We start from the raw sequence: 57,441 nt of genomic DNA on the forward strand, positions 1-57,441 counted from the left end.
TCCTAACTGTTGAGTCACTAGTAGGGTGATAGGTGTGGTGACGGACAGTGTGGCTAATGATGCTTTAAGTTGCTCGGGTGCAGCAAACAAAGATGCAAGAGTATAGGCGATGGTGGTTGCAAGAATAATCCCTGCAGATACGCTCAAAATAATTGCAGGCATTTGTCGTTTCAATTGATGAACTTGCTTATACAGTGGAATTGCTAGCGCGACAACTGCGAGCTCAAGCAAGTAACCAAACGCGGCAGTTTTGTTACTGTAGTCAGCCACATCCACACTAAACACTGTCATTAGAACAGCAGAAATGATAATGGTCCAAAGCACAGGGTTGAGAAGTGGTGAATTGAACCGTGAATGCAGTTCGCGCAACATTAAATACAAAAGGACTGTGAGGGGCAGTGCAATCCACATCATGATGATTTGCCCACGCGTTGCATTAATAAACCAATACACATAAGTCCAAATACTGGCACCAAAAACAAACATAGAGCAAGCACTAACCAATGTTCGGAAATAACAGCATTGTGTTCAACCACTTTTGCAGCAGCAGGCACAAAGAACAGCGGCATATAATTGAGCAGCGGGTTGGCACCTGGAGTTAGCCAATCAAGTTTAACAAGGTTGAGTTGCAGCGCTGAGAATAAAGCCAACATAGCACTCAACGCTGGCGGGAATGTCCATGCAAAGTAATGGCTAACGCCATAAGCGAGCACCAAAAAACCACTGAGTATGCCCCAGCTTATCAACATCTTGGATAAAGTAATAAAGTGGTTACCAGTTTTTTCGGTGTTTGAATTCATGCTTGTTGTCATGGGTTGCGTTGTGGATTGCGATGCGTGTATTTTTATTCATCAATAATCGTACCTGAGCAATGGTTTCTTTGGCTAATTGGCGTCGATGATTGTAGCGATACGCCCCTTTGTTTAAGCGTTTGATGGCTGCTATTGCATCAGGAGAACGTTGCTTCAGTTCATCGATGAGTGCCAGTGCCACTTGCATCGGTTGCTCTTCTACACGAGAAACTAACCCTATTTCAAGCGCTTGTTTTGCGCTGATTGCCTCAGCACTCATGGCAAGGCGTAGGTAGTCATCCGCTTTCATTATGCCAGGCACTAGTAGACTCGCTCCCATGTCAGGGCATAGTCCCCATCGGGCTTCCATTACAGCGAAACTAGCGGATGGGGTAACGATTCGATAATCAGCCCCCAGAGCGATTTGCATACCGCCGCCCCAACAACGTCCTTGAATGACAGCAATGACGGGCACATTCAGACTTTGCCAGCCTAACGTTACACGTTGTGCTAAGTTTTGATTGCCGGGTAACCACTTAAAAAGAAGCGATAACACCTGCTTGGGCTTTGCCATTACCCCCTTTACATCTAATCCAGTACAAAAGTCTTCCCCTTCAGCGTTAATGATGACAGCGCGAACAGAGCGGTCTTTTTTTAATTTTTTTATCACACTATCAATATGTTGAAACATTTCGAAATTGAGCGAATTGCGTTTCTCTGCGCGTGAAAAAGTGACATAAGCAATGTGTTGACGAATTTCCAGGGTTATCATTTTTATCTCCTCTGACCACAAGCAATTTAACCCAAACTATGTGCCATGTCATTTTGTCGTGCATTTCAATTAGTTAGTATGTAACTTATTTAGTGACAGGTTAATTAATACAATCTAGTTATACAGGTTACCTAGCACAACAGGGAGTAACAAATTAGTCTATATTCTCAATGAACTAGACAATTATTGTTTGGTCAATGAGGCCACAACCCAATTGCGATGATCTAAATTGCACAGAAGATAAGAGACTGAGGAGAGGGAGTATGTCAGGCGTACCTTCGTTAAATATAATTACAAAAAGCGTATTAACAGCGTCCTTTTTGGGCGCAACAATGATGGCAACACTAGGTTGCTCAGAGCAGCAAACAACCACTCAAAACACGCCAGCTCCGGCGGTGTCAGTATATGAAGTGCAAGTAGAAGAAGTCGGTCGATATCGTGAATTCGTAGCGCGAACTGAGGCCTATCAAGAAGCAGATATTCGTGCCCGTGTTTCAGGTGAATTAATAGAACGTACTTTTGTTGAGGGGTCTTATGTCGAAGAAGGCGCTCTCCTGCTGAAAATAGACCCTTCCGAATATCAAGCGAGCGTGAATGAGCTTCAGGCATCGCTTAAAAGTGCCAGAGCCAGCGCTGATCGTGCTGAACGTGATTTAAAGCGCGGTAAGGAAATTGCTGGAGATGGCTTTATATCAGCAGCCGATTTAGACAAGCTACAAACTAATTTTGATCAAGCGATGGCCTCAGTAAAAGCCTCAGAAGCGTCACTTGAAAAAGCGCGTTTGAATTTGGGGTATACCGAGATTAAAGCGCCGTTTAGCGGCCGTATAGGCAAAGTTTCATACGATGTGGGCAATATTGTTGACCCAAGCTCGGGGTCTCTTGCGCAACTTACCGACGTTGACCCTATCTACGTCAATTTCCAAGTTGAAGAAGCGGATTACATCAGCTACCAACAAAAACATATTGCCGATGGGGGTGACCCAAGCAAAGCACCAATTGATATTCGTTTACGCTTACCGAATAACACGGATTATTCGCAGCAAGGCGAATTGGATTTTGCGGATACCAAGATAGACCGTAGTACAGGCACGGTAGAGTTAAGGGCGAAGTTTGATAATCCTGACTCGATTGTAATGCCAGGTCTGTTTGTGACTTTGATTATTGAGAGTAAGGATAAACAACAACAAGCGCTCGTCCCACAAGCTGCAGTACAAGTTAATCAGCAAGGTAACTTTGTACTCGTCGTAAAAGAAGACAACACCGTCGCACAACGTCTGATTCAATTAGGGCGTCGTATTGACGCCATGTGGGTAGTGACCTCAGGTTTACAGCAAGGTGAGCGTGTCATTGTTGAAGGAATACAAAAAGTGCGTTCAGGTATTACAGTGCAGCCTGTTCCCAAGCAAGTTGATAGAAAAACTGGGACTATCAGTGATAAAGCATAAGAGAGCGCACAATGATCAGTAAAACGTTTATTAATAGACCTAAACTGGCGTTGGTGATCTCTATTGTGATCACCCTTGCAGGCTTAATTTCATTAACTCAGCTGCCAGTTAATATGTATCCACAAATCACACCGCCACAAGTTTCAGTGACGGCTGTGTACCCCGGAGCCAGTGCTCAAACGATTGAGGAGACAGTGATTCGACCCATTGAAGAAAAAATCAATGGTGTGGAAGACATGATGTATATCGAGTCGACTTCGAGCAATAACGGCTCTGCGACCATCACGGTTTATTTCAATGTCGGCACTGACACGGACATGGCGCAAGTTAACGTGCAAAATAGGGTGTCGCTCGCTGAACCTTCATTGCCGCAAGAGGTACGTACCCAAGGGGTGTCAGTTAAAAAACGCTCGAGCAATATGTTGCTCGGTGTAAGTTTATATTCTGACGATCCGAATATGGACGACATGTTCTTAAGTAACTATGCGACCAATTATATTACTGAGCCCTTAGGCCGTATTCCAGGTGTCGCATCTGCCGAAGTAATGGGCGAAAAAACATACTCTATGCGGATTTGGCTTAAGCCCGACAAAATGGCTTCACTGGGTGTTACCGTTGCTGAAGTACAAGCTGCTATTTCTGAACAGAACACGCTCGTTGCTGCAGGCAAGTTAGGCGCAGCTCCTTCTTTGCCTAACCAGCAGTTCGAATATGCCATTCAAGCGCAAGGCCGCTTAGTGTTACCAGAGGAGTTTGGACAAACCATCATTCGGGCTAATCTAGATGGCGATTTTGTGCGCTTAAAAGACATTGCACGCATTGAACGCGGCTCGAAAAACTATGGTGGTTCGGCAAAACTCAATGGCAATGACACTGGTTTTATCGTTATTTACCAGCTTACCGAAGCGAATGCGACAGAAGTTGCAGCCTTGGTCAAAGAGCGAATGGAAGAACTCTCTAAACAATTTCCAGATGGTTTGAAGTACAAAGTTCCTTACGATACGACCGAGTTTATTAATCGTTCAATCGAAGAAGTGGTAATCACACTCTATCAAGCTGTTGCATTGGTTATTTTGGTGGTGTTTTTGTTCTTGCAGAACTGGCGAGCCACTTTGGTACCAACCGTTGCTATTCCAGTTTCGCTGATTGGTACTTTTGCGGCTATGTTGGTGATGGGATTCTCTGTGAACTTGATTACTTTGTTTGGTTTAGTGTTGGCAATCGGTATTGTGGTGGATGACGCCATCATTGTTATCGAAAACGTCGAACGAATATTAAGAGAGGATAAACTGCCAATAAAAGAGGCCGTAACCAAAGCCATGGAGCAAGTGGGCGGGCCAATTATTGCAACCACTCTGGTATTGCTCGCGGTATTTGTACCTGTTGGCTTTATGCCGGGTATAACCGGTGAGCTCTATAAGCAATTCTCTGTGACAATCTCGTTTGCTGTTCTTATTTCATCAATAAACGCACTGACCTTAAGCCCGGCGTTATGTACCTTGCTGTTGTCAGCGGAAAACATGAAGCCGATAAAGTGGCTACGGCCTTTTGAAAAAGGCATTACTAAATCAACCAAAGGTTACACGGGTTTTGTTGGCTTCTTGCTTAAACGAGCAGGGCGCATAAGCATTGTTGTAATTGCGTTGTTTGTGGCTACTGGTTGGTTAGCTAAAAATGTCCCATCTGGCTTTGTACCTTCAGAAGACCAAGGCTTCTTGTTTGTCGATGTTCAATTACCAGACGCGGCTGCGACCGGACGTACAGACAAAGTTATTGAGAAAATAGCGACTATTATAAGCAAAGACCCAGCAACCGAAGACTTTGTTGGTGTCTCTGGCTTCTCTTTGCTCGGTGGTGCAGGCTCGAATAATGCGCTCGGTATCGTAGTACTCAAAGACTGGGAGGAGCGCCAGACTCCGGAATTAGGTCTCGCGAGTATTATCCAACGTCTACAGGGGCAAATGTGGGCACTGCCAGATGCACAGGCGATGGTATTTAATGTACCGCCGATCCCTGGATTAGGAGCGAGTTCGGGGTTTGAGTATAGATTACTTGACTCTGAAGGGCGCTCACCAGCAGAACTTGCTGCAGTCATGAATGGTTTGATTTACGAGGCAAATAATCGCCCCGAGCTTAGTAATGTCTTTGGCACTTTCCGCGCCAACGTGCCTCAATACTTCTTAGAAGTAGACCGCAATAAAGCGAAAGCGCAGGGAATATCCTTGGGGAATATATTCCTGACTTTGCAAGCTCAATTGGGGTCTTTATACATCAATGATTTCAACCAATTTAGCCGAACCTATCAGGTGAAGATTCAAGCCGAAGCTCATTATCGTGCAAAGCCTGAAGACTTGCAGTTTTACTATGTCCGTAATAGTCAGGGAGATATGGTGCCATTGACAACCGTTGCCACCTTGAAACCCATTCTTGGACCAACAAGTATGAATCACTTCAACCTATATCGCAGTGTTAGTCTAACTGGAAACGCTGCAGATGGTTATTCTACGGGTGATGCAATTGAGGTGATGAAAGAACTCTCTGCACAATTGCCTAATGGGTATGTGTTTGATTGGGCAGGACAAACGAGGCAGGAGATTATGGCTGGTGATGTCGCAGGAGTGCTCTTTGGCTTGGCTGTTTTGTTTGTATTTTTGTTCTTGGTTGCTCAATATGAAAGTTGGACCATACCTTTCTCGGTTATTGCAGCGGTGCCACTGGCCATTTTCGGTGCCATGATTACCTTGTATATGTTAGGTATGACCAATGATATCTATGCGCAAGTAGGTTTTGTTCTGTTAATTGGGATGTCGACTAAAACAGCCATACTTATCGTTGAGTTTGCGATGGAGCAACGCGCTGCAGGTAAGAGTATTCTCGATGCTGCGCTAATGGCGGCGCAACAGCGTTTCCGAGCGGTATTAATGACGGCACTTTCCTTTATTCTTGGGGTCTTACCCTTGGTGATGGCGTCAGGAGCTGGGGCTGCGAGTCGGGTATCTTTGGGCGTGACGGTTATGTCTGGAATGATAGCAGCAACGGTTTTGGGAACATTGCTTGTACCGCTATTTTACACCTACATACAAAAGATGCGTGAAGCAGTGAAAGGAAAATTTAGTAGTGAGCCCAGTTCTCAATAAAGTTTAAAAATAGCCGGGAATTTCCCGGCTTTTTATTGGTCGTAGTTCTGTGCACATTGAAGTTAACTTTTGATATCATCGTCGAAAACAATGTAAGTGAAGTGACAAACATGTCCGGACCAAGGTTATTCACCGAAGAAGAGATCACTCATCACGCGTATGAAGTATTTCTAGAGCTGGCACCAGAGCATCTGAGTGAGCAGGATATTGATGACTTCAATGAACACAGAGAAGCACTTGGGTTTATTGAGGAAAGTGAGCCAGGCGAGCATTGGCAAAATATCGTGGCGATGGAAATAGAGCCGCAATACTACAGCGAAGTAACGATTGGGCTTGAGTTGGAAAATGAAGATCTCATTTTTGCTCAAGTACTTATTAGCCGCGACCAAGATGCGCCTTTTTGTCACGTAATTTGGAAAGAGTAAGTAGTAGCTATGCGTTTTTTGCCTCTTATCATTGGTTGTTGGAGTGTGAATTGTTGGGCGGTAGATCCCTTCGAAGACTTTCACGAATACGGCCAATTAACAGACGCAGAAATTCACAAAATCCACAAAGGTGAAATGTTTTACGGCGATGCTGAATTTGGTTTCATCGTAACCAGCGGTAACACCGATTCCACAAGCTTAAAGTTTCGCGCGAATGTATTTCAGGATTTCACGCATTGGCGTAATCAATTTAAGATTGATACCTTGTACCGCCGTGATGTGGATGGTGAAACAGGAAAAGAGACTATCTCGGCACAACGTTTTTTTGCCTCTGGGCAAACAAACTACAAAGTAGGCTCTAAAGACGCATCGTTATTTCTGTATGCAGACTTTGAAGATGATGAGTTTTCGGGGTTGGACTACAAGACAACCGTGGCGACTGGATATGGCAATCGACTTTATCGTGGTGTAAAAAACACCGTTGATTTTGATATCGGTCCAGGATTGTACTACTCCAGAGCGCAGCGCGATGAGTCAGCTACCGAGGAAGAGCTAGCGCAACTTGCAGATAAGGATGTAACCGGTTACCTGTTACGTATGGCGCTGCAGTGGGAACGAAAAGTATCCAAGCGTACTCGCTTTAATCAATTTGTCAGTGCCGAACAATCTCTTTCGGGTCTAAATTCCCGACTTAAATCTGAGACATCGTTAATCAGCCAAATTATGGGGCAGCTCTCGCTAAAGTTTGCGTATCTATATCGTTATAATTCAAAACCTGAAAGTGATAAGCGCAATTATGACTCTGAATTGAGCGCGACCTTCGTTTTCAGCTTCAACTAACTACATGAGTGAATTCTTTTATGTATCAGCATAAGCAGTATGCATGGGCTATTTTAGCTATATTGGTGTGGATTGGCGCCTTTGTTTCTATGGCGTTTTATTTGATAGGTGGTGATGCGCCATTAATCTTATTTGCCGGTATTCTGTTGCTTTGTGGTTTTTTATTTCATGGCTTAACGGTCAAAGTGGATGATAGCTGTGTACACTGGTTCTTCGGCCCAGGGATTGCAAAAAAGCACATAACTTTTGCTGAAATTGAGTCGGTTAAAGTTGTAAGTAATTCATTCCGCCACGGCATTGGTATTCGCATTACTCATGATGGTTGGGTATACAGCGCAAGTGGCTTTACTGCAGTCGCTCTCGAAATGAAGGACGGCACCTGTTACAGAGTGGGTAGCAATGACGCTGATAATTTAGTTGCTGCGATTGAACCGCATCTAGTGCATGCTACAACGAATACAAAAAAGGACGCATAAGCGTCCTTTTTCTTTAAGCTGTTATGCTGACTAGTGGTCGTGACCACAACCGCCAGCGCCGTGCACGTGACCGTGAGCTAGCTCTTCAGCAGTTGCATTACGCACGTCAACAACTTCAACATCGAACTTGAGGGCAACGCCAGCAAGTGGGTGGTTACCGTCAACGATGACGTCTTCACCTTGAATATCAACGATCATGACTGTTTGCTCGCCGTCATCTGTGGTTGCACGGAATTGCATGCCCACTTCGATATCCATGCCGTCAAACATTGCTTTAGGAACCGCTTGCATTAACTGCTCGTGACGGTCACCGTAGCCATCTTTAGGTTCAACTTCAACGCTGAATGTGTCACCCGCTTTTTTGCCGATTAGGGCATCTTCAAGGCCAGGGATCAAAAAGCCAGTGCCAATGATAAACACCAAAGGCTCACCATCGAATGTGTTGTCGATAGTGTTGTCAGCTTTGTCGACTACGCTGTAGTGCATAGTTACAACTTTGTTCTCGGCAATATTCATATTCAGTCCCGATTATTCTTCTGTGAGTGAGTACGGAAGTGGTTCAATATTGAACAACACTTCAGGAGCATGTTTTGCACGAAGCTGAACATCGAGTTCAGTGTCGTTTGGCAACACCGCTAAGCCAACGAGCTCACCATTATGACAAGCTTGTGAAATTAATGTTCCAGCGCGACGCCAGTTTTCGCCCACTTGACGCTCCAAGTCTAGCGTAAATTCCGGCTGTTCTTCACTAGCGCCAAGCAAATGTTCGTGTGTGGCTTTAACAATAAACATGGCACGTTTATTTTTTCCTAGGTATTTCATACGCGCGACGGTTTCTTGACCAGTGTAGCAACCTTTTTTGAAGCTAATGCCACCCAACGCTTGTAAATTTACCATTTGAGGCACAAATTCATCGATAGCGGCACTGTTTAAGCTTGGCTCACCCGCTTTGATTTGTTGCGCCAGTAGAGCTTGAGTCAGCTGCACATCAGAATCGTTGAATTGCTCGCCAATATAGACAAAACGGTCAGGTGCAAGACGCAGAATTACGCCGCCATCCACAGCATTCACACTGTTTGCAAGATCGATATTAAAGTGCGCCGTAACTTCTTCATCGCTAGACAAAATACCCACAACAGGCAGATTTGCTTGGCTAATTTCCACTTTGCTAAATACCGCGTACTTTTTCAACTCCCCTAGCGCAACGTGTGCTTCGGTTGAGCTGCACAGTAATGCATAGCCTTGCTCTAAGTGACAGACACGCATACAGGCCCATAACTTACCTTTGGCACTGCAATGCCCAGCCCAACGCCACTGACCTTGGGGAATGTCATTCAAGTCTTGTGTTAGTTGTCCTTGCAGGTAAGATTTTGCATCATCACCTTGAACATAAATAACTGTGTAATCGCTAGCGTGAACCGACAATGCGGACATGCCTCACTCCTTATGTTTCTGAGCAATTAAACCTAGGATCTGAAGACCCTTGTTTATTATTCCGAACCACTAAATCTGCAGCTTTAATGCAAAAGTTCAGAGTGCCTAGTGTAACGTATGCGCTATGTTGATGACAGCGTCATAGAGCAAAATAGCTGTGTATCCAGTGAGTTTTTGTTAAACTGCCTGCAGCAACAAAATGAGAGGAAAACAATGGCAAATTTAGATAGTAAAGCACGTCTGCGTTGGGCATGTCGTCGCGGTATGTTAGAGCTTGATGTATTGTTCATGCCATTTGTAGAGCAGGGGTACGATGCGCTTTCTGACGAAGATAAATTCACTTTCCAACGTTTACTTGAAGCTGATGATCCGGATTTGTTTGCGTGGTTTATGGGGCATGAACAGTGTAAAGATCCTGAGCTTGCTCGTTTAGTTAAAATTATTTTAGACCGCGTGCGTGTATAGCGGCTCATTTACTGAAAATACCCCTTCACACCGCCCAGTTGTGGCGGTGTTCGCTTTTATCTTTATTTTACTTTTTTTAAGTAACCCTACTTTGCTCTGGGCATTAATTTGCGCGCCAATTTTGGTGGTGGCGTATGTGCATTTCTACAAGGTGTATAAGCGTTGCTGGCCGCAGCAAGGCATGATCACCATCAAAGGGGAGCGGGCGCAGTTACGAGCCGACAGTGATATATCCGGTGTGATTTTGCCCCAGTCTCAGGTGTTTAACGGACTGGTATATTTACACATACGTGATGACTTAACAGCCAAGCGTAAACGCGTGTTAATCAGTGAACGGTCAATGCCGCCAGAGCGCTTTCGCGCTCTAGCAAGGGCGGTAGTGGAAAGTGTTAAAGCGCCTAAGATTGAGGTTTGAGCTCAGTAATAGCTGGCTCAGGTAGGTGATCTGGGTAATCAAGGGTGTAATGCAACCCTCGACTTTCTTTGCGCTCAAGGGCGCTGCGAATTATCAGTTCGGCCACTTGCACCAAGTTACGTAACTCCAACAAGTTATTACTCACCCTAAAGTTTGCATAGTACTCGTGGATCTCTTGTTGCAGTAATTCAACACGTCGTAATGCACGCTCCAATCGTTTCGTAGAGCGGACAATGCCAACATAATCCCACATAAACAAACGTAGCTCATGCCAGTTGTGAGTAATCACTACCTCTTCATCTGAGTCAATTACGCGACTTTCATCCCAATCAGGTAACGCAAGTTGCGGGTGCGCTAAACCTAACTTTGCGACGATGTCTTTTGCTGCTGCATGCGCAAAGACAATGCATTCAAGCAGCGAGTTACTGGCCATGCGATTTGCGCCATGCAATCCAGTGTAGGCAACTTCACCGATGGCATAGAGGTTATCGAGGTCAGTTTTACCGTTAAAGTCTGTCATTACACCGCCGCAGGTATAGTGAGCAGCTGGAACAACAGGAATAGGCTCTTTAGTAATATCGATGCCAACACTTAAACACTTCGCATAAATAGTAGGGAAGTGCTCGATAATAAATTCTTTGTCACGATGTGAAATGTCTAAATAGACGCAGTTAGCGCCTAAACGTTTCATTTCAAAATCGATGGCACGAGCAACCACATCTCGTGGAGCGAGTTCAGCGCGTTCGTCAAATTCAGGCATAAAACGCGTGCCATCGGGACGCAACAGATAGGCGCCTTCTCCGCGCATCGCTTCTGTTATCAAGAAGTTTTGCAGCTTTGGGTGATATAAACTGGTCGGGTGGAATTGGTTAAACTCCATATTGGCGACGCGACAACCTGCGCGCCAGGCCATGGCAATACCATCACCACTGGCTACATCGGGATTCGATGTATACAGATACACTTTACTTGCGCCGCCTGTTGCAAGTGCAACAAATCGCGCACTCATGATTTCAACGCGTTCTTTTGCCCGATTGAAAACGTAAACGCCGTGGCACTGTTTGCCTTGCTTTCCCAATTTCTCATCGGTGATTAAATCAATGGCGTTATAATTTTCCAATAAGGTAATATTTGGGTTCGCCTGAACACGTTCGATAAGCGTTGTTTGCACCGCTTTCCCGGTAGCGTCTGCGGCGTGCAGAATTCGGCGATGGCTGTGCCCACCTTCACGAGTAAGGTGATAGCGTTCGTGGCCTTTGGAGTCAGTCTCCATATCAAATGGAACACCTTGTTCTATCAGCCAACGCATGCATTTTTTTGCGTTAGAGGCAGTGTAATGTACAGCTTCTCTGTCACATAAACCATCCCCCGCGGTAAGAGTATCTTCCACGTGAGATTCAACACTGTCATTTTTCTTATCAAAAACGGCGGCGATACCACCTTGCGCGTACAAGGTCGAACCTTCGTTGAGTGCGCCTTTGCTAATAACGGTAACTTTGCAGTGATTAGCGAGTGATAAAGCTAATGAAAGGCCAGCTGCACCGCTACCTATGATGGCAACGTCGCTGTGATGTTGTTTGTTTGGGTTCATGTTATAGTGTGGACTGAGGTTTCACTTACCTAAGATACGTGTATATGTATCATATTTACTGCGCTCGCACGACTGTAGTTAACTAAATAAGAAAAAAAATGCAGATATTGCGAACTTTTTCTTTTCACCTAAGTCAGAGAGAGTGTATTTGGTAGCTTGGATACAACACGTAAAGCAATTAACGCAGAGGAGTACCGGCTCGAATGAGCGAGCAGGATTTGGATTTAGCGCTGGTTAAGAAGGTTCAACAAGGAGATAAAAATGCTTATAACCTGTTGGTCACCAAATATCAGAATAAAGTGGCAGGATTGATATCACGTTATGTAGCCAATCAAGGCGATATAGCGGATGTAGCTCAGGAGGCCTTTATTAAGGCTTATCGAGCATTGCCAAATTTTAGGGGCGACAGCGCGTTTTACACGTGGCTCTATCGTATCGCAGTCAACTGTGCAAAGAACTATCTAGTTGCGCAAGGACGTCGGCCGCCAGCTAATGATGTTGATGCCGATGAAGCTGAGTTTTACGATGGTGCTGATTCATTACGTAGTAACGCTAGCCCAGAAAACCTGTTGTTGAGTGACGAAGTGCGAGACGTAATCTTCGCCACCATTGATAAGCTACCTGAAGATTTAAAAACAGCCATCACTTTAAGAGAATTAGAAGGGATGAGCTATGAGGAAATCGCTGTAGTAATGGACTGCCCAGTAGGTACTGTACGTTCTCGTATATTTCGTGCCCGTGAAGCGATTGACAATAAGTTAACTCCGTTAATAGGTGAGTCGTAATATGACTAAAGTAAAGTGTAGTGAGCAGGACAAAGCGTTGGTTTCTGCCTTGGTCGATAATGAAGCCAATGTAGATACGCTTAATGTTTCTGATGTAGACACTGAAACCTTCGCGCGTTACAGCTTAATTGGCGATGTAATGCGTTCTGAAACCGCACCTAGTATTCAAATTGACATTGCGGCTAAAGTGGCACAACAACTAGAACAAGAACCAGTGCATGCTCAATTCGCCAGACAAGACGATATAGCAGACGAAGCTGTCGTAAACACAAATACGGTAGTGCGTGGTAATTGGTGGCGTGGTATTGCGCAAACGGCAATCGCAGCGAGTGTAGCGGTCGTTGCAGTAGTGGGTGTGCAGCAGTACGGTGCATCAGGGGCTAACCCAGAACAATTACCACCATTACAATCAAACCCGTTTATTGGTGCCGCATCACCAGTGAGCTATTCATCAGAACCAGCGCTTGAAAGTGCTGAGCGTGGTCTGCGTGAACTACAGCAGCAACGTATTGGTGCGCTTGTCTTAGAACACAAGCGTCAAACCAGAGAAGCTGCGCGCATTGCCGCTAATGATGAGAATAAACAACAGGAACAATAACATTTAATGAAGTACCTTTATGTTGCGCTTTTGTGCCTGAGTTTCCTTCCTACTCAGGCGCTGTCCCAAGCAACTGCTAAGCAGTGGTTAGATGACATGGCCACTGCAGTTAAGCAGCGTAACTTCGTCGCTTCGTTCGTGGTCGTTAAAGACCGTGCAACAGAACCTTACCGCTGGAGTCATGGTAACCAACAAGGCCAAGAGATTGAACTACTCACTTTGCTCAACGGGGCGGGGTTAGAAATTGTTCGCGTTGGTGACCGAGTGACCTACTATGAACCGCAAGTTCAACCTTATTCAGTACGTACCTCAGCTATCACAGGGCCAATCCCAGAAGTCTTGTTCGGTGAAGTTGAAAAGCTCGAAGAAAATTACAATTTTGTTCTTGGTAATAAAGACCGTATCGCAGGACGCCCAGCACAGTTGCTGCGCATTGAAGCGAAGGATCAAGATAAATACAGTTATTGGGTATGGGTTGATACTGAAACTTCATTATTGCTTCGCTCGGCGTATGTAAACAGCCAAGGCGAGTTCCTTGAGCAATTACAACTTAGCCATATCAGTGTTTCTGAAGCCCCAGCGCCTGAGCTGATTGAGATAAGCAAAAGAGAATTTCCCGAGCCATTACCAAGCGTCGAGGCACAAGAAGATACGGGTAGTTGGCAAATCGGGTGGTTACCTGAGGGTTTTGAACTGCTAAAATCAGACAGACATAAGCTTGATTTTAACAACGAACTAGCCGACTACTACTTGTATTCAGATGGTTTAGTGGATGTCTCTGTTTTTGTACAAAGACCGCTGGCTGGACAACGTCCAAGTGGTTCTTTGACATCTGGAGCAACCACAATCTACATTCACAATGCGGGCGCCTTCGACGTTTCTGTGATTGGAAATATCCCAACGCAAACAGCGAAAACGATCGCCGAGTCAGTGCAACGTCCGTTGTAACTTTATTATGATTGAACAAGTTCTTACCGTAGTGTCGCTCAAAGGTGACACTGCGTTTTTACAAGCAGAGCCCAAACCAGCGTGCGCAGGGTGTAATGGTAAATGTGGCTCGCAAGTCTTTGCCAAGCTCTTTGGAACGGACAAAAAACAGTTCCCTTACAAGTTTACACAACCTGTCGAAGTTGGACAAAAAGTGAAACTTGCCCTTGATGATTCGCATATCGTGTCGAGCTCATTCGTCGTGTATATTTGGCCGTTACTTTTCGCTTTGGTCAGTGCTGTAGTGGCGCAGAGTGTTTTTGCGTTGGCTGAATCAGGGCAAATATTAGTGGCGTTTTGCGCCGGTATTTTGGGTTTTGCACTCGCCAAACAACGGCTTAAACGTATCGTACATGATGTAAAAGTATTAAAAATCTATCCAATTAGCCTCCCTATTTCGCAAAGAGATGGTGATTAGCGTCAATTACAGGTAAAATCGGGGCCTTTGTTTATACACGCTCAGTTTAAGAAGTCAGAATCCAATTTATGAAGCATATCCGTAACTTTTCGATCATCGCCCACATTGACCACGGTAAATCGACCCTCTCGGATCGTTTGATCCAAGTGTGTGGTGGTTTAACCGACCGCGAAATGCAGCAGCAGGTATTGGACTCAATGGAACTTGAGCGTGAACGCGGTATTACCATCAAAGCGCAAAGTGTGACGCTTAACTACACCGCCAAAGATGGCGAAACGTATCAGTTGAACTTCATCGACACCCCAGGGCACGTTGACTTCTCCTACGAAGTATCTCGCTCATTAGCAGCGTGTGAAGGTGCTCTACTTGTCGTTGATGCGGGTCAGGGCGTAGAAGCGCAAACTCTAGCGAACTGCTATACAGCGATTGAAATGGACCTAGAAGTAGTGCCAATCTTAAACAAGATTGACCTACCACAGGCAGACCCAGACCGCGTAGCCGAAGAAATTGAAGACATTGTTGGCATCGATGCAACTGATGCTGTGCAATGTAGTGCAAAAACAGGTATTGGTATTGACGACGTACTTGAGCGCATCGTACGTGATATTCCACCACCACAAGGTGATACCGACGGCCCATTAAAAGCATTGATTATCGACTCATGGTTTGACCCGTACCAAGGCGTTGTATCACTTGTACGTATCATGCAAGGTGAGTTGAAATCCGGCGACAAGATCAAGATCATGTCGAACGAGCAAGTTCATATCGCTGATAAAGTGGGTATTTTCACTCCGAAGCAAACTCACACGGGTGCACTGAAAACAGGTGAAGTTGGTTTTATTATCGCTGGCATCAAAGAAATTCATGGTGCTCCGGTAGGTGATACGATTACCCTAGCTCGTAACTCAGCTACTGAGCGTCTCCCGGGCTTCCAGCGCGTTAAGCCTCAGGTTTACGCGGGTATGTTCCCGATTTCTTCTGACGAGTATGAATCATTCCGTGATGCACTTGATAAGCTAAGCCTTAACGATGCGTCATTGTTCTTCGAACCTGAAAACTCAACAGCATTGGGTTTTGGTTTCCGCTGTGGCTTCTTAGGTATGCTACACATGGAAATCATTCAGGAGCGATTAGAGCGTGAATATGATATTGACTTGATCACGACGGCACCGACCGTAGTGTATGAGGTCGAAACTAAAGATGGGTCGATTCAAATCGATAACCCATCTGAGCTACCTGCAGTTAACGACATTATCGAAATTCGTGAGCCTATCGTAGAAGCAAACATTCTGGTGCCACAAGAGTATTTAGGTAACGTAATCACGCTGTGTATTGAAAAGCGTGGTATGCAAACCAAGATGAACTACCACGGCAACCAAGTTGCAGTAACCTATGAATTGCCAATGGGTGAAGTGGTGATGGATTTCTTCGATAAGTTGAAATCAACCAGTCGTGGTTTCGCGTCACTGGATTACAACTTCAAAGAATTCCGCCCAGCCGACATGGTGCGCGTAGATATTCTGATTAATGGCGACCGTGTCGATGCCCTAGCGATTATTTGTCACCGTGACCAAGCACAAGGCCGTGGTCGTGAACTAGCTGAAGCTCTGCGCGAGCTTATTCCTCGTCAGATGTTTGATATTGCCATACAGGCTGCGATTGGTAACCACGTTATCGCTCGCTCGACTGTAAAACAGCTTCGTAAAAACGTAATTGCAAAATGTTACGGTGGTGACGTAAGCCGTAAGAAGAAACTGCTTCAGAAGCAAAAAGAAGGTAAGAAGCGTATGAAACAATTGGGTAACGTAGAAGTTCCTCAAGACGCATTCTTGGCGATTTTGAAAGTCGGAAAATAATAATAAAAGGAAAGGCTGTAGATGGCTGGATATTTTTCTGTTTTTCTAGTGGTACTGACCTTAGGCTCAGGCTTGATTTGGTTGGTCGACCACTTGGTATATGCACCTAAGCGTAAAGAGCGCATTGCGCTTGCTGAAGGGGCGGCAGGTAAACCGTTGGATGATGAGCTAAAAGAAGAAATCGCGCCGATGCCAGTGCTGACAGAGCACGCGAAGTCGATTTTTCCGATGATTGCTGTGATCACAATTTTCCGCTCATTTATTTTCGAACCTTTCCAAATTCCGTCAGGTTCAATGATGCCGACTTTGCTAGTAGGAGATTTTATCCTGGTACAAAAGTACTCGTATGGCATTAAAGACCCTGTATGGCGAAGTGAATTGGTGGCAACAGGTGAGCCTGAACGTGGTGATATCGCGGTATTCAAGTTTCCACCAAACCCGCAATTGGATTTCATCAAACGCGTGATTGGTTTGCCGGGCGACCACATTGTGTATCGCAATAAGCAACTGTATATCAAGCCAAATTGTGTAGAAGGTCAGACTCAACAAGGAGAGTTACAGTGTGGCGAATACAATAAAATTGCACTAGATATTATTAATCGAGACGAGTTTAAACAAGGCAATGAGCAATTAGTTCGTCTTGAAGAAAATCTTGCCGGTATTAAACACGATATTTTAATTAACCCGACGCGCCCGGAGTTCAAGAGCAACTACTACCGTCAACAAGGCACTAAAATTGACGAATGGGTTGTTCCAGAAGGTCACTATTTTATGATGGGTGATAACCGTGATAATAGTGAAGACGGTCGTGCGTGGGGATTTGTTCCAGAAGCTAACTTAGTAGGTAAGGCCGTATTTATCTGGATGAGTTTTGAATTTGAAAACACGCCAGAGGATTTCTTACCAAGTTGGGTTCCAACTGGTGTTCGTTTTGAACGCCTAGGTAATATTCAGTAACAATGAAGAAAAACGTAACAGAACTGTACGACAAAATAGGATATAGCTTTACTGATCAGGGTTTGCTTGAGCAGGCCCTTACTCATCGTAGCCACAAAGGTCAGCACAACGAGCGCCTTGAGTTTCTAGGTGACTCGATTCTAAGCTTTGTTATCGCTAATGCCCTGTACCATAAGTTTCCAAAAGCACGTGAAGGCGATTTAAGCCGCATGCGTTCTACGCTTGTGCGTGGGCAAACATTGGCAGAATTTGGTGTTGAGTTTAACCTTGGCGAGTATCTACGTTTAGGTCCGGGTGAGCTGAAAAGTGGCGGATATCGTCGTGAGTCCACACTTGCCGATGCTGTAGAAGCAATCATTGGCGCAGTATTCTTAGATTCAAACATAGATACTTGCAGTGAGCTAGTATTAACTTGGTACGCATCGCGTTTAGAGTCTATTTCTCCTGGTATGAACCAAAAAGACCCGAAAACCTTGCTCCAAGAGTTCTTGCAAGCGCGTAAATTGCCGTTACCTGGGTACACGGTTATCGATACGAAAGGTCAGGCACATAACCAGACTTTCACGGTTGAATGTATCGTAGAAGGAATGGAAAGCATTATCTCTGTAGGCAGCTCTCGTCGTAAAGCTGAGCAAAAGGCCGCAGAAAAAGCCTTAAAGATGTTAAAAAATGACAGCTGATTCGCACACACAAACACATTGTGGCATGGTGGCCATTGTTGGTCGCCCTAATGTGGGTAAATCTACCTTGTTGAACAAAATTGTTGAGCAAAAGGTAAGTATTACTTCACGTAAACCACAAACAACCCGCCATCGTATTATGGGTATTCACACCGAAGACAATTACCAAACTGTTTACGTGGATACACCAGGCCTACACATTGAAGAAAAGCGCGCCATTAACCGTTTAATGAACCGTGCGGCTTCGAGCTCAATCGGTGATGTCGAACTGATCATTTTCGTGGTTGAAGGTACACTCTGGACCAATGATGACGAGATGGTGTTAAACAAAGTGTGTGCGGGTAAAACGCCTGTGCTACTGGTGATGAATAAAACCGACCAGGTTAAAGATCAGAATTTAATCTTGCCGCACATGAAATGGTTAAGCGAGAAAGGTGACTTTGCGGGTATTATTCCTATTTCTGCGAAGCAAAATCGCAACCTTGATTTGATCAAAAAAGAAGTACGCACACGCTTACCTCAAAGTGAATTTTATTTTCCTGAAGACTATGTGACAGATCGCTCAATGCGCTTCCTTGCTGCTGAAATTGTCCGTGAAAAGCTGATGCGCTTCATGGGTGACGAACTACCTTATTCAGTAACGGTGGAAATCGAGCAGTTCAAGTGGCAAGACAATGGTGTGTGGCAAATCAACGCGCTGATCTTAGTGGAACGTGAAACGCAAAAGCGCATGGTGATCGGTAACAAGGGTGAAAAGCTCAAGACTATCGGCCGTGAAGCTCGCCGCGATTTAGAAAATATGCTTGATAACAAAGTATTCCTTGAATTGTGGGTGAAGGTTAAATCCGGTTGGGCGGACGACGAACGCGCCCTTCGTAGCCTTGGTTACGGCGAAGACTAACCTGTATGAATGCCGGCTTCGACCGCGCCTTTTTATTACACCGACGAGCGTTGAGCGACTCTCAATGGCTCGTCGATTTCCTTGTTGAAAACCGCGGTGTAATGCGCATGATAGCGCGTATTAGCGGTAAACAAGCCATCAAACACAAAGCTCAGTTGCAACCCTTCCAAGCATTACTCATTCGCTATCAAGGCGGCGGTGAGCTTAAATATTTACAACACTTCGAGCTCGACATTGCCGTACCCGCTTTGCATGGCAATAAGCTTTATTGCGGCTTTTATATGAATGAGCTGGCTGCTCGCATCATCCCCATTAATGAACCGCTTGAGCAAGTTTTTGATTTATATTTGCATCATTTAAAGGCGTTAGCGGCGACGGATGATTTAGGGGCAAGCTTACGTTGTTATGAGCTGCAGCTACTCGAAACGCTCGGCTACGGTGTTGATTTTGACACCGACTACCTCGGTGAGGGAATTGAACCCAATAGCCAATACGATTACTATCCAGAGCAAGGGTGGGTACGCCAAGAGCAACCTATTCAGGGCTATGGTTTTAGTGGCGAGCATATTCTGGCGTTTGCGCGTTATGATTTTTCCAAGCCACAAATTCAGCAAGCGGCAAAGCATTTTTGTCGATACATTCTCAAACCTCTGCTAGGGAATAAGCCGCTAAAAAGCAGAGAACTTTTTAAATCAAGGTAAGGCAAGATGAAAGAGATTTTATTGGGTGTAAACGTTGATCATATCGCAACCTTACGCCAAGCACGTGGCACAAACTACCCAGATCCAGCACATGCGGCGGCAGTTGCTGAACATGCCGGTGCAGACGGTATTACCATTCACTTGCGTGAAGACAGACGCCACATTCAAGACCGCGATGTATACGTGATGAAAGAGACTATTCAAACACGTATGAACTTTGAGATGGCAGTCACTGAAGAAATGCTTGCTATCGCTTTAGATGTGAAACCTGCATTTGTTTGCCTGGTTCCTGAAAAGCGCGAAGAGCTCACCACCGAAGGCGGTTTAGATGTAGTCGGGCAGTACGATAAAGTCGCCGATGCCGTGAAGCGTTTGAGCGATGCAGGTATTAAAGTCAGTTTATTTATTGATGCTGACGAAGCGCAAATAGACGCGAGCGTACAATCTGGCGCGCCGTATATCGAAATACACACGGGTGCGTACGCAGAGGCGGAGAATGATAAAGAGCAGGCCGCTGAGTTGGAGACTATTCGCAAAGGTGTGCAATACGCCCATGCTAAAGGGTTGGTGGTTAATGCAGGTCACGGCTTGCACTATCACAACGTAAAACCTATTGCCGCGATGCCTGAAATTTACGAGCTTAATATTGGCCATGCGATTATTGCGCGCGCTGCGATTGATGGCATGGAAAAAGCGGTTCGTGATATGAAGCGTCTGATGCTCGAGGCACGTGCCTAAACAATCTGTGGCGGTGGCGCGCAAAGGGGAGTGTTCGACTCTCCTTTACAAAACTCCGCGCAGCCATAATTGGTATCGTTCACTCACCTCCGCCAGAGCCGCCATCACCGAAACCTCCTCCGCTCAAGCCTGCTTTCAATAGCACCGAATTCATTGCTTTGGCAAAGATGCTTCCCTTTAGCGCGGAGGCGATAGTTGTATGCATCTGCTCTAGCTCATAGTCATCGAACATTGCTGGTTCTAACTCATTGATATCACAATAAAGTACATACGCATAGACGATGTGTTTGCTGTTTAGGTTCAATTCATTGATGGTGGTATCAATTTGTCCTTTGGTGTACTGTTTAGCGCGGCCATATCGTTCGGATAAAGCTTGAGGGAGGGTTTGCTGATATTTACGTATTGCCGCCTTACTGCCAAACATATAGTTATATCCTTAAATTTTCCTTCCTAGCCAGGAGTAATGTTTTCACTCGCATCAAGCGGGGGTATGATGCAACTGTACGCTAAAGGGGTGAGAAATGACAGGCAGTAAGCGAATCGATATTAAGACAGAGCAAACGGTTAAAAGCCCGTGTATTGATCAATGCTGCCTTAATCCAGATGATGTATGTGTTGGGTGTTTTCGAACGTTAGATGAGATTTTGGACTGGTCGGCGTCAACCAATGAACAGAAACGAGCTATTGTGCGTAATTGTGAGCAACGTCGAGGTAATTCGAAGTAGAGTTCATGTTCGAATGACGAAACACTCATGCTCGAAGCGCTAATTGTGTTTGCCAATCAGGCCAAGAAATAGAACGTCCAGGGTATGCAACATGCTTGAATGGCCAGCGTGTCGACAGCCATTCTCGAACAGCGCAGTACAAGTCATCATCGCCCTCAACGCTGTCATCACGTATCCACAAGTACACTTCACAATCAAAACTCTTGGCTCTACTTGGGTCAATATAAATTGAGCCTAAGCAGCGAGTCTGCTGCGCATCAAATACACTGTATGCAAACGCGAGAGAGTGCTCAAATTCGTATCGGTGCTCTTTTAGGCTTTGCGCATTTTGTGCTCGTGTCATGGAAATTGCCGGCCATGTTGAATCTGGACCAAAGATGCCCTGTAAGCGCTTCTGACTTGACATCACGGCTTCATAATCCTCAGCTTCCACACCTTCTTCCAACACACGAAAATGAAAGAGAGCAGTGCTGTGAGTACGAGGGGCTGAGAAGCCCCGAGGTAGGAATTGAGAGCGATTTTGAGGCATGCTATTTAGTAACTCTGACTATGCAAACGTCTACATCAGCTGGTAAGGTGCCATCTTTACTGCTCTGCATACTAATTCCTTGTATCAATGGTGTCGGCTCAGAAAGAATTATTTTTCTCTAACCCAGCATCATCCATCAGGTTTCTTAGTTCATCTTGAAGTTCGAGCAGTTCAGGCTCAATATCATTGATACTGGCTTGTTCCTTCATGGCCGTCTCTATTAACTCCGCGAGCTTTTTCAGTTTCGGTACACCGGTATAGCAGCATGCGCCGTGGAACTTGTGAATAATAGAGAGAAGTCGTTCATGCGCGTTTGCTTCCATCGCTTCTTCTACCAAACTAAGCGTTTCTGGAATACTTAACAAAAGCATGTTGAGCATCTCATGTGCTAATTCTTCCTTACCGCCAGCACGTTGCAACGCCAGTTCCCAGTTTAAGCATGTGCTTTCAAAAGGAGGCTCAACAACCGTAGATTTGCCATTACTGCGTTCACGCCACTGCTTTTGACTTGCAGCGTGTTGCATTAGCACTTCACCCAGCATGTCTTCATCCAACGGCTTTGTGAGGTAACTCGCGAACCCTACTTCTTTGAGTTGCTCTTTCTCGCCAGCTAATGCGTGTGCTGTCACCGCTATGATCGGGGTATCTTCATTGATAGATGATTCTTTAATGAGTTTACATGCCGTTATGCCATCCATAATGGGCATCTGTATATCCATGAAAATTAAATCGTATTGATAGCTTTTGCACACTTCAACAGCTTGTGCACCATTGTGCGCGGTATCAATATTTTCCAAGCGGTCTTCTAGTAGAGCGCAAATTAGCTTCAAGTTAGCGTCGTTGTCATCGACAACCAATGCTTTAATTGGCAGCTTAGTTGTTTTGCTGTCTTGGGTATGAATCGTTGGGTGGTCCAATCGATACGGCGCAGCCAACATTTCACAGAATTTGCGGTGGTTAACAGGCTTGCTTAAACAACCGTCGGCACCACTACCAATGAGTGCTTCACGCATATTGTGTGAAACTGTGTTCAATAACAGATATAGGTAGTCGCTGTGTTTGCGCACAGAGGTGATCAGTTGTTTTAATAACGACATCGACTCAACGCCGCCTGGGTCACCAATGATGCAGATATCAAAGCCAAAATCATTGGACAATGCTTCTTCAAATTCTTCTAGGTCTCGACAACCTGTGAAGTGCACACCCCAACTATTAAGTATGCTGGTGGTGGCCATGTAACTGTGCTCACTTTGCTCGAAATACAACACGCGTTTGTTCACGAGAGATGCACAAGGAAGCTCACTCTGGAAGTGATGATCTGGGACTTTGAACACAGCGTTAAATGTGAAGCAGGTGCCCTTACCAGGGGCGCTATTAAGCGTAATACGTCCGCCCATAGCTTCAACGAGGTGCTTAGTAATGATGAGCCCTAGACCCGTGCCGCCAAACTTGCGGGTAATACTTGAATCGGCTTGGCCAAAAGGTGTGAATAAAGCGTCTTGCTTATCCATTGCAATACCCACACCTGTGTCTTTTACTGAAATAAGCAAAGACGTGCGCTCATCGGCTAACAGACGGCTACTGATATCAATGGTTACTTCGCCTTTTTCGGTAAACTTAATGGCGTTGCTGACGAGATTAGTGAGGATTTGCTTGAAGCGGGTAGGATCACCCATTAAGTGCTCGGGCACTTTCGGATTCACATGAATCGACAATTCCAGGTGCTTTTCATGTGCACCGGGTGCAAGTAAAGTCAGGACTTCATTAACTGCATCACGCAATTGGAATTGAATATTTTCCAGTTCCATGGCGCCAGCCTCGAGCTTAGAGAAATCGAGGATATCACTGATAATAATGAGCAGGCTATTCGCGGATGCCTCAATGGTATCAAGGTAGTCTTTTTGGCTCTTGTTCAAAGGTGTTTTATAAAGCTGGCGCGCAAAACCGATTACGCCATTGAGTGGGGTGCGTAACTCGTGACTCATTTTTGCCAAGAAGTCAGATTTGACTTGGTTTGCCGCGAGCGCTTCTCGCTTGGCAATGTTGAGCTGAATATTCTGCGTTTCGTACTGCTCGAGTGTTTCTTGATAATCAGCAGTCGCTTGGTCAATATGGCGCTGCATTTCATCTTTTTCTTGCGCCATGTGCTCCGTGATGTGAATCAAGCCCTGACGCAGTTGCTCGAGTTCACCTTGCATTGGTTGAATAATATTCTGCGGTTCCTGCCCATGAGCAACTTCGTTGGTGGCATGCACTAGTCGTCGCATGGGTTGCGTGATCAACCGGCTTAGTCTGATAGAGATAACAACTGCAAATCCAATAGCAAGTAAAATTACCGCAGCACTGATCAAAATTGCTTTTTGTTGTTCAACGACCGCACCTTGGCGATTAAATTGAATCATCACCGTACCATTGGTACTAAATGGTAAGAGGCTTGAAGCGTTAGGGTCCAAAATACCTTGGTAGAATATTAAGAAGTCACCTTTACGGATCACCTTGTTTAAGCTTTGATGAGCCTCAATTGGCACATTCATCAGTTGCTCAAAATTACGATGGCGATTGCTCGTTACGAGTAGAGTATCGCTCGTGTCAAACACTGCTACGGATTTTATCAACGGAGAATGGGCATTATGAATATGCCTCGCTATTCGCTCGAGCGTGGCTAAATCGTTTTCAGCTAAGGGCTTTTCTATGGCAATGCTTAACGGCTCGATGATGGTATTGCCTTGTTCGATGAGAAATTCATCCAACTCAAGGTAGCGATTTATAGTAAAATAACCACCAAGCAATAGACCAATCACCACAGTAGGCACCAATGTCAGGATTAGTACAGAATCCCGAAGGCCTAGTCGGTTCATAATCAAACAAATTAAAAAGTCTGTGTTAAGTTTAGGTTATCGCTTACACCGACCTTTAGCAATGAATTAGGGCAAGCAATGGCGAACTTTTATAAGCCAACAAAGAAAAAAGTGAAAAATCAAAGCCAAGAGCTTCATATTGAGAGCTTGGACCACCATGGCCGTGGCGTCGCGAAAAGTAACGGTAAAGTTATTTTTGTAAACGGTGCACTTGCTGGTGAGCACGTTAAAGCAGTCACCCAAAGCGATAAAAAGCAGTACGCCGAGGCACAGTGCACAAAAGTTATCACGCCCAGCGCACATCGCGTTGAGCCTTTATGTGAGCACTATGAACGATGCGGTGGCTGTACGTTGCAGCATTTGGAGTCATCTGAGCAACTGGTTGCGAAACAACACGCTGTCAGTGCATTATTCACAAAGTTCAGTGGGTTAGCTGAACTACCTTGGCAGGGTGCTATCGATAGTCAGCCGTGGCATTATCGCCGCAGTGCCCGTGTGAGTGTGTATGATGACAAAAACCAGGGATTGAAAGTAGGTTTTAGACAAAAAGGCTCTAAACGCATCATCAACATAGATACGTGCCCAGTCCTAGATGATGGCTATAACCGTGTCTTTGCATTTTTCCGTGAGCAAATTAGCCAACATCGAGCATTACGCAGTGTTACACATCTGCAGCTGGTGGCAGCGCAACAACAGAACTTTGTGGTTGTTCGCCACACTAAAGCGATACCTGAACCAGTTAAAGACGCTATTGCCAATGCAGCTCAGGCGCATGACTGGACATTGGTATGGCAAGAAGACACCGAACAGGCCTTACCTCATGCAAGTTATCAGCTCGAGAACAATTTAACGCTCAATTTTGGCTTGGACAACTTTATTCAGGTCAATGCTGAAGTAAACGACAAAATGCTGCATCAAGCAATGCAGTGGCTGGCACTTGAACAACACCATCAAGTTCTCGACTTGTTTTGCGGGGTCGGCAACTTTTCTTTGTTAGCAGGCACGACAGCGCAGCGCGTTGTTGGTGTTGAAGGCGTTGAATCAGCGGTTAAATATGCCAAGCAGAATGCTGAGAACAATGACTTGAACAATTGTGAATTTCACTGTTTTGATTTAACCGAGCCACTTTATAAAGCTAAGTGGTTCGATAAATCATTCGATGTACTCATTCTTGACCCGTCGAGAATGGGTGCGGATGCAATACTTGCGCAATTACCACTCAAACAGTTCAAACGCGTCTTGTACGTGTCGTGCGATCCCGTTACTCTGGCTAGAGACAGCAAAACGATACTTGCGGCCGGGTTTACGCTCAACAAGTTAGGGATAATGAACATGTTTCCTCATACCGGCCATATAGAAACAATGGCTTTATTTGAACGGGGGTAGAGTCCGCCATGGTGGCAACTAGACAATCGCACCGCACCCACATTGACAACTTTGACACTGCGTTGAAGCAGCTTGGCATGAGCGACGATAAATATTCCCTCGTCAAAGCAGCTGCTGATTTTTGTGGTGACGCACGTTGTGCTGAGAATGACAGGCTTGCGCTTGAGATGGTGGAGATTCTTGCGCAGCTTAATTTGGATGCGATTTCCTTAGCCACAGCCTACCTCACGCCCTACTTTTTGGCTCAGCATGTTGTCATTGCCGATGTCAGTGACAAATTCAACAAAGAAGTAGGCCTACTGCTCGTCGGTGTAGAGCAGATGGCGACTATTAGTACGTTAGCACATGCATCGAGCGGCCAAGTCCAAGTGGATAAAATCCGTCGTATGCTTTTGGCCATGGTTGAAGATGTGCGTGCGGTGGTTATTAAACTCGCTCAGCAAGTCTGTTATTTACGTGAAGTTAAAAACGCAGAGGAAGAAGAGCGCGTTATTGCCGCCAAAGAAACCACCAATATTTTTGCGCCATTGGCCAACAGATTGGGAATTGGCCAACTCAAGTGGGAGTTGGAGGACTTTGCGTTTCGTTATCTTCATCCGGATACCTATAAACGAATCGCTAAACTATTAGAAGAGAAGCGTCTAGACCGCGAAGCGTACATGAGCGATTTAGTCGAGCAAGTACAATCTAAGCTCGATGAAGCGGGTATTAAAGGCGAAGTGTACGGCCGTCCTAAGCACATCTACAGCATTTACAAAAAGATGACTAAAAAGAACTACGAGTTCGATCAGCTTTTTGATATTCGCGCGATGCGCATTGTGGTTGAACGCATTCAGGACTGTTATGCGGCACTTGGCATAGTACATACTAGTTGGCGTCATCTCCCCAAAGAATTTGATGATTATGTGGCAACGCCAAAACCGAATGGCTACCAGTCAATCCACACGGTTGTGTTTGGTCCCGAAGGTAAAACTGTAGAGATTCAAATTCGCACCCAAGAAATGCATGAAGATGCAGAGCTCGGTGTCGCGGCTCATTGGATGTATAAAAGAGGGGGCCCTAGGCGGCCGTGACTCGGGGTATGAGCAAAAAATCAGTTGGCTGCAAAAGATACTTCAATGGCAAGAAGAAGTGGTGGATGGCACTGACCTTGCTGATGAGCTGAAAAATCAAGTCGTTGAAGACCGTGTGTATGTATTTACTCCACGCGGCGACATTTTTGACTTGCCCTTTGGTGCAACGCCATTGGATTTTGCCTATTACATACACTCAAATGTGGGTCATCGCTGCATCGGCGCAAAAGTGTTCGGTAAAATTGTGCCGTTCACGTACCAATTGCAAACCGGCGATCAAGTTGAAATTCTAACGCAAAAAGAACCGAATCCGAGTCGAGATTGGCTGAACCCTTCATTGGGCTATATTCGCTCTTCGCGTGCTCGCGCCAAAATACATCATTGGTTTAAGCAACTTGATCGAGATAAAAATCTGCAAGCAGGTAAAGATATCCTCGATAACGAATTACAAAAACTGGATATCACCTATAAAGAGCTTGAGCCTGCAATAGTCCGTTTTAATTTCACGAGTCTCGACGATCTGCTGGTGGCAATTGGCGCTGGTGATGTGCGCTTGAATCAGCTGCTCAATTTTGTGCAAAACAAAGGCGAACCTGAGCCACAAATAAAGTTCAAACAACCGAGTCGCAGTGCAAAGGGTGATAAGAATGGCATCGTCGTGGATGGTGTGGGCTCACTTATGAGCCATATGGCAGGGTGTTGTGAACCTGTGCCCGGTGATTCTATTTGTGGTTATATCACTCAAGGTCGGGGAATTGCAGTGCACCGCAGCGATTGTGAACAATTTTCAACGCTGCAAGAACGCCATCCAGAGCGCATTGTTGAAGTAAGTTGGTCGGCTAAAACCAGTAGTGAGTTTGCACTGTCGATTAAAGTGGAAGCAACAGACCGCCAGGGGTTAATTCGTGATATCAGCTCAGTGCTTGCCAATGAAAAGGTCAACGTCATGAGCATGAATGTCAACACCATAGACGACAAGCAGCTGGCGATTTTCAATATGAAAATTTCAGTGTCAGATTTGAGCACCACCAATCGACTGCTTACTAAGTTAATGCAAATCGAAGGTGTGTACGATGCTTCTCGCGTAGGTGCGGGCGGATGAGTCACAACGCTATTACTGAGCTGCAAGCGATAATGGCAACATTGCGCTGCCCACAATCCGGTTGTGAATGGGATTTAGCCCAGCGCTACGACACCATTGTGCCGCACACAATTGAAGAAGCCTATGAAGTCGCAGACACCATTGAACGTGGCGCATTAGATGAACTTAAATCCGAGTTGGGTGACTTGTTATTCCAGGTGATTTTTTACAGTCAGTTGGCCAAAGAAGATCAGCTTTTTGATTTCAACGATGTGGTAGAGAATCTAAATACGAAACTCAAAGAACGTCATCCGCATATTTTTGCTGGTCAGAAGGTTAACGACAATTGGGAAACACGTAAGTATCAGGCTCGGCAGGAACAGGCTCGTCAGGAAAACGGTCCTGAGCAATTATTAGCAGATATACCGACTAATTTACCCGCGTTGAGTGCGGCCAATAAGATTCAAAAGCGCGTTGCCAGCGTTGGCTTTGATTGGCCAAGTGTTGAAGGTGCGTTGGATAAAGTTCGCGAAGAGATAGATGAGGTGTGTGAAGCCATTGAACATGACCCAACAAGTGAGCACTGCGCCGAGGAAATTGGCGACTTACTTTTCGCAACTGTGAATGTTGCGCGTCATTTAAACAGAGACCCAGAACAACTTCTACGCCAAGCTAACCGCAAATTTAGTCATCGCTTTAATCAAGTCGAATCGTATTTAAGCGACCAAGGTCAAACACTTAGTAGCGCAAATCTTGAACAAATGGAAGCTGCCTGGCAAGCGGTTAAATCGCGCGAATAACTCACACTCAAAGAGCGAATTTTAACTGGATTGGAATCGGCAGCTTTGCTATACTATCGCCCCGTCTTGATTCTATATTTAATCCATTTCCTGATATCTTAGGGTTCGCATGAGTACAAAATTTATCTTCGTTACGGGCGGGGTGGTTTCCTCGTTGGGTAAAGGTATTGCTGCTGCATCATTGGCAGCGATCTTAGAAGCACGTGGCTTGAAAGTCACAATCTTAAAGCTGGATCCTTATATCAACGTTGATCCGGGCACAATGAGCCCAATTCAACACGGTGAAGTGTTCGTTACCGAAGACGGTGCAGAGACGGACCTTGACCTTGGTCACTATGAGCGTTTCATTCGCACTAAGATGACCAGCCGCAACAACTTCACTCAAGGTCGTGTATACGAGGACGTTCTTCGTCGCGAGCGTCGTGGTGAATATCTTGGTGCAACTATTCAGGTTATCCCACACATCACAAACGACATTAAACGTCGTGTTGTTGAAGGTGCAGAAGGCCATGATATCGCGATCGTTGAAATCGGCGGTACAGTAGGTGACATCGAGTCACAACCATTCCTAGAAGCAATTCGTCAGCTAGGTACTGAAATCGGTCGTGAGCGTGCCTTGTTTATGCACTTGACTCTTGTGCCGTTCTTAGGCCCTGCAGGTGAAGTGAAAACAAAGCCTACGCAACACTCAGTGAAAGAACTTCGCTCAATTGGTATTCAGCCAGACATCTTGGTATGTCGCTCTGCATGTAAACTACCTGCAAATGAGCGTGCGAAAATTGCTTTGTTCACCAACGTTGAAGAAAAAGCAGTTATTTCCCTACAAGACGTAGACAGCATTTACAAGATCCCTGCATTGCTTAAGTCGCAGGACTTAGACAACATCATTTGTCGTCGTTTCTATTTAGACTGCCCAGAAGCAGACCTAGCAGAATGGGAACAAGTACTTTACCAAGAGTCGAACCCTACTGGTGAAGTAACGATTGGTATGGTTGGTAAGTACATTGAACTACCAGACGCATACAAATCAGTAAACGAAGCGCTAAAGCATGCTGGTTTGAAAAACCGCTTAACTGTGAATATTCAGTACGTTGATTCACAGGACATTGAAAGCAAAGGCGTGGATTTACTTAAAGACTTAGACGCAATCTTAGTACCAGGTGGCTTCGGCGGCCGTGGTGTTGAAGGTAAAATTTTAGCTGCTCAGTATGCCCGTGAAAACAAGGTTCCTTACCTAGGTATTTGTTTAGGTATGCAAGTAGCACTGATCGAGTATGCACGTAACGTTGCGGGTCTTGAAGGTGCGAATTCGACAGAATTCGACGCTAACTCAGCGCACCCGGTTGTCGGTTTAATCACTGAGTGGTTGGACAAAGACGGAAACGTTGAAGTACGTGATGAAGCATCAGATTTAGGTGGCACAATGCGTTTAGGTGCGCAGCTGTGTCACTTGAAAGAAGGTTCAAAAGTACGTGAGGTGTATGGCAGTGATCAAATCGTTGAGCGTCACCGCCACCGCTATGAAGTGAACAACAACTACGTTGAGAAGCTTGAGCAAGCGGGTCTAGCATTCACCGGTCTCTCAGAAGATAAAAAGCTGGTGGAAATCATTGAAAACAAAGATCATCCTTGGTTTATTGCGGCGCAATTCCACCCGGAATTCACGTCGACACCGCGTGATGGTCACCCACTATTCGAAGGGTTTGTGGCAGCTGCACACAGCTTCCAGAAGCAATCTTCGTAATTGATTGAAAAAAGCCGTGCCCTCGCACGGCTTTTTCGTTTTTACACTTGGGACAAGAGGAATCAATCGAGATGTCAGAAATTGTTAAAGTGATTGGCCGTGAAGTTATGGACTCACGCGGCAACCCAACTGTTGAAGCCGAAGTTCACTTGGCGAACGGTGCTTGGGGTCGCGCTTGTGCTCCTTCAGGCGCATCAACTGGTACGCGTGAAGCACTAGAGCTTCGTGATGGCGACAAGAGCCGTTACCTAGGTAAAGGCGTACTTAAAGCAGTTGGTTATGTAAATGACGAAATTGCAACAGCGCTTAAAGGTCAAAACGCACTGGAACAGCGTGCTATCGATAACATCATGCTTGAGCTTGATGGCACTGAGAACAAAGAAAAACTAGGTGCAAACGCTATCCTAGCTGTGTCACTAGCGAACGCTAAAGCGGCTGCACAATTCAAAGGTGTTGAGCTATTCGAACACATCGCTGATATCAATGGTACACCAGGCGAGTACTCTATGCCTGTGCCTATGATGAACATCATTAACGGTGGTGAGCACGCGGATAACAATGTTGATATCCAAGAGTTCATGGTTCAGCCTGTAGGTGCTCCTAGCTTCCGTGAAGCACTGCGCATGGGTGCGGAAATCTTCCATAGCTTGAAGAAAGTACTGAGTGCACGTGGTCTTAACACTGCAGTAGGTGATGAAGGTGGTTTTGCACCGGATCTTAAGTCTAACGAAGAAGCGCTAGAAGTGATCGCTGAGGCGGTTGCGGCTGCAGGTTACGAATTAAACAAAGACGTAACGCTGGCACTTGACTGTGCATCTTCTGAATTTTACCACGATGGTAAATATGACCTTAAAGGCGAAGGCAAAGCATTTGATTCAGCTGGTTTTGCTGACTTCTTGGCAGATCTTGCTGCACGTTACCCAATCGTTTCAATTGAAGACGGTCTAGACGAAAGTGACTGGGCTGGTTGGAAAATCCTAACAGACAAGATTGGCGATAAAGTACAGCTAGTGGGTGACGACTTGTTCGTAACAAACACTAAGATCTTGAAGCGTGGTATCGATGAAAAAATCGGTAACTCGATTCTTATCAAGTTCAACCAAATTGGTTCACTGTCTGAGACACTTGATGCAATCAAGATGGCAAAAGACGCTGGTTTTACTGCTGTTATTTCACACCGTAGCGGTGAGACAGAAGATGCAACTATTGCGGATTTAGCGGTAGGTACTGCGGCAGGTCAAATTAAGACAGGTTCTCTTTGTCGTTCAGACCGTGTTGCTAAGTACAACCAGTTGCTTCGTATCGAACAGCAACTAGGTGACAAAGCGCTTTACAAAGGTCGCTCAGAAATCAAAGGTCAGTAATTCACATAATTACTAGGCAATAAAAAACCGCGGTTTATCCGCGGTTTTTTTTCGACTAGATAACACCTAGTTCATGCTGCTGGTAGTCGCACGATTGCGTTGTTGGTTAACATAGTCTTGGCCAGCTTTCTCCTGTTGCGCTTTTTGCTCTGCTGTTAAGCATACGCGCTTAGGAATGTTAGAACCGGTTGGTTTAGTCATTTCGCAAAACATACCATCTTCGTTGCTTGCTACTTGTTCTTCTGACGACTGCGATGCACAACCAAATAAAAGCACTGTAGAGAGTGCCGCTACTGAAATCCTGAAACTCATTATAATTCTCCTTTAAAAACTGAAGCACCCAACACGCGAGTGTTGAGTGGAAGACCCGTTATAAATAAAAAAAATGTCAGTTACCAGTGATTAATTGTAAGTTCATCGAATATGACTTGATAATTAACAATTTGTTCATATAGTTAACTTTATGTATTAATTTAGGTTGTTGTATGAACAATCTGACTCTATGGATAGGGGATAACGGTATGTACTGGTTGTATTTTTATGGGTGCAAAGAGCTTGATGAGCTTAGTACACAGCAAAGGAATGTGTTGGTAGAAGCGGCATTTAAAGGGTTTCGCAGAAAGCATCCCGTGGATCGCTTAATGCGTTTGTCACTTATTATGTTAATGATGGTGCCCGCAGTGCTATGCGGAGCGATATTTGCCGTTGAAGCTGGATTAGCAATGAGCGTAATATCATTTGTACTTCTTCATATCATCATCGCGCAACATGACAGCAAACTAGCGTGTGAATACCTTCATCAGCATTATCACGAACTCAGACGGACAGTCGGCCCATACTAGTCCCTACTAGGGAGCAAATTGTTGGGCCAAAATTTGCCGAGTGAATTGGGTTTTCAAATAAAAGCCTCTGGGTAGTGTTTGAATTCGCTCACCATTTTTACCAATTGCATCAGTAAGTACCTTACTGTTCGCGGCTTTCGGGCGTAATTGTAGCACTTCACCATAGTGCCCGTTTACTTGTTCTATTTGCCCAAGAGCAATCATATCGATTAACTCTTCCCAATCACGCTTTAGCTGTGCGAATTGTGCATTGTTGGGCTGCCATAAGAAGCCACTACCAATGACCCGGTCCACAGGGGCGATATCTCGTTCTGCTAAAATGGGTAGCCACAATACGTGTCTTAGCTTTTTGTAGACCGAACTTTGTTCAAATGTCAGCCCTGTCACATCGGTCAATGGAGCAACACTAATGAAGGTGGTTTCCAATGGCGTACCGTTGTTGGAGATCGGCAATGTTTTTAATTCAATTCCCAATTCCATAAAGTCAGGTTCTGGTAGAGAGCCTGCGCTGGCACCCAAGACATGCTCAAGTAATTGGCCCCCCCACCCTTTTTCTCTTAGCAGGTGTTCAGGCGTTTTAAAGCCGTGTTCTAGGGCCACATCGCCCAAATTCATACCGGCAATGGCGTTTACGCGATCGAGTAGCTGCGCTAGCGTTTTAGGTGGAGTAGTCATAGAAATCTAATGAGCTGAATAACAACGAGATTGTAACAAAGAACAGCAGGATTCCCAGTGCTGTTATTTTGAACAAAAATAAATGGAGTGTTTTTTGTACGTCTAAAATCGTGCTTTAATATTTTAACTTTCTGAAAAATAAAGATTATTTTTAATTTTTTAAAGTGGGGTGTTACAAAACCTGTTGTTTTAATCCACAAAATACAGATGTATAAACAAATTTATCCACAGAATCTGTGGAGAAAGTAAGTTTTTGCAAGCTTGATTGTGGATTTGTTTCAATTTTATCCGCAAATTACAAAACTTATGCACAAGTTGTGAGTAACTTGGTGTTAAATTCGAATATTATTTGCTGTAAATGGGTGATTGTGGAACAATCGATAAAAATCGACTTACAAAAGAGGCACTAAGGTGATTGATGCCGAGGGTTTTCGTGCCAATGTCGGAATTGTAATTTGTAATAATCAAGGGCAGGTATTTTGGGCTCGTCGCTTCGGACAGCATTCGTGGCAGTTTCCACAAGGTGGTGTGGATGATGGTGAAACACCCGAGCAAACCATGTACCGCGAGTTACACGAAGAAGTGGGCTTGTTGCCGGAAGATGTAGAAATTATTGCAAGTTCTCGTCACTGGTTACGATATAAGTTACCGAAGCGGTTGATTCGTCGCGATTCGACACCGGTTTGTATAGGACAAAAGCAAAAGTGGTTCTTACTTAAGCTAAAATGCAAAGATGAGGATGTAAACTTACTCAAAACACATCATCCTGAATTTGATGATTGGCGTTGGGTTAGTTATTGGTATCCGGTGCGTCAGGTTGTCGCATTTAAGCGCGATGTATACCGCCGGGTGATGAAAGAATTTGCTCCCTTAGCGATGCCATTTAATCGCAAAGAACCATCGCAACAGGGGCAGTGGCGTAACCGCCGATAGGGAGAGTACAAAATATGCTTGCCACCATGCGCACAATTGTCGAGCAAGTTGCTCAGCAGCCGAGTTTGGAAAGTGCGCTTATGGTGTTTGTAAGCCAAGTCAAAAAGGCAATGAAAACAGAATGCTGCTCAATCTACTTTGCAGATTATAGCCGCGATAATTTTGTTCTAATGGCCACCGATGGTCTAAATCCCGCGGCTGTTGGTCAATTTAGAGTTGGTTTCACCGAAGGTTTGGTCGGTTTGGTAGCGCAGCGCGAAGAACCGATAAACCTTGCTTACGCAAAATCTCATCCACGATTCATTACCTCAGATTTAGTTAAAGAAGAGCAGTACAATGCTTTTCTATCTGTGCCCGTTGTTCACCAAAAACGGGTGCTTGGCGTTATTGTGGTGCAGCAAAGTGCAGCCCGTGTATTCAGTGAAGATGAAGAGTCGTTTTTAATCACGCTCTCTGCACAATTGGCACCACAGCTGGCTGATGCGCAAATTCAAACCTTATTGAATCAAGATGATTTAAGTCATCGCTCCACCATGCTTAAGGGTATTTCTGGTTCTGCAGGAATCGCCATTGGTGATGCTTATGTGGTGTTGCCAAAAGTTGACTTCTCATCGGTCGAAATGCGTAAAGAGCCTGATAAGATCAAACAGAAAGATCTATTCTTGCAAGCCGTTTCGGCAACTAGGAAAGAATTCAGTACCTTGGCGGTGTCTATGCAAGGGCATTTGCCGAGCGAAGCGGTTGCGGTGTTTGAAGTGTATCTCCAATTACTTGATGCACGTAGTTTAGGCCGTGATGTTGAAATAGAAATTGCCGACGGTTGGTGTGCAAAGAGTGCATTGAAACGTGTAATAGAGCGTTTGGTGCAGCAGTTTAATGCGATGCAAGACCCGTATATCAAAGAGCGCGCAGTTGATGTGAAAGACATTGGCTTACGCGTATTGCACCACTTATTAAACACCGAAAAAGCAACCAAGCCTTATCCAGAGAATACAATTTTGGTGGCACACACCATGACGCCAGCTATGCTTGCTCAAGTACCTAAAGAGCGCTTAAAAGGGGTTGTGAGTGTACATGGTGCAGCCAATTCGCATGCATCAATTCTTACCAAGGCCATGAATATCCCCACCATTTGGGGTATTAACGATATTCCACTGCTGCAATTTGATAATAAAGAATTGATCATAGATGCCTATGCAGGGCGGGTGTATTTGAGCCCGAGTGAAGCGCTCAAGCAAGAATATGCCAAGTTACAGCATCGTGATGCCAAGTTACACGACCAATTTGAATCAGAATATCACTTGCCTTCAACGACACCTGATGGCTTTATGGTCGACCTCATGCTTAACGCAGGGCTAGATCCTCACAGTGAGTTGGATAGCGCTCGTTATTGTGATGGCGTGGGTCTGTACCGCACTGAGTCATGGTTTATGCAAAAGGGCACATTCCCGTCACAACACGAGCAAGAGCAGTGGTATCGTCAGGTTTTAAGTAGCTATCACCCAGCCCCAGTAACCATGCGCACCCTGGATATTGGTGGTGATAAAGCGCTCGATTATTTCGACATAGAAGAAGAAAATCCATTTTTAGGTTGGCGCGGTATTCGCGTCAGCTTGGATCATCCAGAGCTATTCTTGGATCAGCTCAAAGCCATGATCAAGGCGAATTCGGGGTTAGGAAACTTGCGTATCCTGCTTCCTATGATCAGTGAGCTTGGTGAGGTTGATGAATCGTTATCATTGCTTGAACGCGCGTACTTTGAGTTGCAACAAGACAACCCTAAAGAATTTAGTTACATCGATAAGCCGCTTGTTGGCGTAATGATTGAAGTGCCATCTAGCATCTATCTACTCAAAGAATTTGCTGGCAAAGTTGATTTCTGTTCAGTGGGTAGCAATGACCTCACTCAATATCTGTTGGCTGTGGATAGAGCGAATTCCCGCGTTGCGAACCTATTTGACCCTTATCACCCCGCAGTGCTGCGGGCGCTCAACAGTATTGCCGAGCAATGCCAGCAAGCGAATTTCCCGTTCAGTCTTTGTGGAGAACTCGCAAGCGAACCAGAAGGGGCTATTTTGCTTATAGGAATGGGCTTTGACAGTTTGAGTATGAACTTTAGCTCCTTGCATAAAGTAAAGTGGGTGATACGCCGAGTAGGGGTGCTAGCGTGCCAATGTTTACTGAAGCAGTGCTTATTAGCCAGCAGTGCTAAACAAGTCCATCGTTTAGTACGTGATTTTATGTTGGAGAACGATTTAGGGCAGTTATTGTATAGTCATAACGAGAGTGAAGTCTCATAGCTGTGACTCCGAACACAAGCCTCAATTGCGGTCATCTCAAACTAGGCAAAAAACAGCACAGTTCCTTATGAATGAATATGAAATTCCACTTATAACCTGATATATTAGTCATATAAAAAAACGGAATAAGTAACTTTGATGGCAGATCTAATTTGGCTATTTGTACTGTGCACACTACTTGGTAGCATCGTTGGATTTCTTGCTGGCTTGCTTGGTATCGGTGGCGGCCTGCTTATTGTTCCCGCTCTTAGCGCTTTGTTAGTTCATTTTCACGTAACGGATGTCGAACATGTGCTGGTGATTGCTATTGCTACTTCATTGGCTTCCATCCTATTCACGTCGACCTCATCCGCGTTGGCGCACCACAGAAATCAGAATGTTCCTTGGGAAGTTGCTCCCTGGGTTCTTGTAGGCGTTTCTACTGGGGCGCTGATAAGTGGTTTTATGGCCAGCTATATCCCTCAGCAAGGCCTCAAGACAATTTTCGCAGTGTGTGTGATGTTCATCGCCTTGCGCATGATTTACTCCACGCAAAAGGCAACGAGCACGCGCAGTATGCCCTCTGGTGTCGTTGTTGCTGGGTCGACCTCCATCCTAGGAGCAATATCAGGACTGATCGGCATTGGCGGTGGGGCACTTATAGTGCCGCTGTTGAACTATTTCTCAGTGGATATGAAAAAGGCCATAGGTTGTGCTGCTGTTAGCGGTATTGCCATTGCGCTGTTCGGCTGCTTGGGTTACATTGCCTCGGGGTGGCAAGTGAAGAGTATCAGTGACGGCTTTTTAGGCTTTGTGTACTTACCTGCGCTTGCGGGGATCGTCGTTACCTCTTGGTTTACCGCGCCCTTTGGCGCTCGCGCTACCCATTTTTTACCGGTATCACACATAAAAAAAATCTTCGCTTTACTGTTGGTGATCATCGCCTTACGTATGGTGTTTAGTTAGGCAAAAATGAAATTATGGCTTTAGAGTTTCCGCAGATTGACCCTGTAATTTTTGAATTGGGTCCCGTTGCCGTTCGTTGGTACGGACTAATGTATTTAATCGGTTTTGCTTTGGCTATGTTCTTAGCAAATCGTCAGGCAGCCAAACCAGGTTCAGGCTGGACAAAAGAGCAAGTCAGTGACTTACTTTTTTATGGCATGTTAGGGGTAATTTTGGGTGGGCGTATAGGTTACGTTCTGTTCTACCAGTTTGGTTACTTCCTCGAAAACCCGTTGTATTTATTTAGAATTGATCAAGGTGGCATGTCATTCCATGGCGGCACACTCGGTGTACTGACCGCAGTTGCATGGTTCGCTAAATCACGCGGCAAATCATTTTTAGAAGTGGGCGACTTTGTTGCACCTTTAGTGCCATTGGGGCTACTTGCTGGGCGTATCGGAAACTTCATCAATGGTGAGCTATGGGGACGCACCACCGATGTGTCTTGGGGGATTGTTTTCCCAACTGGCGGGCCAGAGCCTCGTCACCCGTCGCAACTGTATGAAGCATTTTTCGAAGGCTTTGTGCTGTTCTTAATTTTACAGTGGTTTATTAGAAAACCCAGACCAGCAGGCAGTATTGGCGGCGTATTCTTACTCGGTTATGGTGTATTCCGTTTTGCGATTGAATACTTCCGCGAACCAGACGCACATTTAGGCCTGTTTGGCGGCGTTATTTCGATGGGCCAAATCTTATCTTTGCCTATGGTTATTGTCGGTGCTGCGTTATGCTATTGGGCATATCGCACTGCACCAATCACAGCACAACAGAAGAATTAATCGACGATGAAGCAATATTTAGAATTGATGCGTCATGTCAAAGAGCATGGCTTTAAAAAGGAAGATCGCACCGGTACCGGTACAATCAGTGTGTTTGGTTATCAAATGCGCTTCAACTTGCAAGAAGGTTTTCCATTAGTTACCACTAAAAAGTGCCATTTGAAGTCGATTATTCATGAGCTTCTTTGGTTCCTTAACGGTGATACCAACATTGCTTATCTTAATGATAATGGCGTGCGCATCTGGGACGGTTGGGCAACTGAAGAAGGTGAACTCGGCCCCGTCTATGGCAAGCAGTGGCGTAGTTGGGAAGGCCCTAACGGTGAGGTCATTGATCAAATCAAAGACGTGGTTGAGCAGATAAAAACAAACCCAGATTCTCGTCGCTTGATTGTTAGCGCGTGGAATCCTGCTTTGTTGCCCGACACACAATACAGCCCCAGTGAAAATGCGGCCATGGGCAAACAGGCCTTGCCACCTTGCCACACGCTGTTTCAGTTTTACGTGTTAGACGGTAAGTTGAGCTGCCAGTTATATCAACGCAGTGCAGACATCTTTTTAGGTGTGCCGTTCAACATTGCAAGCTATGCGTTATTGACCATGATGATTGCGCAAGTATGTGATTTGGAGTTAGGTGATTTTGTGCATACTTTTGGTGATGCGCACTTGTACTTAAATCATTTAGAACAGGTAGACGAGCAGTTGTCGCGTACACCCTATGCTAAGCCTACTATGCGAATTAACCCACAAGTCAAAGACATCTTTGATTTTACCTTTGATGACTTTGAATTGGTTGATTACCAAGCGCACCCGCATATTAAAGCGCCAGTCGCTATCTAATACGAATAAAACGGCCACAATGGCCGTTTTTGCTTTCTCAGGGTCATTATAAATCGTGCTTACTGTATCTCTTTTTGTGATGGTAGGGCGGCGAATGCCCCTTTTCTTTGGCAAGTTTTTGCGCCACACAGGGCGGCAAATTTGGCTGCCTCAACCATGATGTCATGCGTTTTTACCGTATGTATTTTTAATTCCTCTTTGCTTTGCAAGTGCTGGCTCAAGTAATAAATAAAACCAGCGATAAAGCTATCGCCTGCGGCGGTTGTGTCCACAGCGTGAATAACAGGCACGGGCACGTTAGCCGTAAACAGTTTGCTGTATAGGTGGACTGCATGGGGGCCGTCAGTTACCACTACGAGGCTTATGCCATAGCCAAGTAGTCGACCTACGTACTTCTCAACATCCTCGTTAAAATGTGTAGCAAGATAATCTGCTTCATCTCGAGATAGCTTCACAATATCTGAAAGATGTAAGCATTCATCGACACGTGCCGGCATCAGTGCTTCATCTTGCCAAAGTTGCTGGCGCAAGTTTACGTCAAAACTCACGCAGACCTGCTTTTCCCTAGCACGATTGATAGCATAGACAGTATTTAAATACATGCTCTGGGTGGTGAGTGTGTTTGAACAAAAATGAAATAATCCCAACGTTGGCCAATTAATATGGTCTATGTGTTTTTGTTGGTAGCGTGTATCCGCCGTATCGCGACGGTAAAAATTAAAATGGCGCTCACCATCTGGGTCCAAGCTTACAAGTACAATTGCAGTGTTGGCATCATTGATGCGTGTAGCGTACGAGGTGTCTACGCCGTAATTTTTGAGCTGTGAATACAGGTGCTCGCCAAATGCATCTCTGCTGATACCTCCGGCAAAATAACTGTGGCCGCCTAGTTTGGCGTAGGCAACAGCCACATTTGCAGGTGCACCGCCAGCTAGCGGTAGGTATTGTGTATTGGTGTGATCACTGGGAAGAAAATCGATTAACACTTCACCATAACTAAGTAGTGAAAACATCCTGACTCCAAAATCAGATCCCTATAAAAGGGGGCTGGGGGTAAGGACGATACCTTTGGGTGCAATGACATCGCAACTACCCCCTGCATTTGTTGCTAAAAATTAGAACTCATATCTCAGTGTCAAAGAACTGGTTCTGCCATTGATTGTACGGGCGCGGATAATGCCATTGTCTGGTACCGAACCTTCCTCTGCTTCGGTGATGCCTGTTGTATCGAACAGGTTATTAATGTTTACAGACACCGTCATTGCGTCAGAAAGCATGTACGAAGCAAAGGCATTCACTTGTGTGTAACCGTCGAATTCAAGATCGTTGTTATCTTGTGCATAGGCATCTGTGGTACCCGTAAAGCCCAACCCTGCCGAGCCTTTTTCAAAGTTATAGCGAGCAAGTAAAGAATAGACTAAGTCAGCTTGACGACGTGGGATGTTGCCCACAACGTCAGGGTTAATAGCGTCTTTCGTTATCTCGGCATCGGTCCATGTCAGGTTACCGCGAATATCGAAATCGCCGATGAAATACGTACTTTCTAGTTCCACACCATACGCTTCGTACACACGGTCAAAGAATTTTTGGCTGGTGGCTTCAAAGTTTTGCTCTTCAGTCTCTGCGCTGAAGGCTGTGGCGAATAGCGAGAAGTCATTATGGCGATATTTAATGCCTAATTCGTACTGATCGACTTCGTCTACCGCATCTTGTTTTGCAACTGACCCATCAGGATTGATTTTACCGAATGCCAAGCGGTCGGCATTGGCACGACCACCATGGCTAGCACGGGCAAAAGTCGCTAAATTTTCATCGATCATGTAGTTAGCGCCTACTGACCATGAGGTGTAACTCCAGTCGTAATTAACAGGCGAAGCATTGGCGTTATCAATAGAAGAGACGCTCATTTCCGGTTGTGAGATAACGCCGTCTCGGTTCATATCAACGCTTGATTGCACCGCTCCCGCGTAATAACCCGTAGCCTCACCACTATCATGGCGAACACTCGCATCAATCAAAAAGTCTCCTAATTGAGATGAGGCGGCCAAATAGGGGGCACTAATGTCATATTCAGTGTCGTAGTTACGTTGACAACAATTGCCCCAGTAAGGCACGCCGTAAGCGTATAAACCATTATCAGAGTAACTCGTACCATCCGCCGCCGTGACATCTAATAGTGCAGCATTATCACCTTTAAGCTCCATTAGATAAGAGTTCCACATCCAAGACATACTGATGTTTTGCAACGCTTTGTAGTAACCAAAGGTAATGCTGGTATCTTCTATGACTTTGGTGAGCTTTAGGTCATTGACTAAGGAGTCGAAATCACTCATTTGCACATCAAAAGTATGAATACGCATGATATTGCCCCCACTGAAACTATCCCCAGCAGATGGCCCATTGGCATAGCTTAGAGTCGCTCCATCACCGGCTATAGATTCAGCGATGGTTGCTCCGTCAGCAACTTCAGCAGGGAATGGCGATAAGAATGAACCTTTCACGCTCGATTTTCTAAAGCGATTTTCAATTTCCCAATCGTTCCCTAAATCAAATGATGCCTCAAAACCAATCGCATTGACTTGTGGGTGCATACCGTCGCGCATATCACCGCGACGTAACTCTCCGTCGGCGCCCAAGGACAAGGTGGATAAGAAATAAGCTGAATGAGGAGTGTCTGTTTGGGAATCAAATCCAGGTATTGAACTGCCATCCGCATACATAGGCATTGGCAGGTATCCTATAGCTTTGTCGTCTAGGTGTTTTAAATACAGGCGCACATAACCAGAGTCGAATTCCTTGGTTAAATTCGCTTTAATCTGGCCACCATTGTTAGCTGTAAAACCAGCTTCTCGGGGCCCTTCGCCTTGGCGGAAAAAGCCGCCGATGTGAAAGTAAGTTGAATCGTTTATCTCACCGCCATATTCGAAGTCAGTACGGAAGGTGTCGTAATCCAAGCCAAATGTAGTTGCAATGCTGCCCGTATCGCCACCGCCTGTTTTACTGATCACGTTGATGATGCCGCCTGGTGCGTTGCTGGCCATGGTTGACGCTGAACCTCCGCGAATCGACTCCACGGTTTGCATTGTGCTGTCCAAACGTAAGAAGATGTCAGCATTGCCAAAAGCGACGTCGCCAAACTGCATGATAGGTAAGCCGTCTTCTTGAAGTTGCAAAAACTTTGCGCCCCCCGCTGCTACGGGTAAGCCACGTACTGCTATGTTGGCATTGCCTTCACCACCTGAAGATTCTGAGCGTACCCCAGGAATTGCACGAAATGCTTCAGCGGTCGAACGCGGTGTGGTCACTTCAAGTTGTTCACTCGAAAAGCTACTAACAGATACGCTTGATGCCATAACGGTTGAATTACGTGGTACACCTGTCACCATGATGCGCTCAAAGTTAAGTCCTTTTGCATCCCCTTGTGTTTGCTCGGTTTGTTCTGCTTCAGCGGCACTTAGATTGCTACAAATAGCCATGGCTAATGAACTTAATAAAAACGTTTTGAATGTTGCACGTTTCATTTACTCACCCCAGATTCTCATTATGTGTTGTTGATGTTGTTAACCGTACTACAAAGGTTTCTTAATCGATTAAGTTAATTATTAATAAAATTTTTATATCTTAGCAAGCTGTATTTTGAACAGCTTACTAAGACCCTATTTAAGTAATTGGTAATTAAAGGGAAACTAATCTTGTTTTGTTTTCAAGTTGTATGCGCTACCAATGGCTAGCGCGCCTGCTAAGCCTGTAGCGAGGTAGAAGCCGAAGGAGACATGCCCGAATAAGTCACTGATTAACCCCATTAATAGCGGTGCAACGGCGGCAGACACTGCGGTAAAAAATAGGATAACGCCAGCGATAGCACCGTGCTGAGACGGCTCGAAATGGCTGATGCCTTTTGAATTAAGAGTGGGATAGATAACTGACATAAATAAACCTGATAGGGGCAGCAATACCACGGCAGCCGCGACGCCGAAGAGTGCAGTGCCCAAGTAACACAAGAATACCGCGGTCGAAAACCAGAATAATACACTTTGCCAGCTTAGGTGACGTAAAACCCAAACTCCCAAGAACCTTCCGCCAGCGCGCAGCACAAAGAAAATAGTCAGTGCATAGGTGGCGAGCCACATCATTGACCCTTCATAGTCACTGAGCAATGTTGGCATCCACACGTAAATGGCCACTTCGGTGGCAACATACAGGGCCACCGCTGCGGAAAAGCCAATTGCGTAGCGGTCTTTCATCAATAGAAGTGCGTTTTTAAGATTGATTTGGCCACCTTGGCTTTGCTTGGTGACAGGGTATTTTGCTCTTAAAGCAACCAGACTCAGAAGTACACACAGAGCGCCAGCACAGAGGTATAGATATTTCCATGACACGCCGGCAGTGAGCAGGTAGCTAACTACCGCAGGACCAACAATCGCCCCCACGCCAAAAAATCCCTCTACTTTATTCATCGTCGCGGTATGCTCTTGATGGTTTCCCGAGATATCACCAATAAGTGCAAGGGCCCCCGTTTTAAAGAGTCCAATGGCTAAACCGATGAGGGCTAATAAGGTGAGAAAGTATAAAAAGGAGCTACCTGCGGCAAATAAGAAACAAGCGATGGAAAAAAGCACCAATCCGGTGATTATTGTCGCTTTGCGCCCCCATTTATCCGCAAGGTAGCCCAAAAATAGCCCCCCCAGGGCAATGAACATCATAGGTATGTAATGGAATGCACTCGCCTGCGTAAGAGTCAGGTTGTAGGTGTTGATAAGCTCAGGAATGATCACACCCACCGCATCAGAGGTCATCGCAAAAACAAAGAACATCATGTAAGTCAGTATTTTAATTTGTGCTACGGAGGTGCTCTCTACGACCGATTGACTAACTTCAGGGTGTGAGTGACTGGGTGATTGCATCTGCATTTCCTCTTCAGAGAGCGGCCCTATTTACTGCAAACTATGAGCGCCTATCGTCTTATTGTTAATATCATTTATTTTTTAAACACTCGTACCAAGAGAGTAAAATTATTCTTGATCAAATGTAAATTGTATATAACATATATCTTAATCGATTAAGTTGTTCAACTTCTAATTTATGGTCGGCGTATGAAAAACAAAGTTCAGCTCATCACTTATGTAGATAGATTAACGGGAGCAGGTGTTCCTGAATTGGCAGCAACCCTTGAAGGGCCCTTGCGCCAACTATTTAGTGGCGTACATTTGCTGCCATTTTATTTTCCTATTGATGGCAGTGATGCAGGGTTTGACCCTATCTATCATACATTAGTGGATGAGCGCTTGGGCACGTGGCATGATGTGAAAACACTGGGAGAAAAAACGGAGTTAATGGCGGACCTCATCGTCAACCATATGTCGGCTCAATCACCAGAATTTAAAGACGTAATGGCAAAGGGACGTAAATCACCCTATTGGGAGCTATTTCTTACCAAAGATAAAGTATTTCCAAGCGGCTTAACTGCTGAGCTACAGAGTAAAATATACCGACCAAGGCCCGGCAGTTGCTTTACCTCATTTACCTTACCTGATGGTGAAGTAGAGGAATTTTGGACAACGTTTACTGATAATCAGATTGATATAGATGTGCACTCAGAAGCCGGAAAAGCATATTTGCATCGCATCCTTACCACCTTTGCAAACAATAACATCAAGATGATTCGCCTTGATGCGGCTGGTTATGCGATTAAAAAGGCGGGCACGAGTTGTTTTATGCTCGATGAAACATTCGATTTTATCAGTGAATTATCCGAGTACGCCCAATCATTGGGTATTGAGACCTTGGTCGAAATTCATTCTTACTACAAGACGCAGATTCAAATCGCTGAGCGAGTTGGGATGGTTTATGACTTCGCACTGCCACCTTTGGTGTTGCACAGTATTTTCAATCAAGATGTCACCGCCTTAGTGAATTGGCTCACAATTTCACCACGCAACTGTATTACCGTACTCGATACTCATGATGGTATTGGCATTATTGATGTTGGACCAATGGATGGTCAGCCGGGTTTACTGAGCAATCAGGAAATCGATACTCTGGTTGAAACCATTCACCAGAAAAGCCAAGGACAAAGTAAGAAGGCAACGGGGGCGGCAGCAAGTAATGTCGACTTATACCAAGTCAACTGTACTTACTACGACGCATTGGGTCAGGACGATGATGATTACCTTGTCGCGCGTGCAATCCAATTTTTCAGCCCAGGCACACCGCAAGTTTATTACGGTGGTTTGTTAGCACAACATAATGACATGCAACTTCTGGCCACTTCCAACGTTGGTCGAGATATCAACCGCCCTTATTTGGATGCAAAAAAAATAGCGCAGGCGAAGCAACGTCCTGTTGTTGATGCGTTAAGCAAATTGATTGTATTACGAAATAGTCATAGTGCATTTGATGGACAATTTAGTGTGCAAGGGAAGGGAGCGATTCTTAGTATGACCTGGCGACTAGGTGATGAGGTAGCAGCATTAAATCTTGATTTAGCAAAGCGCAGTTGCGAGATTCAAACTATAACCGCTGGTAACAGCCTAACTGTTAATCTATCTGATTTACTGTCACGATAACGGCGAGTTACTGTTTTTTTTGGTGATTTAATGATAAAAGTGCATGTCAGTATCAGTTAGTATTGCAACGTTATAAAAGCTGCTTTTTGGGTTAGGCATGGCACAGAAGAAAATATGGACGCTGAAAAGCATCGCTAAAGAGTTAGGGGTTTCCAATGCGACGGTTTCCAATGCATTTAATCGCCCAGATCAAACTCTCTGAAAAGCGCCGCGAAGAAATCCTCGCATCATGTAAAAAGCTAGGCTACACAGGACCCAATAAGGCTGCGCAATCACTGCGCAGTGGGCGCTTCAACATTGTGGCGCTCGTTTTGCCCGATAGTGTCGAATACATGATTACCGATCCCATCGCCAGTGACTTTGTAAAAGGTGTGTCGGCTGTATTGGAGAAAAACAAAGTCAATATTTTGTTGTTTTCAGGTGCCTCCGACAGCATTGATAGTGTCTGTGATTTCGTTGATGGCTTTATTTGCTACGGTACCCCTCGTAATCCAAAGTTGATTGAAGAGCTAAAAAACACGGCTAAGAAGGTCGTTACAGCCGACTTTGATATTGACCGTAGAGCGAGTGTGATTGTCAATAATCAACAAGCAGCCTACGAAATTGCCAAGTTGGCGCTGCATGATAACAACGATAATGTAGCAGTGCTTGGATTGAGATTGATAGACTCACAAGTCACTTGTCGTGTTTACGAGATGCCTGACGCTCATAGCAAAGCATCTATATCCATCCAGCGCCTGCAAGGTTATCAACAGGCTCTGGTGGAGCAAGGCATATCTCTTGCTCCAGATCGTTTGTGGAATATTCCAGAGAGCAACTATCATTACGCCTCAATTGCAGCAAAAGAAGCATTAAATTCACTGCCTAGGCCAAATGTTTTGCTGTGTATGAGTGACTTGATTGCACTGGCCGCCATCGCTGAAATTAATAGCTTAGGTTTGCGCATCCCTGAAGATATTCGCGTAGTTGGTTTTGATGGGGTAGAAGAAGCGACACGCTCCGTCCCTCCGTTGACTACCATACATCAGAATAGTATCGATAAAGGCATGAAAGCCGCCGAGTTGTTTATTGAACGTGCAACCGATGCAGTGTTGATCCCTTACCGGTTGGAAAAACGCCAAAGCTGTTAAGCTTTTACTCCCCCTTAAACGGCAACTGACGCTCGTTAACGCTATGTGGCACTGTTTTTGCTTTTGATATGCTAGTTATTCAATTTGCAAAGCAGCGAGGCTGGTGTGCGTATCATTTCTATATTAGTGGGTTGTGCTCTGTTGCAAGCATGCGCGCCGAGCCAGCGGATTGAGGTTGTACCGAGAGTGGCGGAATATCACCCTGTACAACAGAATTCAATCCATCAGCACAGTGTACGCTTGGCGAATAGTATGGCTTCGTCATTGCGCTCACTGCCTTACGGAGCGAAGGTTGCGGTCGGCACTTTTTTGCCGCCAAAAACGTTGAAAGCAGATTCCGTACCTTGGCAGCAGCAAGATATTGCCCTGCAATTGCAAGAAAGCTTTATGACCATTTACACTCAAATGGGGTTTACGGTTGTTGAATACCGCACACGCAATAACATTGCTTTAGAACCCCATGCCGATGTCATGCTTAGTCGAGATGTTGAGCAACTATCGCAACGTCAGGAAATCGACTTCTATGTCACGGGCACGCTTATCGAACAAGAAGATGCGTATGTCGTCAATGTGCGCATGATTGATTCGGATAATAATCAAGTGGTAGCGGCGGCAACCGATTATTTACCTAACACAATTTTGATGCATGCCGATAAAGTGCGTATCACCAATGGCCACTTGCAACGCCGAGCCTACTAACGAGGATTCATCATGAACAAATTAACTTTCACATTATCCCTAAGCATGATTGTTATGCTAAGTGGTTGTTCTGGCACAAATGCATGGTTTTCTGATGAAGATGAAATGAGACAGTATGTAATTTCTCAAAATGAACAGGCAAATCAGCAAGTTCAGGTCATTGGGGCTTCAGCGAGTAATACTTCTGGTACGGATGTAAATGTGTATCAAACCATGGCAAGCCCGATTCAGGTTCACGGCCAACGAGAATTGAACACCAGTAGAAGCGTAAAGAATGTTAATCATTATGTGCAAGCGTTAATGCAAGACATGATTAGCAACATAGATTAGGGCGCTCTTTTGCAGCCTATGGCGGTAACCAGTTTCGTATTTTTAGACAGTGACTATCAGCAAGGCAATTTATTGGGTAACCAATTAGCTGAGAGCTTTATGCATGAACTCCATGAGTTTGGTGTTCCGGTCATTGACTACAAAACAATGGACTATATCCGCGTTACACCGCAGGGAGACTTTACATTTAGCCGTGATTTCCTTGAGCTTGAGCAAGATCACCCCATGTCGCATGTATTAGCTGGCACCTTGGTTAAGCACCAAGGTGGCGTGTTAGTGAATGCGCGTATCGTTGGTTTGAAATCAAAGATGGTCATCGCATCAGCACAAGGGCTGTTGCCTCATGATGTCGTTGATTCATTACTCAGTACTTCAAGCTATGCGGGTGTTGAACTTAAACAGGCGAATTAACGCCCTACCAACAGCGCATTGCAAGCGTATATAGTCTGCTTAAATGACATTAAAGTTCCTGCTCAATCAGCCGATACATTAAAAAAGCTAATTGAGTAGAGAACATGAGTTTGCATCTATTACTTCCGAGCCTGCTTGTGCTGACGATAAACACAGCAGCTATGGGCGCTTCAACGCATGTTGATATCAACCCATTAGAAATAAAAGTCGACACCAAACTACAAAGCACACATCACAAACAACTTGGAGACTACACGCAGCAGTTGGCCCTTAAGCTGAGTGACAGCATGACCAGCCAATATGTGAGTCATATTGCCGTCGCAAGTTTTGTTGATTTCGATCATACCCTGCATAGTACTAACGCTTTGGGAAACCAACTTGCGCAAGAGCTACTTGGCGATCTGCAGCGCTTTGGCTATTCAACGGTCGAACACAAGTTAACCCCTTATATTGAAGTGCAACAAGATGGGGATTTTGTACTCACACGAGACAGTGAAGAACTTGCAAAGAATGTGGGGATTGACCATATATTGACAGGGACTTTGGTGTACCGCCAAAACGGCGTAGTCGTACATGCTCGTGTGGTCGGGACCCGAGACCAAGTCGTTAAAGCAAGTGCGCGACAATTTATTCCATACTTTGTAATTAGTGATTTGATGTCGAACGGTTAGATTATTAGCTGATTACTCTTAAGTTGTTGCTATTCAAGGTTAAATTAGCTGATAATGGGGCCAGTGGCCCCTTAGTTAAATGGATATAACAACCCCCTCCTAAGGGGTAGTTGCAGGTTCGATTCCTGCAGGGGCCGCCAACCTAGTTAAAATGTAGTACTAGCTCGTCCGAACCGCCAATGTGCTCTCCACCGATAAAAATTTGCGGAACAGTTGTTCTGCCTGACACTGCTTTAAGCGTTGTCATGGTAACTTCATTCCCTAACACGATTTCTTCATAGGCCATACCACGCTGTTGAAGCAGCATTTTTGCTTTAGTACAAAATGGGCATCCAGGCTTTGTGAAAATACTGATAGGTTGTGGCTTGATTTGTTGTGGATTGATGTATTCAAGCATGGTGTCTGCATCAGACACTTCAAACGGGTCACCAGGCTTGTTTGGTTCAATAAACATCTTTTCGATAACACCGTCTTTGACAAGCATTGAATAGCGCCAGCTGCGTTTGCCAAAGCCCAAATCATTTTTATCGACCAACATCCCCATGCCATCAGTGAACTCCCCATTACCATCCGGAAGTAAGGTAATGTTGCCAGCTTCTTGGTGCTGTGCCCATGCATTCATAACAAAGGTGTCATTGACTGAAACACAAACAATGTCGTCCACGCCATTTTGCTTGAATACATCAGCAAGCTCGTTGTATCGCGGTAGGTGGGTTGATGAACATGTCGGCGTAAATGCGCCTGGCAAAGAAAAAACAATGACCGTTTTGCCTTTAAAGATTCCTTCGCTGGTAAGCTTGAGCCATTGCTCGCCATCGCGAATAGCAAATGACACATCTGGGATATGTTGACCTTCACTGTTTTTCAATTCATTCATCATGTCGTATTCCTCTTAAATAATGAGCCTAGTCTGACATGGGCGTTATAATCGGTAAAAGGCTATTAATGAATTGAAGTAATCAGTTTTATTGATTGTTTAAAGCAAAGGCGCACCTAATTGCGCCTGAGTGAAGAGCCACAAAGTAGCCTTTCTGTGGCTTGCAGTTGGTTACTTCACCAACACTAAGTCATTGAGTTGGATGTTGCTTAAAGGACGTTTTGAGGTATTCACTGCTACAGCGCTGTGTTGGTATAACTGTTTAATCTCAACGCTAAACAACGAGGTAACTTGCTTGGGCAGATGCTTACCCTCATAAGTGATGGCATTACTGCTGTACGCGAGAGTCAGTTGCTGACCTTCACTCAGGCCATTGCTGCGTCCCAAGTTGATGATTACTTGGTCGCCGTCGATATGTTTAATTTGCCCTTTGGTTGGCAAGCATTGTAGCGTCTGATTGAGATCATACATGACCTGTTCACTTAATTCTGAGATGGTGCGGCCATATTTGCTTTGCCAAAACACACCGCTGTTAACATCGACCAGAGCGGTTTTCTCAAACTCCCACAAGGCTTGGGTTTGATAGGCTTTTTGCCAGATTTTCTCAAAGCTCAAACCATCAAATAAAATAAATTCGACATTAAAGTAACGCTCATAACTGTCATCTTTCCAAAATGCATACCCTTTATCATGTTCATTTCCCACGGATGTATCTGTTATTTGTGAGAACAGCACGTACTGACTGTTACTGGCATCGCTGATGTAATCAATCACATTTTCATCATAGGCATATTGGTTACTGAAGAAACTTTTAACTGAAATAGGGTCTTGGTAGAAGGCCGTTGGTTGCATACTGAGTTGAGCTTGGCTCATCAACGCGTAAAGTTGCTTAGTAAAGGCGTTAGGTATGTCAAATATTTGACCATCGCGTGCTTGTTGTGGGTTCTCCATCGCGGTGCGAGTTAATGCAAAGTGATTTATTACGTTACTTTGTTGGCATTGATTTTCTTCGTTCAATACCTCAATTTGCAGGGTCACAGTTAACATGCCATTTTCTTGTTGCTCTTCGAGCACGTGCATTTGGCCAACAGCGCCTTGACTAGTGAGTGACAACTTATCTTGAGTAAGAACACCGTTAGTGAGTGTTTGCACACTTGAGAGGCTCAACCCTGAATACTGAAGCGCTTGTTTTATAGCGTCACTGATTGCCTGGGAACGAGCTGTCTCTGTGGAGACCTCTTCCATTGATGCGCTACCCGTCGTTTGTAGCCACTGGCCATGCACGTGGGCGCTGCTAAAAGCCATTAAAATAACGATTAATAATACAATAGGGCGCATAACGAATAGCCGCTCATTAATTTCATTAGGATAGAAAAAGCAAAGAGCGTACCAAGTTAGTTGTATAGAAGGTTAAGGATGGCATTCATTGTGCATAGATATTAATAGAAGCAAACGTTCGTCGATGGAGAAAGAGATGCTACGACATATAGCAATAATTTTATTAGCCCTAATTGGCCTTTCGGGGTGCAGTGCTATGTTTGATAAACATGTGGAATATGGCGTACAACAACCAGACAACTACCCAATTCTTCGCGCAATTGGCTATGCACCCATTGCACCGCAGCCAGGGCAAAACTCAGAGCAAAAATCAATAATGGCTATGAAGGCCTCTAAAATCGAAGCTTACCGAGAACTTGCTGAGCAGGTCTATGGTCAGCAGCTCAAAGGTAATACATCAATTGCCAATGCAGTAGCAGGGGATGATTATCTTCAAGCGAAAGTGCAAGGTGTCATTCGTGGCGCTCGTGTAACGCGCAGCTATGTTGTAGGCGACAGCTATGCAACTGAGCTAGAGTTGGATATGAAACTTGTTTACGATTTATATATTACTGAAACTAAGCCACGCAAAGTCAAGAAAGTCACCTACTACTAGGCAGCCGTTCAGCCCATGCGCGACGCGATGTATTTTGACTTGCACATCAAGCCCATCAAACTGGCTTGAAAATTACAAAGATCACTTTGATAAGTTTCTGTCTGTGCTTAAAATGGGTAAATTTAGTGTGAAGTCGCGAAGTTTCACTGCTATGCTGTAAAAAAAGAATAACTAGTAATACCGACGTTGAGCATTTATTCATACCCGTTGCGCATTGGTTCCAACTCCAATGAAATTCGAAGCAAGGATGCTTTTGCGTTGCTTCAAGTAAGTCCACCTGATGTTTGTTTTTCTTTCTCATGGAGGAAGAATGGCTGAAATAAACAGCGTTCCTAGCGCCCCCAACGCCCGCTTGTCACTGCACCTTTACGCATGGATTTTAATGTTGGTTGTAACATTAGTTTGCGTGCTTACAGGCTTTGCAATTGCCAATAGTAGTCTGAAATCCAGTTTATATGAGCAACTCTCACAACAAAGTGATGATCAAGCTGCGGTGTTAGCGTTATCCCTCAGTGAATTACAAAAGAATCCTAGGCAGTTAGAAAAGCTTGTTCGACAGACTTTTGAAAGTGGCCACTTTAGTTTACTCCGATTGGAAGATAACAGAGGACGGGTGATCATCGAACGACGCCATGGTGATACGGAAAACTCAGTGATGCCGAGCTGGTTTCACTACTTGAGTACGTTTGAGTTTGCACCGAGCAAGGCCATTATTACACATGAAGGAACACCTTATGGCGTCTTGTATGTGCAAGCGCAGCAAACTGCTGCAACACAAGCGCTGTGGAGAAACGCCAAATTATTTATGTGGGCAGGGGGAGGATTATTGCTCATCACCTGTTTATTGGTGTCCGGATTTGTCTTTTGGTTATTAACGCCCATAAAACAAATACAGAATCAGGCAGATGCCATAGCCCAAAAGCAGTTTAAGCAATTGGTGCCAGCCAAACCAAAAGAAATTGCGACCTTAATGTTAACAATGAACCACCTCGCAAATCGCTTAAGTCAAAGTATGAGTGATGCACATGAGCGCCTTAAACGAGCGCAGTATTTAGCTCAACACGATGACGTGACGGGCTTTGCGACTAAGCGTCACTTTCTTTCAGGTTTAATCAGCAAACAAAAAAAAGCCAAAGAAATCAGATGCTAATTGTTGCTCGCCTACTTAACTACGAACAATTAAGAGACAGTCTAGATAAACAAGATTTTATTGAAGCACAGCAGCGTCTCGCAAATGTTTTAATCCGCTTTGCACAAACCCAACAGGCGGTGTTACATGAGTGGCAGCTGGCCCGCACTGAACAAGCTGAGTTCAGTATGTATTTTGATGCAGTGTTGGACACTGAACAGACAAGCAAAATGCTCACAGAATTTGGTGCCCAATTCAGTGCTGACTATCAAGACATCGTGCACCTGCGTCACTGCTTACTGTGCTTCTGTGAAGTGGAATCCTCACAGCTATTATTTGATGAGGCGCACAGGTTGTTGAAGCTGGGAATCGCTTCTGGTCAGAATGTGTTCCGTATCCAACAGCCAGAGCGAGAGGCAAAAGGCAGCACCGCGGAAGAATTGGAAATAGCCATTAAAAATGAACAGTTTGAGTTGGTGATGATGCGAGCACAAGATGCCCTTGATCAGACTTTTCAGTATGAAGTTAACCTCAACATCATCATCGGCGGACAAGCATATTCCCGTGCATATTTCGGGTCGGTTCCAGCAAGTTTAGACTTAGATTCTCAACTTGACTGGAAAACTGTGCGAATGCTTTTTAAAGACAAGTTATGGCTCAAATATCCCCAGAATCTGTGTATCCAACTTAGTGAACAAACGCTTCAAGATGAAGTAGCGTACACCAGTATTTTAGCGCTTATCGCCAGCGAGCCAGGACTAAGGCAGCGAGTAACGTTAGAATTCTCTCAACATATTTTGCAGCGTTTGCCCGCCGCGGTGTTGAGTTTTTGCAAAGAAGCGAAAACCATTGGTTGCCTGATTGGGTTATGTGATGTTCGAGATGCTGATATCGAGCCTCGGGTGCTGCTTCAATCAGGTATCCAAATCGTAAAATTATCGAATGAATTAGTTTATAACCTAGAAAATGACGAGAGTACGCAACGTCAGGTTCGGGAAATCAGTGCGCATCTACAACAATTTGAAATTGAGTTGGTGGTTGAAGAACTTGCACACAGGTTGCCTTGGTCACTCCTCAGTAGTCTTGGAGTGAAAGCGCGGTTGGTACACGAGTAAGGGGGGGCGTACTTTAGGCTTTCAAGTTGCGAACTAAGGTATTGTCGCTGCGTTTGATACCGCCATCAGCAGCATAGGTGATAGAACTTGGCGCTCCAATTAAGATGTCTTTCAACTGCTTAACACTCAGCTGAGCTTGGTGGGCCGCATGGGCATTAATTTGATTCTGCTCTTTACACTGCACGAGCAATTCTTGGGCGTTCTTAATAAGTTGCTGTTCTTGGTCGTCTGGCTCAGGTTTAGACGCTAGCAACTGGGCGATGTGTTGATCTTGCTTTTGGATATGATTCAGCGCTTCAGCCTTTTGAGGCGTAAGCTCTTTCAACCCAGCACCACTTCTACCCGCAATCGCCGTAAGCTCATCTTTAAGCAAAGCGAGTAAATCCTCCAGACAATTAATCTGTTGGGTGAGTGCTAGAGTTAACGCTGAATCAGCCATACAAGTCGAACTCAAACGCTGCGATATTCTTAGCTAACTTTTCGCCGTCGATCTGATATTTACCTTCGGCAATCGCTTTTTTCAGTTCAGCGACTTTTTGCTCATCAAAACCAGAAGAGCGCTCAGCTTTCTCTTGAAGTGACTTCATTTGGCGTGCTTGAGGTGTCAAGCTAACAGAATCTGTTGCTGCTTTAACATTCGCTTTGCTAGCCGCATCAGTTGTTTGCGACTGACTTGTCTTTTGCTGTTCAATTTTACTTTGAGGTGTATTGTACACCGAGCCTTGTTGGCCTTTATTTACTTGATTAACCATTTGTATTACCTGAGCTAGATTGACCTTTGCATAGGTTATCGGCCATGTGCGTCCTAACTTTAGCACAAAATTTAAATATTAACTGTAACAGTTTCAACCGCTGTAACCTGTGCATTTACTTGTCGACCCGATTTAACATTGCGGACGCGAACATTGTCGCCAATGGCGCCATCTTCCAGTGCTTCACCTGAGGTTTTGATTGTTAACCCATTGATCGTAGCGATAATATTAACGTTGTCGCCTTTACATACCATGCAAAGCTGGTTGGCGTTGATAGGTGAACCCTGGCGAATACTACGCTTACTGCGGCTGCCCACAATTAACTCAGGCTCTTCGACATATTGGGCGCGTACAAAGTGTTGCGGACGCATAGCGACCGTGACGCTTTGTGCATCGATTAATTGGCCGCGGCCGATGTTTTCTTTCGCAACCACTATAGGAGAAAGTTTTTCAATGCGAACATGGACATACTGTGTCCACACAGCGGGAGAATTACATTTAAGTTGTACGGCTACCTGCCGATTAAATGGGGGAGAGGTTGCAGCAACCATCTCTGGCAGTTGTTCACAATAGCGTTCGGGAATACGCGAATCCAAATCCACAGCGTGAACTTGGAGTTGCTGATCCGGCAGAATTTTAGCTATGTTGCTTATATGTTGTTCGGCTAGCGTTTGTAGTCGCTCGTGGTCGTAAAGGGTATTTTCACCAGCATGAACCACCGCAACACTGCTCACAGCCATAACTAAAAGTAACGATAAGCTATGGAATAATTGAATTTTTTTGAACATACTCATTGTGTTTCGACTATGCTTATTGGGTAAAACAAGGTATAAGTACGGGGGTGTCAATTAACAGACACACAGCCGTATTTATGCTGATATATTTGATAAGAAGCAAAAAGCGTTCCCATCTGGCGCGAACACGCAGTAGTAAAGTTAATGCTAGGAGAATCCGATGGCTGGCATATTAGATTCCGTCAATCAACGTACCCAATTAGTAGGGCAAAATCGCCTTGAACTATTATTGTTCAAATTGAAAGGACGCCAGCGATTCGGTATCAACGTCTTTAAAGTACGAGAAGTACTTCAGTGTCCACCGTTGACCAACATGCCAAAGAGCAACCAATACATTAGAGGCGTTGCTCACATCCGTGGCCAAACTATCTCTGTGATAGATTTATCAATGGCTGTAGGTGGACCGGCAATTACAGATTTAAAAGATTGTTTCGTTATCATTGCGGAGTACAACCGAACCGTTCAAGGTTTTCTTGTTGGTGGCGTTGAACGTATTGTTAACATGAATTGGGAAAAAATAATGCCTCCTCCAACCGGGGCGGGCCGTTATTCTTACCTTACCGCCGTGACCGAAATTGACGGTGAGCTAGTCGAAATCCTCGATGTTGAAAAAATTCTCGCCGAGATAAGCCCGGTTAATACCGAGGTAAGTGAAGGCATTATCTCTGACGGTGAAATGCAGCGAGATATAGGCGAGCGTATCGTATTTATTGCCGATGATTCGGCTGTGGCACGTAATCAGGTGAAACGAGCACTTGAGCCTTTAGGTGTGCAAACAGAACTCGCTAAAAATGGTAAAGAAGCGTTAATACGCCTGCGTGAAATAGCTCAGCTCGATTGTCAAAATGATATTACTGAGCGTGTTGCTTTGTTGATTTCGGACGTAGAAATGCCCGAAATGGATGGCTACACCTTAACTGCAGAAATTAAAGCGGATCCAAAGCTCGCTCCTTTGCACGTTATTCTCCATACTTCTTTGAGCGGTGTCTTTAACCAAGCCATGATTCAAAAAGTAGGGGCAGACGATTTTATTGCAAAGTTTAATCCAGACGAATTAGCAACGGCAGTGAAGAAGTGGGTCCACTGCGACTAGGGACCCAGCATATTGGCCTAAGTTAACCTGATTTTAGAGAGTGTAATTTGGAAAATAAGCACTTAGAGCTTAACGAGTACAATCAGTTTCGAGCTTTTTTGGAACAGCAATGTGGCATCGTCCTTGGCGAGAATAAACTGTATCTCGTGAAAAGCCGTCTTGCGCCATTAATGGCGCGCTTCGATGTTGAAAGCTTGTCGCAGCTAGTGGTTAAAACGCTCAGTCCCCATGAGCGGCAACTTCGTGCCGCTGTTGTCGATGCGATGACAACAAATGAAACTTTGTGGTTTCGTGATTCTTATCCATTTGAGTTATTAAAAACTCGCTTACTGCTTGAGTTCAAAGACTTACGCCGGCCTGTGAAAATTTGGTCAGCGGCAAGTTCTTCGGGGCAGGAGCCTTATTCGATTGCCATGTCCATAGCCGAGTATCAGCAAAGCCGCCCAGGCATGCTGGGGTCTGGCGCACAAATTGTCGGAACGGATATTTCTAATACCATGCTCGATATTTGTAAAAACGCGGAGTACGATTCATTGGCACTGGCACGGGGCCTCAGCGCGGAAAGGCGTAAGAAATTTTTTACCGACAGTGGCAATGGCATGGCAAAAGTGAA

General features: G+C 45.0%; 57 protein-coding genes, 1 tRNA gene and 2 pseudogenes (2 of these 60 cut by a window edge). 41 read left to right on the forward strand and 19 right to left on the reverse strand.

The window, feature by feature from the left end; all coding sequences use genetic code 11:
- The 3 genes in view from ACH19P_RS05685 to ACH19P_RS05695 are tightly spaced (each overlapping or abutting the next) and all read right to left on the reverse strand, a layout consistent with a single transcriptional unit that may run on beyond the window.
- On the reverse strand, positions 1-486 hold the 5' portion of the coding sequence (locus tag ACH19P_RS05685; RefSeq protein WP_462157546.1) for an LrgB family protein. 273 nt of this gene lie to the left of the window's left edge; only the first 486 of its 759 coding nucleotides appear in the window; its start codon is at positions 484-486; its stop codon lies beyond the left edge, outside the window.
- Entirely contained in the window at positions 411-800 is a 390-nt protein-coding gene (locus ACH19P_RS05690) for a CidA/LrgA family protein (protein WP_462157547.1), read from the reverse strand. Before ACH19P_RS05690 ends, ACH19P_RS05685 begins: the two co-directional genes overlap by 76 nt.
- Complete coding sequence (locus tag ACH19P_RS05695; RefSeq protein WP_462157548.1) at positions 772-1,563, reverse strand: crotonase/enoyl-CoA hydratase family protein; 792 nt, start codon at positions 1,561-1,563, stop codon at positions 772-774. The genes ACH19P_RS05690 and ACH19P_RS05695 overlap by 29 nt, the downstream gene beginning before the upstream one ends.
- A gap of 332 nt (positions 1,564-1,895) precedes the next feature.
- Between ACH19P_RS05695 and ACH19P_RS05700 the strand changes: the two genes are divergently transcribed.
- The 5 genes from ACH19P_RS05700 (at position 1,896) to ACH19P_RS05720 (ending at position 7,889) form a co-directional block, all read left to right on the forward strand.
- Positions 1,896-3,011: an efflux RND transporter periplasmic adaptor subunit gene (locus ACH19P_RS05700; protein ID WP_462157549.1), complete on the forward strand. Its 1,116-nt coding sequence runs from the start codon at positions 1,896-1,898 to the stop codon at positions 3,009-3,011.
- Positions 3,012-3,022: 11 nt separating this feature from the next.
- Positions 3,023-6,148, forward strand: a complete 3,126-nt coding sequence (locus ACH19P_RS05705; protein WP_462157550.1) for an efflux RND transporter permease subunit — start codon at positions 3,023-3,025, stop codon at positions 6,146-6,148.
- Between the two features lie 110 nt (positions 6,149-6,258).
- The gene (locus ACH19P_RS05710) at positions 6,259-6,573 is read left to right on the forward strand and encodes an HI1450 family dsDNA-mimic protein (protein ID WP_462159313.1); all 315 of its coding nucleotides are present in this window, start codon (positions 6,259-6,261) and stop codon (positions 6,571-6,573) included.
- Between the two features lie 9 nt (positions 6,574-6,582).
- A complete protein-coding gene (locus ACH19P_RS05715) occupies positions 6,583-7,413 on the forward strand; it encodes a DUF481 domain-containing protein (protein ID WP_462157551.1) in 831 nt (276 codons plus the stop codon).
- Positions 7,414-7,433: 20 nt separating this feature from the next.
- Complete coding sequence (locus tag ACH19P_RS05720) at positions 7,434-7,889, forward strand: hypothetical protein (protein WP_462157552.1); 456 nt, start codon at positions 7,434-7,436, stop codon at positions 7,887-7,889.
- 30 nt (positions 7,890-7,919) lie between these two features.
- Here ACH19P_RS05720 and ACH19P_RS05725 read toward each other — a convergent pair whose 3' ends face one another.
- Positions 7,920-8,405 carry an FKBP-type peptidyl-prolyl cis-trans isomerase gene (locus tag ACH19P_RS05725; protein WP_462157553.1) on the reverse strand — a complete coding sequence of 162 codons (486 nt, stop codon included), beginning with the start codon at positions 8,403-8,405 and terminating at the stop codon, positions 7,920-7,922.
- 12 nt (positions 8,406-8,417) lie between these two features.
- Positions 8,418-9,323 carry a CAF17-like 4Fe-4S cluster assembly/insertion protein YgfZ gene (gene ygfZ, locus ACH19P_RS05730; protein ID WP_462157555.1) on the reverse strand — a complete coding sequence of 302 codons (906 nt, stop codon included), beginning with the start codon at positions 9,321-9,323 and terminating at the stop codon, positions 8,418-8,420.
- A gap of 213 nt (positions 9,324-9,536) precedes the next feature.
- Here ygfZ and ACH19P_RS05735 point away from each other — a divergent pair, with 213 nt between their 5' ends.
- Positions 9,537-9,788, forward strand: a complete 252-nt coding sequence (locus tag ACH19P_RS05735) for an FAD assembly factor SdhE (protein ID WP_462157557.1) — start codon at positions 9,537-9,539, stop codon at positions 9,786-9,788.
- A 46-nt stretch (positions 9,789-9,834) separates the two neighbouring features.
- The gene (locus ACH19P_RS05740) at positions 9,835-10,203 is read left to right on the forward strand and encodes a protein YgfX (RefSeq protein ID WP_462159314.1); all 369 of its coding nucleotides are present in this window, start codon (positions 9,835-9,837) and stop codon (positions 10,201-10,203) included.
- Here ACH19P_RS05740 and nadB read toward each other — a convergent pair.
- Entirely contained in the window at positions 10,187-11,794 is a 1,608-nt protein-coding gene (gene nadB / locus ACH19P_RS05745) for an L-aspartate oxidase (protein WP_462157559.1), read from the reverse strand. The genes ACH19P_RS05740 and nadB overlap by 17 nt on opposite strands.
- Before the next feature lie 203 nt (positions 11,795-11,997).
- Here nadB and rpoE point away from each other — a divergent pair, with 203 nt between their 5' ends.
- From rpoE to pdxJ, 10 genes are all read left to right on the forward strand, one after another.
- A complete protein-coding gene (gene rpoE, locus ACH19P_RS05750) occupies positions 11,998-12,579 on the forward strand; it encodes an RNA polymerase sigma factor RpoE (protein WP_462157560.1) in 582 nt (193 codons plus the stop codon).
- Between the two features lies 1 nt (position 12,580).
- Entirely contained in the window at positions 12,581-13,177 is a 597-nt protein-coding gene (locus ACH19P_RS05755; RefSeq protein WP_462157561.1) for a sigma-E factor negative regulatory protein, read from the forward strand.
- Positions 13,178-13,183: 6 nt separating this feature from the next.
- Complete coding sequence (locus ACH19P_RS05760) at positions 13,184-14,125, forward strand: MucB/RseB C-terminal domain-containing protein (protein ID WP_462157562.1); 942 nt, start codon at positions 13,184-13,186, stop codon at positions 14,123-14,125.
- 7 nt (positions 14,126-14,132) lie between these two features.
- On the forward strand, positions 14,133-14,582 hold the full coding sequence (locus ACH19P_RS05765; RefSeq protein ID WP_462157564.1) for a SoxR reducing system RseC family protein: 450 nt from the start codon (positions 14,133-14,135) through the stop codon (positions 14,580-14,582).
- Between the two features lie 68 nt (positions 14,583-14,650).
- Entirely contained in the window at positions 14,651-16,438 is a 1,788-nt protein-coding gene (gene lepA, locus ACH19P_RS05770) for a translation elongation factor 4 (RefSeq protein ID WP_462157565.1), read from the forward strand.
- Positions 16,439-16,459: 21 nt separating this feature from the next.
- Complete coding sequence (gene lepB / locus ACH19P_RS05775; protein ID WP_462157567.1) at positions 16,460-17,395, forward strand: signal peptidase I; 936 nt, start codon at positions 16,460-16,462, stop codon at positions 17,393-17,395.
- Between the two features lie 2 nt (positions 17,396-17,397).
- On the forward strand, positions 17,398-18,075 hold the full coding sequence (rnc, locus tag ACH19P_RS05780; RefSeq protein ID WP_462157569.1) for a ribonuclease III: 678 nt from the start codon (positions 17,398-17,400) through the stop codon (positions 18,073-18,075).
- Positions 18,065-18,976 (forward strand): GTPase Era, encoded by a 912-nt coding sequence (era, locus tag ACH19P_RS05785; protein ID WP_462157570.1) that lies wholly within the window; start codon positions 18,065-18,067, stop codon positions 18,974-18,976. Before rnc ends, era begins: the two co-directional genes overlap by 11 nt.
- 5 nt (positions 18,977-18,981) lie before the next feature.
- Positions 18,982-19,677: a DNA repair protein RecO gene (recO, locus tag ACH19P_RS05790; protein WP_462157571.1), complete on the forward strand. Its 696-nt coding sequence runs from the start codon at positions 18,982-18,984 to the stop codon at positions 19,675-19,677.
- Positions 19,678-19,683: 6 nt separating this feature from the next.
- Entirely contained in the window at positions 19,684-20,415 is a 732-nt protein-coding gene (gene pdxJ, locus ACH19P_RS05795; protein ID WP_462157572.1) for a pyridoxine 5'-phosphate synthase, read from the forward strand.
- Between the two features lie 79 nt (positions 20,416-20,494).
- On the opposite strand, the gene ACH19P_RS05800 is transcribed toward pdxJ, so the two are convergent.
- Positions 20,495-20,839, reverse strand: a complete 345-nt coding sequence (locus ACH19P_RS05800) for a DUF6559 family protein (RefSeq protein ID WP_462157573.1) — start codon at positions 20,837-20,839, stop codon at positions 20,495-20,497.
- Between the two features lie 97 nt (positions 20,840-20,936).
- On the opposite strand from ACH19P_RS05800, the gene ACH19P_RS05805 reads away from it, so the two are divergent.
- Positions 20,937-21,140 carry a DUF1289 domain-containing protein gene (locus tag ACH19P_RS05805; RefSeq protein ID WP_462157575.1) on the forward strand — a complete coding sequence of 68 codons (204 nt, stop codon included), beginning with the start codon at positions 20,937-20,939 and terminating at the stop codon, positions 21,138-21,140.
- A 25-nt stretch (positions 21,141-21,165) separates the two neighbouring features.
- Here the strand turns inward: ACH19P_RS05805 and ACH19P_RS05810 are convergent, their stop codons facing one another.
- Together ACH19P_RS05810 and barA are read right to left on the reverse strand one after the other, a co-directional pair.
- A complete protein-coding gene (locus tag ACH19P_RS05810) occupies positions 21,166-21,573 on the reverse strand; it encodes a hypothetical protein (protein WP_462157576.1) in 408 nt (135 codons plus the stop codon).
- 194 nt (positions 21,574-21,767) lie between these two features.
- Positions 21,768-24,527 (reverse strand): two-component sensor histidine kinase BarA, encoded by a 2,760-nt coding sequence (gene barA, locus ACH19P_RS05815; protein ID WP_462157577.1) that lies wholly within the window; start codon positions 24,525-24,527, stop codon positions 21,768-21,770.
- 78 nt (positions 24,528-24,605) lie between these two features.
- Here barA and rlmD point away from each other — a divergent pair, with 78 nt between their 5' ends.
- The 5 genes and pseudogenes from rlmD to eno all read left to right on the forward strand — a co-directional run bounded on the left by rlmD (position 24,606) and on the right by eno (position 31,975).
- Positions 24,606-25,913: a 23S rRNA (uracil(1939)-C(5))-methyltransferase RlmD gene (gene rlmD, locus ACH19P_RS05820; RefSeq protein ID WP_462157578.1), complete on the forward strand. Its 1,308-nt coding sequence runs from the start codon at positions 24,606-24,608 to the stop codon at positions 25,911-25,913.
- An 8-nt stretch (positions 25,914-25,921) separates the two neighbouring features.
- Positions 25,922-28,088 (forward strand): annotated as a pseudogene (gene relA / locus ACH19P_RS05825) (GTP diphosphokinase).
- Positions 28,085-28,867, forward strand: coding sequence for a nucleoside triphosphate pyrophosphohydrolase (gene mazG / locus ACH19P_RS05830; RefSeq protein WP_462157579.1), 783 nt, complete (start codon positions 28,085-28,087; stop codon positions 28,865-28,867). The pseudogene relA and the gene mazG overlap by 4 nt, the downstream one beginning before the upstream one ends.
- Before the next feature lie 109 nt (positions 28,868-28,976).
- The gene (locus ACH19P_RS05835) at positions 28,977-30,611 is read left to right on the forward strand and encodes a CTP synthase (RefSeq protein WP_462157580.1); all 1,635 of its coding nucleotides are present in this window, start codon (positions 28,977-28,979) and stop codon (positions 30,609-30,611) included.
- 71 nt (positions 30,612-30,682) lie between these two features.
- Positions 30,683-31,975, forward strand: coding sequence for a phosphopyruvate hydratase (gene eno, locus ACH19P_RS05840; protein WP_462157581.1), 1,293 nt, complete (start codon positions 30,683-30,685; stop codon positions 31,973-31,975).
- Between the two features lie 66 nt (positions 31,976-32,041).
- Here eno and ACH19P_RS05845 read toward each other — a convergent pair whose 3' ends face one another.
- Positions 32,042-32,287 carry a hypothetical protein gene (locus tag ACH19P_RS05845; RefSeq protein ID WP_462157582.1) on the reverse strand — a complete coding sequence of 82 codons (246 nt, stop codon included), beginning with the start codon at positions 32,285-32,287 and terminating at the stop codon, positions 32,042-32,044.
- Positions 32,288-32,460: 173 nt separating this feature from the next.
- Here ACH19P_RS05845 and ACH19P_RS05850 point away from each other — a divergent pair, with 173 nt between their 5' ends.
- A complete protein-coding gene (locus ACH19P_RS05850; protein ID WP_462157583.1) occupies positions 32,461-32,817 on the forward strand; it encodes a hypothetical protein in 357 nt (118 codons plus the stop codon).
- Between the two features lie 6 nt (positions 32,818-32,823).
- Here ACH19P_RS05850 and mutH read toward each other — a convergent pair whose 3' ends face one another.
- Positions 32,824-33,492, reverse strand: coding sequence for a DNA mismatch repair endonuclease MutH (mutH, locus tag ACH19P_RS05855; RefSeq protein ID WP_462157584.1), 669 nt, complete (start codon positions 33,490-33,492; stop codon positions 32,824-32,826).
- A gap of 411 nt (positions 33,493-33,903) precedes the next feature.
- Between mutH and rppH the strand changes: the two genes are divergently transcribed.
- The 5 genes from rppH to ACH19P_RS05880 all read left to right on the forward strand — a co-directional run bounded on the left by rppH (position 33,904) and on the right by ACH19P_RS05880 (position 39,328).
- Complete coding sequence (rppH, locus tag ACH19P_RS05860) at positions 33,904-34,425, forward strand: RNA pyrophosphohydrolase (protein ID WP_462157585.1); 522 nt, start codon at positions 33,904-33,906, stop codon at positions 34,423-34,425.
- Between the two features lie 14 nt (positions 34,426-34,439).
- Positions 34,440-36,725, forward strand: coding sequence for a phosphoenolpyruvate--protein phosphotransferase (ptsP, locus tag ACH19P_RS05865; protein ID WP_462157586.1), 2,286 nt, complete (start codon positions 34,440-34,442; stop codon positions 36,723-36,725).
- 138 nt (positions 36,726-36,863) lie between these two features.
- The gene (locus tag ACH19P_RS05870) at positions 36,864-37,670 is read left to right on the forward strand and encodes a sulfite exporter TauE/SafE family protein (RefSeq protein ID WP_462157587.1); all 807 of its coding nucleotides are present in this window, start codon (positions 36,864-36,866) and stop codon (positions 37,668-37,670) included.
- A 14-nt stretch (positions 37,671-37,684) separates the two neighbouring features.
- The gene (gene lgt / locus ACH19P_RS05875) at positions 37,685-38,488 is read left to right on the forward strand and encodes a prolipoprotein diacylglyceryl transferase (RefSeq protein WP_462157588.1); all 804 of its coding nucleotides are present in this window, start codon (positions 37,685-37,687) and stop codon (positions 38,486-38,488) included.
- Between the two features lie 6 nt (positions 38,489-38,494).
- The gene (locus ACH19P_RS05880; protein ID WP_462157590.1) at positions 38,495-39,328 is read left to right on the forward strand and encodes a thymidylate synthase; all 834 of its coding nucleotides are present in this window, start codon (positions 38,495-38,497) and stop codon (positions 39,326-39,328) included.
- Positions 39,329-39,387: 59 nt separating this feature from the next.
- On the opposite strand, the gene ACH19P_RS05885 is transcribed toward ACH19P_RS05880, so the two are convergent.
- The 3 genes from ACH19P_RS05885 to ACH19P_RS05895 form a co-directional block, all read right to left on the reverse strand.
- Entirely contained in the window at positions 39,388-40,341 is a 954-nt protein-coding gene (locus ACH19P_RS05885; RefSeq protein WP_462157591.1) for a carbohydrate kinase family protein, read from the reverse strand.
- Positions 40,342-40,443: 102 nt separating this feature from the next.
- Entirely contained in the window at positions 40,444-42,849 is a 2,406-nt protein-coding gene (locus ACH19P_RS05890; protein ID WP_462157593.1) for a TonB-dependent receptor domain-containing protein, read from the reverse strand.
- A 165-nt stretch (positions 42,850-43,014) separates the two neighbouring features.
- Positions 43,015-44,145 (reverse strand): MFS transporter, encoded by a 1,131-nt coding sequence (locus ACH19P_RS05895; RefSeq protein WP_462159315.1) that lies wholly within the window; start codon positions 44,143-44,145, stop codon positions 43,015-43,017.
- Between the two features lie 276 nt (positions 44,146-44,421).
- On the opposite strand from ACH19P_RS05895, the gene gtfA reads away from it, so the two are divergent.
- From gtfA to ACH19P_RS05930, 7 genes and pseudogenes are all read left to right on the forward strand, one after another.
- The gene (gene gtfA, locus ACH19P_RS05900; RefSeq protein ID WP_462157595.1) at positions 44,422-45,894 is read left to right on the forward strand and encodes a sucrose phosphorylase; all 1,473 of its coding nucleotides are present in this window, start codon (positions 44,422-44,424) and stop codon (positions 45,892-45,894) included.
- A 97-nt stretch (positions 45,895-45,991) separates the two neighbouring features.
- Positions 45,992-47,024 (forward strand): annotated as a pseudogene (locus tag ACH19P_RS05905) (LacI family DNA-binding transcriptional regulator).
- Positions 47,025-47,129: 105 nt separating this feature from the next.
- Complete coding sequence (locus ACH19P_RS05910) at positions 47,130-47,723, forward strand: FlgO family outer membrane protein (protein ID WP_462157597.1); 594 nt, start codon at positions 47,130-47,132, stop codon at positions 47,721-47,723.
- 12 nt (positions 47,724-47,735) lie between these two features.
- On the forward strand, positions 47,736-48,053 hold the full coding sequence (locus ACH19P_RS05915) for a hypothetical protein (protein ID WP_462157598.1): 318 nt from the start codon (positions 47,736-47,738) through the stop codon (positions 48,051-48,053).
- A gap of 18 nt (positions 48,054-48,071) precedes the next feature.
- Entirely contained in the window at positions 48,072-48,464 is a 393-nt protein-coding gene (locus ACH19P_RS05920; RefSeq protein ID WP_462157599.1) for a FlgO family outer membrane protein, read from the forward strand.
- Between the two features lie 104 nt (positions 48,465-48,568).
- Positions 48,569-49,135, forward strand: coding sequence for a FlgO family outer membrane protein (locus tag ACH19P_RS05925; protein WP_462157600.1), 567 nt, complete (start codon positions 48,569-48,571; stop codon positions 49,133-49,135).
- Positions 49,136-49,200: 65 nt separating this feature from the next.
- A tRNA-Arg gene (locus ACH19P_RS05930) sits at positions 49,201-49,275 on the forward strand.
- A gap of 2 nt (positions 49,276-49,277) precedes the next feature.
- Here ACH19P_RS05930 and ACH19P_RS05935 read toward each other — a convergent pair.
- The gene (locus tag ACH19P_RS05935) at positions 49,278-50,012 is read right to left on the reverse strand and encodes a glutathione peroxidase (RefSeq protein ID WP_462159316.1); all 735 of its coding nucleotides are present in this window, start codon (positions 50,010-50,012) and stop codon (positions 49,278-49,280) included.
- A gap of 171 nt (positions 50,013-50,183) precedes the next feature.
- The gene (locus ACH19P_RS05940) at positions 50,184-51,350 is read right to left on the reverse strand and encodes a flagellar assembly protein T N-terminal domain-containing protein (RefSeq protein WP_462157601.1); all 1,167 of its coding nucleotides are present in this window, start codon (positions 51,348-51,350) and stop codon (positions 50,184-50,186) included.
- 196 nt (positions 51,351-51,546) lie between these two features.
- On the opposite strand from ACH19P_RS05940, the gene ACH19P_RS05945 reads away from it, so the two are divergent.
- From ACH19P_RS05945 to ACH19P_RS05955, 3 genes are all read left to right on the forward strand, one after another.
- A complete protein-coding gene (locus tag ACH19P_RS05945) occupies positions 51,547-51,945 on the forward strand; it encodes an LPP20 family lipoprotein (protein WP_462157602.1) in 399 nt (132 codons plus the stop codon).
- Between the two features lie 310 nt (positions 51,946-52,255).
- Positions 52,256-53,095: a LapD/MoxY N-terminal periplasmic domain-containing protein gene (locus tag ACH19P_RS05950; RefSeq protein ID WP_462157603.1), complete on the forward strand. Its 840-nt coding sequence runs from the start codon at positions 52,256-52,258 to the stop codon at positions 53,093-53,095.
- On the forward strand, positions 53,089-54,189 hold the full coding sequence (locus tag ACH19P_RS05955; protein WP_462157604.1) for an EAL domain-containing protein: 1,101 nt from the start codon (positions 53,089-53,091) through the stop codon (positions 54,187-54,189). Before ACH19P_RS05950 ends, ACH19P_RS05955 begins: the two co-directional genes overlap by 7 nt.
- Before the next feature lie 13 nt (positions 54,190-54,202).
- On the opposite strand, the gene flgN is transcribed toward ACH19P_RS05955, so the two are convergent.
- From flgN to flgA, 3 genes are all read right to left on the reverse strand, one after another.
- On the reverse strand, positions 54,203-54,628 hold the full coding sequence (flgN, locus tag ACH19P_RS05960) for a flagellar export chaperone FlgN (protein ID WP_462157605.1): 426 nt from the start codon (positions 54,626-54,628) through the stop codon (positions 54,203-54,205).
- Positions 54,621-54,941 (reverse strand): flagellar biosynthesis anti-sigma factor FlgM, encoded by a 321-nt coding sequence (gene flgM, locus ACH19P_RS05965; RefSeq protein WP_462157606.1) that lies wholly within the window; start codon positions 54,939-54,941, stop codon positions 54,621-54,623. Before flgM ends, flgN begins: the two co-directional genes overlap by 8 nt.
- A 71-nt stretch (positions 54,942-55,012) precedes the next feature.
- The gene (gene flgA / locus ACH19P_RS05970) at positions 55,013-55,735 is read right to left on the reverse strand and encodes a flagellar basal body P-ring formation chaperone FlgA (protein ID WP_462157607.1); all 723 of its coding nucleotides are present in this window, start codon (positions 55,733-55,735) and stop codon (positions 55,013-55,015) included.
- Between the two features lie 160 nt (positions 55,736-55,895).
- Between flgA and ACH19P_RS05975 the strand changes: the two genes are divergently transcribed.
- Positions 55,896-56,828 carry a chemotaxis protein gene (locus tag ACH19P_RS05975; RefSeq protein ID WP_462157608.1) on the forward strand — a complete coding sequence of 311 codons (933 nt, stop codon included), beginning with the start codon at positions 55,896-55,898 and terminating at the stop codon, positions 56,826-56,828.
- 47 nt (positions 56,829-56,875) lie between these two features.
- Positions 56,876-57,441, forward strand: partial view of a CheR family methyltransferase gene (locus ACH19P_RS05980; RefSeq protein ID WP_462157609.1) — the 5' portion only. 268 nt of this gene lie beyond the right edge of the window; the window shows 566 of its 834 coding nt (coding positions 1-566); it begins with the start codon at positions 56,876-56,878; its stop codon lies beyond the right edge, outside the window.

It is taken from the genome of Pseudoalteromonas sp. GB56 (assembly GCF_054923835.1).

Bases quoted from the DNA above. Each gene is read 5' to 3' on its own strand.
- rpoE (WP_462157560.1), top strand. From the start codon at position 11,998: ATGAGCGAGCAGGATTTGGATTTAGCGCTGGTTAAGAAGGTTCAACAA.
- lepA (WP_462157565.1), top strand. From the start codon at position 14,651: ATGAAGCATATCCGTAACTTTTCGATCATCGCCCACATTGACCACGGT.
- gtfA (WP_462157595.1), top strand. From the start codon at position 44,422: ATGAAAAACAAAGTTCAGCTCATCACTTATGTAGATAGATTAACGGGA.
- ACH19P_RS05915 (WP_462157598.1), top strand. From the start codon at position 47,736: ATGAACAAATTAACTTTCACATTATCCCTAAGCATGATTGTTATGCTA.
- ACH19P_RS05950 (WP_462157603.1), top strand. From the start codon at position 52,256: ATGGCTGAAATAAACAGCGTTCCTAGCGCCCCCAACGCCCGCTTGTCA.
- ACH19P_RS05835 (WP_462157580.1), top strand. From the start codon at position 28,977: ATGAGTACAAAATTTATCTTCGTTACGGGCGGGGTGGTTTCCTCGTTG.
- flgN (WP_462157605.1), bottom strand. From the start codon at position 54,628: ATGGCTGATTCAGCGTTAACTCTAGCACTCACCCAACAGATTAATTGT.
- ACH19P_RS05880 (WP_462157590.1), top strand. From the start codon at position 38,495: ATGAAGCAATATTTAGAATTGATGCGTCATGTCAAAGAGCATGGCTTT.
- ACH19P_RS05700 (WP_462157549.1), top strand. From the start codon at position 1,896: ATGATGGCAACACTAGGTTGCTCAGAGCAGCAAACAACCACTCAAAAC.
- ACH19P_RS05975 (WP_462157608.1), top strand. From the start codon at position 55,896: ATGGCTGGCATATTAGATTCCGTCAATCAACGTACCCAATTAGTAGGG.
- ptsP (WP_462157586.1), top strand. From the start codon at position 34,440: ATGCTTGCCACCATGCGCACAATTGTCGAGCAAGTTGCTCAGCAGCCG.
- ACH19P_RS05735 (WP_462157557.1), top strand. From the start codon at position 9,537: ATGGCAAATTTAGATAGTAAAGCACGTCTGCGTTGGGCATGTCGTCGC.
- eno (WP_462157581.1), top strand. From the start codon at position 30,683: ATGTCAGAAATTGTTAAAGTGATTGGCCGTGAAGTTATGGACTCACGC.
- ACH19P_RS05850 (WP_462157583.1), top strand. From the start codon at position 32,461: ATGAACAATCTGACTCTATGGATAGGGGATAACGGTATGTACTGGTTG.
- lgt (WP_462157588.1), top strand. From the start codon at position 37,685: ATGGCTTTAGAGTTTCCGCAGATTGACCCTGTAATTTTTGAATTGGGT.
- ACH19P_RS05870 (WP_462157587.1), top strand. From the start codon at position 36,864: ATGGCAGATCTAATTTGGCTATTTGTACTGTGCACACTACTTGGTAGC.
- era (WP_462157570.1), top strand. From the start codon at position 18,065: ATGACAGCTGATTCGCACACACAAACACATTGTGGCATGGTGGCCATT.
- ACH19P_RS05705 (WP_462157550.1), top strand. From the start codon at position 3,023: ATGATCAGTAAAACGTTTATTAATAGACCTAAACTGGCGTTGGTGATC.
- ACH19P_RS05800 (WP_462157573.1), bottom strand. From the start codon at position 20,839: ATGTTTGGCAGTAAGGCGGCAATACGTAAATATCAGCAAACCCTCCCT.
- ACH19P_RS05885 (WP_462157591.1), bottom strand. From the start codon at position 40,341: ATGTTTTCACTACTTAGTTATGGTGAAGTGTTAATCGATTTTCTTCCC.
- ACH19P_RS05725 (WP_462157553.1), bottom strand. From the start codon at position 8,405: ATGAATATTGCCGAGAACAAAGTTGTAACTATGCACTACAGCGTAGTC.
- rlmD (WP_462157578.1), top strand. From the start codon at position 24,606: ATGGCGAACTTTTATAAGCCAACAAAGAAAAAAGTGAAAAATCAAAGC.
- barA (WP_462157577.1), bottom strand. From the start codon at position 24,527: ATGAACCGACTAGGCCTTCGGGATTCTGTACTAATCCTGACATTGGTG.
- ACH19P_RS05695 (WP_462157548.1), bottom strand. From the start codon at position 1,563: ATGATAACCCTGGAAATTCGTCAACACATTGCTTATGTCACTTTTTCA.
- ACH19P_RS05945 (WP_462157602.1), top strand. From the start codon at position 51,547: ATGTTTGATAAACATGTGGAATATGGCGTACAACAACCAGACAACTAC.
- pdxJ (WP_462157572.1), top strand. From the start codon at position 19,684: ATGAAAGAGATTTTATTGGGTGTAAACGTTGATCATATCGCAACCTTA.
- ACH19P_RS05845 (WP_462157582.1), bottom strand. From the start codon at position 32,287: ATGAGTTTCAGGATTTCAGTAGCGGCACTCTCTACAGTGCTTTTATTT.
- ACH19P_RS05760 (WP_462157562.1), top strand. From the start codon at position 13,184: ATGAAGTACCTTTATGTTGCGCTTTTGTGCCTGAGTTTCCTTCCTACT.
- ACH19P_RS05935 (WP_462159316.1), bottom strand. From the start codon at position 50,012: ATGAATGAATTGAAAAACAGTGAAGGTCAACATATCCCAGATGTGTCA.
- ACH19P_RS05955 (WP_462157604.1), top strand. From the start codon at position 53,089: ATGCTAATTGTTGCTCGCCTACTTAACTACGAACAATTAAGAGACAGT.
- ACH19P_RS05720 (WP_462157552.1), top strand. From the start codon at position 7,434: ATGTATCAGCATAAGCAGTATGCATGGGCTATTTTAGCTATATTGGTG.
- mutH (WP_462157584.1), bottom strand. From the start codon at position 33,492: ATGACTACTCCACCTAAAACGCTAGCGCAGCTACTCGATCGCGTAAAC.
- mazG (WP_462157579.1), top strand. From the start codon at position 28,085: ATGAGTCACAACGCTATTACTGAGCTGCAAGCGATAATGGCAACATTG.
- rnc (WP_462157569.1), top strand. From the start codon at position 17,398: ATGAAGAAAAACGTAACAGAACTGTACGACAAAATAGGATATAGCTTT.
- ACH19P_RS05765 (WP_462157564.1), top strand. From the start codon at position 14,133: ATGATTGAACAAGTTCTTACCGTAGTGTCGCTCAAAGGTGACACTGCG.
- ACH19P_RS05715 (WP_462157551.1), top strand. From the start codon at position 6,583: ATGCGTTTTTTGCCTCTTATCATTGGTTGTTGGAGTGTGAATTGTTGG.
- lepB (WP_462157567.1), top strand. From the start codon at position 16,460: ATGGCTGGATATTTTTCTGTTTTTCTAGTGGTACTGACCTTAGGCTCA.
- ygfZ (WP_462157555.1), bottom strand. From the start codon at position 9,323: ATGTCCGCATTGTCGGTTCACGCTAGCGATTACACAGTTATTTATGTT.
- ACH19P_RS05710 (WP_462159313.1), top strand. From the start codon at position 6,259: ATGTCCGGACCAAGGTTATTCACCGAAGAAGAGATCACTCATCACGCG.
- ACH19P_RS05925 (WP_462157600.1), top strand. From the start codon at position 48,569: ATGAGTTTGCATCTATTACTTCCGAGCCTGCTTGTGCTGACGATAAAC.
- ACH19P_RS05755 (WP_462157561.1), top strand. From the start codon at position 12,581: ATGACTAAAGTAAAGTGTAGTGAGCAGGACAAAGCGTTGGTTTCTGCC.
- recO (WP_462157571.1), top strand. From the start codon at position 18,982: ATGAATGCCGGCTTCGACCGCGCCTTTTTATTACACCGACGAGCGTTG.
- ACH19P_RS05940 (WP_462157601.1), bottom strand. From the start codon at position 51,350: ATGCGCCCTATTGTATTATTAATCGTTATTTTAATGGCTTTTAGCAGC.
- ACH19P_RS05805 (WP_462157575.1), top strand. From the start codon at position 20,937: ATGACAGGCAGTAAGCGAATCGATATTAAGACAGAGCAAACGGTTAAA.
- ACH19P_RS05690 (WP_462157547.1), bottom strand. From the start codon at position 800: ATGAATTCAAACACCGAAAAAACTGGTAACCACTTTATTACTTTATCC.
- ACH19P_RS05890 (WP_462157593.1), bottom strand. From the start codon at position 42,849: ATGAAACGTGCAACATTCAAAACGTTTTTATTAAGTTCATTAGCCATG.
- flgM (WP_462157606.1), bottom strand. From the start codon at position 54,941: ATGGTTAATCAAGTAAATAAAGGCCAACAAGGCTCGGTGTACAATACA.
- ACH19P_RS05920 (WP_462157599.1), top strand. From the start codon at position 48,072: ATGGCGGTAACCAGTTTCGTATTTTTAGACAGTGACTATCAGCAAGGC.
- nadB (WP_462157559.1), bottom strand. From the start codon at position 11,794: ATGAACCCAAACAAACAACATCACAGCGACGTTGCCATCATAGGTAGC.
- ACH19P_RS05895 (WP_462159315.1), bottom strand. From the start codon at position 44,145: ATGATGTTCTTTGTTTTTGCGATGACCTCTGATGCGGTGGGTGTGATC.
- flgA (WP_462157607.1), bottom strand. From the start codon at position 55,735: ATGAGTATGTTCAAAAAAATTCAATTATTCCATAGCTTATCGTTACTT.